The sequence below is a fragment of the Microcoleus sp. PH2017_09_SFU_O_A genome, from assembly GCF_020738625.1.
GTDB lineage: Bacteria > Cyanobacteriota > Cyanobacteriia > Cyanobacteriales > Microcoleaceae > Microcoleus.
Genome location: NZ_JAEQCF010000010.1, coordinates 1 through 57,671 on the forward strand (window position 1 = coordinate 1; position 57,671 = coordinate 57,671).

Consider the following 57,671-nt stretch of genomic DNA (forward strand, 5'->3'; position numbering starts at 1 on the left):
AATTAATGGCGAACCCGCCCCTACGAATTTGGGCATAAAATACGATAAAGAATATTTTATCATCATCCTGTAGGGGCGAGTTCACCGAAATATATGACACCCAACGACAATTATAAAAACCCGCCCCCACCCCACCCAGAAATTAAGAATACATTGAATTTAACCATGTGGCAGGGAGGTTTTCGGGGGTTATTGGTTGGGTGGGGGCGGGTTTTTGAGATTGTTTGTTGGTGACAGAATTAATGGCGAACCCGCCCCTACGAATTTGGGTTATTGCGACATTGCAAATTGACCGATAATTCATCTCCAAATCCATTACTATTTCCTTTGTTCTCTCCTCTGCACATCTTGCAACTGCTTCCCTATTTTTTCTACCATCTGCACATCTCCCAAAGTTTGATATCCCTCTTTTGCCAACTTCAAATACTGCATCGCTTCCAGATTCTCCCTCATAGATGAATAAACTTCTCCCAAACCGTAACGCGCCTCAGTTAGCTCTTCGATATCGTCCGGTTTTGCTCTACTAATCGCCTTTAAATAGTAGAATTTAGCCTGCGGCATTAGTTGCGATCGCCCTTGATACATTTCTCCCAACATCCGGTAGATGGGCGGTGTCTCAACTCCCGCTGCTGGTAAGCTTTCCAGGATTTCTATTGCTTCGGCAATCAAGTTCGCGCTACGATAAACTTGTGCGATCGCCAATTTCTGACTCGCTGCATTCGGTACTTGTTGCTCGATCGTCCGTACAGCCTCCTTAACCCCTTCCACCTCCTTCTCATCCAACAATCGAAACTCTGTATCCCTCTCCCCGAGAGGACTTTCCGAAGAAACCCCCGTATTCGCCTCCACAATCAACCTGTACTTAAAACCCGGTTTCAGCGCCGGTTCCCCCGGATACACCGCCTCAGTACCGTTAACCGTCATTTCCCAATTTAACTTCGCTTTATTTTCGAGGATGCTCAACTTATAGCTAGTCGCACCCGCAATCGGATTCCAGCGCAAAATTGGCTTGTTTCCTAACAATTTCGTCCGCCTCGGACTAATTATATAAGGAATTGGCGCCTTGTTCCAAACAATTTGATCGTCGCCGCGATCGGGACAATGAATTAAATTTTTATTGCAGTCATCCTTCGACTTTTCGCTAGCCAATAAACAGCTATTTAATTGATTTTCACCCGCTTTAATTGACTTAATTTCTGAATCTGCACATTGAATCGTAATTTGTCCGTTTTGTGCAGTTTGCAGTTTGTCGCCCGGATAAATTGGCGTACCCGCGCTGGGGCGAACATTTCTGCCATCTTGACGCTGTAGCTGCACTTCCCCGCTAATATTCAGGATTTGTCCGTTGGGTATTCTTGTCGTTGCTGCAATTGCTGGGGAAATTATCAGGTTGTTGGCGGATATTTTGGATAAATTGGCGCCAATACCGAAGTGGAGATGAGGCAAAATATCGATCGCAATCAACGTAAATGCGATCGCGCTTGCACCCATAACAACAGTCGTCTGTTTTTTCATTGACTTTTTCCTATTATTGGTAAACGTTCCTTTGCCATTTGGATACATTCATCTTGTTCTGGTATGCTGGGATTGGCAGATTTCAGTGTTTCTTGCCAATGTGTGAGTGCTTCTTGTGGTTTCCCTTTAGCTTCCAGTACCTGCGCTAAAAGACATTGAGCTTCTGGAGTCTTATTGCTGAGAGATATTGCTTTTCTTAAGTCGGTTTCCGCTGCGTCGTATCGCTTTTGATTCAATCGCACCCAGCCGCGATTCTTAAAACAAGCTGATTTTACTCCATCAAATTGAGTTTGTTCTAAACACATTCCGATTACTTTTAAAGCGGATTCAGGTTTGTTTTTGATAATTAGCGATCGAGATATTTGAGCATAAGCTTCTGGAAGTCCTCGCCAGACTGCTTGTTTCATTGCTTCTCGCGCACACTCGTCTTCATTTAATTGATCGCACAGCAAAGATAAGTTATAGGAAGACTCGCCGTTAGTAGGATTGATTGATGCAGCTAAATTGTATGAAACTTTCGCGATTAAAAATTGATTGTTGCGGTGGTTTTCTATCCCAAATGTGTTGATCGCAGATGCCAGATGCGGGCCGATGAGTGGATAGCCGATCGCCAAACCAGCTAAACTGATGCTGGTACGCTGCATAAATTTAGTTGGAATCGTAAATTGCGGGTGGTTTGGGCGATTCCCTACGGGATAGCTTCGCTTCACCGGGGCTACATCATCTGTCGGTGCAGCGAAAGGGCGATCGCACTTTAATTCTAATAATTTTAATCCCTCAAAAGTTGGATGCTGGCAAAGCATTGGTATGCCACTCGCGCCAGGAAATTGATTTTCATAGCGCAGTAAATCATTCTTAGCTTTTCGTACTGCTAAAAATAGAGGTTCTTTGAGGGCTAAATATCTAAACAAAGACTTCACAAATTCCTGAGCAATAAAATCCGGGATTGGCGCCCGCATCACAATCACTGATGGCAAAGAAATACCTTCTGTGACTAAATCTGCTGCTATACCCATGCTCGAACAAGAATTAAAAATTAGTAATTCCAATCCTTTGACAATAGCTCGTTTGAGACCTTCTTTAAAGTCTTGTACGGTGACAGTATTGTCTGCAACTTGTTGATTTATATATAGCAATCCGTTGGCACCATTGATATCGCTATCGCTGTGCCCCGCATAAAATAAAACTTGCCAGCCTTTTTCATCAAATAACTGGTTGCGTAACTCTTGGGAATTTGGTTCTTGAAGAAATTGTAAGTCACAGCTATCGCCCAGATATTTTGTAATTTCCTTGGCATCTTTGCTGACATCAATTCCCTGGCTATTACCTAAAATACATAAAATTCTGCCTCGCGAACCTAGAGGTATTCCCCCTATCATTGCCTCTTGGGGAGTTTTTTTATATTCAGGGGAACTGCCGATAATTTCACAGTTATTGTAGTCTTCGCGAAACTGCCACACATCCCAAGGCAACTGCCAAATCTCAGAGTTATTGCACTCTAAAAATATTTCAACTAATTCGTCTCGGTTGCTAATTTCTGTTCTGAGTTTTACCTCTATTTTTCTGTAAAACTCATCAGCACTCAACCACTTGTTCATCTCTTTTTTCAAACCTTCATATATAATATTAGGCTTGTCTTCAGAGATATTTGTTTTGCCCGCAGGCTTGATTTTGATTCGAGAACTGCTTCTGTGATGTTGGGTGGCGCGACAACTAACTTTCCACCTTTTGTGCAACTCGTCAACCTCAGGTGCTGGCAGCAAGCTTCCTAAATATTGAGCGACAGTTTCTCCTTGTTTTTTTAACTCCGCTGTCACGCAAGAAAAACCTTGTTTAAAATCCCCGGATCCCAAAGCCAAGATAACTGTACTGCTCATAAATTGGATGTCATTGCAGTTAATCAAAGTATCATACCACAAAATTTTCTGTTATGGTATAATCATCTAAAGCTACTCGAATAGTAAAGCTTTCTTCTGGGTCTACGTAAAAATCCTTGAGCAAAATGCACTTATTCTGAACAGTTGATTCTACTTCATGTAAATTTTCTCCTACATCAGAGATTAAGGACAATTTAATATTGGTTGGCAAGTAACGATCGCCGATCGCCGGATGCAACTGAACGTGAACTCTGACAGCGCGATCGCTATCTTCGGCAATCCCCACCAACAACGCAACAGTTGTCCTACCCAAACGCATTCCCAAATCAATCAACTTTGCCCGCACGATATCAGCTTCGGGAAACATATCGATACTGCTTTGATGTCCGCGTGAAGTATCTTGCGATCTGGAATTTCCACCACCTCGGAATACAAAAGCTGGGTTTTCATCAGGAAAAATGAGCTCTTCTAAATTTTGTTTGCCTTCCTCAAATTTCTGCCAGTTGGTTTCTGCAACATTCTTTAACCAATTGCGTAAATTAGATTTGACCGGATTTTCAATCTCAGTCGGTTCAGTCTCGGGCTGCGGATCGAATATCGATTCAACAGACTCCCAATCCGATGTAAATATATTCTCCAACCACTGACGCAGATCGACTTTAGATTCATAGATTCTTTCAAGGTGAAGCAAGAAGTCATCCAGAGGATGTAAATCTCTCAATACTAATTCACCTGAATCCGCCGTCGGAGCAAATCCCAGCAATCTTGCTTCCTTGTCATCCTCATCAATTTCTACTACAATATAACCAATACGTTCCTCCCTAGCTTCGGTAGGAAAGCGGCAGATTTCAGGTAAATTTATAGCGGAATTTTGATTGCCATTTTCTCCTTGTTTGTGTTCAGCCCTAATTGGACGACACTCAATTTTGCCCAAGCCTTTAACATATAAATCTGCCACATTTTCAAACAGGCGAATTACTGGATTCCAGCTATCGCATTGAGTTAAATCAGTTTCAATATCTAATATTTTTAAATAATCGGCAACTACCAACACAGCCAAAGTGTTGAGATAAATCTGTTCAACTTTTTGCGGGTGTTGGTGTTCGCAAGCAAATTGCCATGCTAGATGAATTGCCTTTTGGGTAATTGGCATTGGCAATGATTGGGTTGTAGTAGTATTGTTCTTCATTTCCCGATTTTAACTCCTTGTATGATTAATAGCCACTGTCTTCTCGAAATTGTTGCAAATGAAGCCGACATTTCTTTCGGTAAAAGCTATATATTGTAGGATAAGCACAGCCAAACTCCATTGCTATTGTGGTAAAATCTTTACCAGATGCTCTGCTTCTCAATATAACTTGACAAGTCAGATCTTTCCGCCCTCGAATGTACTCGTTTAATATCCCATCAGGATTAGTTTCAATCCAGTTTTTGACGTGTTCAAATACTTGAATACATTCGACTGTATGACTGTCATCCTCAGCAGGTAAACTCTCTATTCGATCGATCGCAGTTCCGTCTTCTAAAACAAGTTGTCGATCGTCTCTCCTGCTATTTTCTCGATCTACCCTCACCGCCCAATTTTGCAGCCGTCGCTTCAAATAATAATTGAACCAAGTTATGACATTACCCCGATCGCGATCGTACTGAGTGCCGGTGCGGGATTCGCACAAATTGCTATAGAAAAACTCCCACTGTTCTTGGACAGCATCTTCATAGTAAGGTACCTTGTCTTTCCAGATCAGCCCCGAGTTTTTCATTTTAGTCACAAGCTGATTCAACAAACGTTTTAGCTTCCAAGAATTCGAGGCTTCCTCCCTAATTAGAGTGACAAGGCTGTCTAACTCTTGATAGAGAAGTTTGCGATCGCAATTTCGAGATTTTCCTGAGTCCCCAACAGGATCGGAGTCGTCGGATGAGTGGTCTTCCCCCTCGGAGGGGTGGGATTGATCGTTCATAGTGAAGTGCGGCCGCAACTTTGTTCCTACATTTACTTATCAGGGTGAGTTCGATCGTTTTATGCGAAATTGTGAAAGTTTTTTGGGGCGGATGGTTGAAAGTCTTGCGGTGCGGTGGATGTGGCGGCAAAATTAAATGTGAATTTTTGTGAAGACTTATGCACTCTCACCAAGGAAACCCGGTTTTTGGGGTTAGCGCGTCAGAATTGAGAAACCGGGTTTCTGCGTAAAATCCGGTGGGGAGGCGAAAAATATCAGAGAAACCCGGTTTCTGGGCCTGGGCGCGAGAGGATTTACGCACTTTAACCAAAGAAACCGGGTTTTTACCAAATTTTTCGACTACGGCGAAGTTTCCGCAAAAAAACCCGGTTTCTGGGCCCATGCGTGAGTCCTCAATCGATCGCCCCTAAAACCCCGCAAACACCCATCATTCCGTACTTTTACCCAGTGTTTGCCAAAGTTTACAAAAAAAACTTGAGATTTTTGCATAAAACCACCGAGCTCACCCTGATAAGTAAACAGGAACAACAAAAAGGCAACGAGGTCAAACCTCAAACCCCCAAAACACCCGTTGTTCCGTACTTTCACCCAGTTTTCGCAAAACTTTCAAAAAAAACTTGAGAGTTTTGCATAAAACCACTGAGTTCACCCTGATAAATAAACAGAAGGGAAATTACGAACTGCGTAGGCGTAAGCCGGGGCGTAGCCATCGCACTTGTTGAGATTTATTCAAAAGTGCGATCGCCCGTAACTTCCCGATCGCAATCCGAACCAAATTCCCAAGCGATATGGGAAATGGGTTCATCCAATGTTGGCTTAGTCTATTTCCACGTTTGCATTTATTGTGATACGTATGTACGGCGTGTCGGCGGAGTTTATTTGTCAATTTTTAGCACACTTTGGATCTATTAGAAGACAACAATCATGGCTATTTCTCACATTGAATTAGATCCTATATTCCTAATAAAGCGAAAATTCAATTCCTCGAACAAAATGTCAACGCCAGTAAATATTTTATGGCGAGTGACTATTCTAATGACTCTGCAATTAGCTATTTTGTTTTTAGGTGAGCAAGCACAAGCTGGAGGTGGAGATCCAGTTGATTTAGACTCAGAGACTAGACCAAAAACAATCAATGCTACTGCCAACATTAAATGGGATAAATGGAGTCAGCCTTATTGGTTGAATACCCAAGTTTGTCGGGAAAAAAGTGGCGATCTTGCCTGTTTTAGCTCTGATACTGCTAGAAAAATGGGCTGGAATATTCCCGCCCGCAATTGATTAAATCACTCATCATTAAAGGAGTCAGATCATGAATTTCCAAAAAGTTCAAAAAATTACTGCGATCGCCATTGCTAGTGTTTCTATAGCTTTTACGGCACAAGCAGCTCAAGCAGCGGAAACTTTTCAGGTAAATGGCGGATATGCACTGAATACAAATAAGTCTTTTCGCTTGATTGACGGTAATCCTCGGATGTCTCTTTATCAACATAACATCAACGACCCTGACCAACAATTTGATCGTTTGTCGGGTAGCAGTAGCAATAGTATACTGTTGCGTCACGGTTCAACAGGCAAGTGCTTAAATGCTCATTATCTTTCCAATAATGCGGAAATTAATGTGTGGAATTGCAACGCTTCCGACCCCGATCAAAACTGGAATTTAGTGAATATTCCTAGTGGAGAGTTTTTAATCCGCCGCAATGGAACTAATCTATGTGTTGACTCTCCAACTCGTACTAATACTGGCAGGGTTCATCTAATTACGTGCGATTCTAATAATGCGAACCAGCGCTGGAAAAGTAGTGGTAGTAGTGTAAGTGGTAACATTGATTTACCTTTTGGTCGAGGTCAAAGTTGGTATGTTTGTCAAGGGTATCAAGGTAATCCTACACACACCAATTCCTATGCGTTAGATTTAACAGTCAGCAATCAAGATTTTGGTGCTACAGCTTGCTACCCTAGTGATGGAAGAAGTTTCAGTAAATCGGCTAACTATGATGTTCTTGCTCCAGCATCTGGCACTATTTCTTATGTAAATAGTGATTTAGTTTGTCTTTCAATTGACAATAGTCATAGTCTCTTAATTGGTCATTTCAATCGCACAGTTGCTAATGGTCAAAGAGTAAATGCAGGTCAAGTTTTAGGAAAAACTTCCATTGCTAATTCTAATAATGGTGGTTTTTCGCATATTCATTTAGAGGCTAGAAACACTGCTGGATGCCGGGTTGGAACATCAGTTCCTTTAACTTCTCAATATGGATTCCAATTACGAGGGGTAGGAGATTTACCTAATCTTCCTGGTGGTAACGATTATTTTAAACGTGGTTTAACCAGACCATAGTTTATTGGGAAAAAAGTGCGATCGCCCTTTATTTAAAATTAATTCGTAATCCCTCAATCCTAGGGACACTCCAAGAGCCCATTGGTGTCAACTTAATCAGTTGACACCCAAAATTGATTGAGAGCGATCGCGCCACCAATTTCTTAAGTTGACACCAATGAGCAGTGCTGTGTCCTTACAAGAGTGAAAAATCTTACGATCGCGAATAAAATCTCCTCTTTCATAAAATAAATATTCCAATGCTTGGTTCAGGATTTTGCTGACATCGTAGTCTTCGCTATCGCGAGCATTGCTGAGCAAGTTTTCTAAACGGTTCCAGCGGAATTCGCGGCGAAACAGGAAAAGACTTACTCTACGGTGGCGCTGGCGATGATTTTATCTACGGTGGCGCAGACAAACATATCATCTACGGCGAAGGCGAAAACGATACTCTCTACGGCTTCGGTGGCGATGACATCCTCGAAGGCAACTCAGGAACAGACCGACTTTTTGGCGAACTCGGCAACGATACTCTGAATGGCGGTACTGAAAATGACACCCTCGAAGGTGGCGACGGTAACGACATTCTGGATGGTGGTGATAATAATGACAGTCTGTTCGGACAAGTCGGTAATGATACGGTTATCGGCAATCGCGGCGATGACATAGTTGACGGCGGTTTGGGCAACGATTTGCTTCAGGGGAACGAAGGGCGCGATCGCATTTACGGTCAATCCGGCCTCGACACCCTGTTCGGCGGCGATGATAGCGACACCTTGTGGGGAGGCGATGACGCTGACATCTTGCAGGGAGAATCGGGCACTGATACCCTGTTCGGCGGTAACGGCGACGACACCCTGGACGGCGGCGAAGATAACGACAGCCTGTTAGGAGAAGCCGGCCGCGATATTCTAGCTGGCAACAGCGGCGACGATTTCGTTGACGGCGGTACTGAAAACGATACTCTCTCCGGCAACGACGGCCGTGACAAATTATACGGCCGCCAAGGCAATGATTTGTTAGAAGGCAATGCCGATAATGACCAACTGTGGGGTGGCGATAACGACGATACGCTGCTAGGACAAACCGGAGATGACCAACTGTGGGGTGAATCGGGCAATGACAGCCTCGATGGTGGCGATGGGTCCGATCGACTTTTCGGTCAAATCGGCAAAGATACCCTCTCCGGTAACAATGGCGACGACTACTTAGAAGGTGGTGCAGACGACGATAGCATGACTGGAGGCCAAGGGCGCGATCGAATTTACGGAAATGACGGCAACGACTTCGCTGACGGCAACAGCGGCGACGACTACATCGACGGCGGCGCTAACAACGATACTTTAGCAGGCGGAGAAGGGAGCGATCGCATTTTCGGTCAATCCGGCAACGACAGCATCGAAGGTAACGACGACAACGACTTCCTCGATGCAGGTACCGGCAATGACACCCTGTGGGGCAACGACGGCGACGACGAACTCTACGGCCGCGAAGACCGAGATTTCATCGACGGCGGCCGTGGCAACGACCAAATCTACGGCGGAGATGCAGCCGACACCCTCCTCGGACAAGTCGGAGACGACAACATCGATGGCGGTTCTGGCGCAGACTCAATTCTCGGCGGTGACGGCAACGACAACATTTGGGCTCAAGCAGGCAACGACTCAATTTACGGTGGCGCTGGCAACGACAACATTTGGGGCAACGAAGACGATGACCTGATTTTTGGAGAAGCAGGCGAAGACAAAATCGACGGCGGTTCCGGCTACGACACCATCGACGGCGGCGCTGGCAACGATGAACTCTTCGGCGGTACCGGAAACGACCAATTAATTGGAGGTGCCGGCAACGACAAAATTGACGGTGGCATCGATGACGACAAACTGTTCGGAGGTGCCGGCAACGACTTGATATTTGGCAGTCAAGGGCAAGACACGATTTTGGGCGAAGTCGGAGAAGACACCCTCTACGGCGGCGACGAAACCGACATGATGGACGGCGGCGCCAGTAACGACATGGTTTTCGGCGACTCCGGCGACGACACCCTCACCGGCGATTCCGGCGACGACACCCTCACAGGTGGTGGTGGCAACGACTTCATGGGCGGAGGCAACGGCGACGACTTGATGTTCGGCGAATGCGACGACGACACGATGCTGGGAGGTGCCGGTAAAGACACCCTCGACGGCGGTTGCGGCAACGACTTGCTAACCGGGGAAGCTGGCAGCGACAACCTCTTGGGTAACGAAGGCGATGACAGTCTCGATGGCGGCAGCAGCAATGACACCCTCGATGGCGGTAATGGCAACGACTTCTTAAACGGCAACAGCGGTAACGACAGCCTCAATGGTAACGATGGCGATGACAGTCTCTACGGCGGCGAAGGCAACAACGTGCTCAAGGGCGGAAATGGTCAAGATACCTTGATTGGAGGCAGTAGTTCCGACATATTTGTACTAGCACCAAGTTCGGGACTAGATCATATATTCTACTTCCAGGGCGATCGCGATTACCTCGGACTCACCCAAGACCTCACCTTTGAGCAATTGCAAATCGTTCAAGGCGGCGAGAATTACACTAACGATGCCTTGATCAGCATCGCAGGCACCGGTGAACATTTAGCTTGGTTGAAAGATACTCAAGCCAAAACAGTTGACAGTTCTCGCTTTGTCTCCATCACTCCCGGAGGTGCGCTTCCGGTCGCTTTCAACACACCGTTGAGTATCGATATTTTGACTGGTCAACCTGTTGATAGCGATGATATTTTAGAATTGGTTAGTAGCGGTTCTAGCACTAGCTTATCCAGCATTACTCCTCCATCAATTAGTCTGCCAACCAGCACGACGACTGCACCGATTAGTCTATCAACCAGCACAACTACTGCACCAGCAAGTCTCAGCCTGCAACCATTGACAACAGGTACTAATCCCGCAATAGCAACTGCACCAATTAGTCTGTCAAGCAGCACGACTACCGCAGCAGCAAGTCTGATTCTGCAACCATTGACAACAGTTACTAATCCAGTTACTGCAATAGCAACTTCTGCGAAAACTACCACCAATGACATCTTGCTAAATGGTGGTTCAATTCCAACCATGAAGACCTTTAGCGAAACCGACGATGACATCCTCATCTACGACACAAAGAGCTTGTTGACTTCTCTCACCAGCGCTCAAACTCAGCCAATCATTCCTTTGAAAGCGGCGAGTGTTAATAGTGCGATTATTCCAACTGCGAATGCTGCTAAGGACAACAGCCTCTTAATTACTCCGGCTGCAAGTCCAATTAACCCGCTAACAAGTAGCGATTTGACTGGCATTTCTAGCGTGAAGTAATTGTAGAGTCGCTTGAGTGCGATCGAATAGATAAAAACCCGGTTTCTTGAAGAAGCCGGGTTTTTTGCAGTTTTTTGCGTGTAATATCATGTCCGGGTTAGCTATTGGTGCGCTCGAGGGTGCGGATTGTTATGCTTCTTCAGGTTGCAGAATAGCAATCACTTCTGCAAGCAAAACATCTAGATACTGAGAGAAGTTAACTTGTAAAGAAGTAGGAAGGACTTCTTTTTTCCGAACTTGAACATGAAGATGAGAATCTGCTATTTTTCTGGCTCCATTTTCAAGGTGTTGCATTGTATCCTTAAAACTTTTTCCACCATACCCCGAAGCTACTTCTTTAAATGAAGCCTTAGAAAAAATTGGAGGAACATGATCTAATATTGCCCTTAGAAGCATTGCTGTAGCCAGGTTAAGTTCATTAGCATGAGCAATATTAAGTTCCTCGCACAGTCTTATTAATTTTGTCAAATCAACTCGCTTCGATTTTATTGACTTTAGCTCCTGAATCCGTGTTGCGCTTACATATCCAAAACTCTTAGTCGAACTAGCCATCGGACTTTGAGAAAATTGAGCAGACATAATCTCTAATTCTCGTCGGCAAATTTGAAGAATTTCCACGATACGCTCTTTGACTTTCACCCACTCATCCTGGGGATATAAATCCGATGCTAGTTCACCCGGAGGATCGTATTCTATCGATTTCAAGATTAGAGATATATCTTTGATACTGTGATGTGACTCTCCAAAAATACTTGTTAATAAGTGACAAGTATCGGATATCCACTCTGAAATATTACCTTCAAAGAAGGCTAGAGCAGTAATACGTTCCTCTAACACTCCAAGTTTAGATAATTGACTTTCTTGCCCAGATTCAGACTTGTTTTTTATGATCTCTTGCTGCCGAAGACTCAACAAAACCTGGATTTTCCTATCGTATGCTTCTTTTACGTCCGGGTCGCCAAAACCACCGCCGTTTTCTGTTAATGACATGAGATGCTCAATCTCTTGGTCTATATCATCTATGTTTCTTCCCATCGGCTTTCCAATACTTAATAATTCAGAATCATAACTTATAATTGTGTCGCAGATGCGGTACAATTACATTTTTAGTTGGCTTATCCCGCACATCTGCGGTTTAAACTCCGAACATTCTCAACAGCTTGTTGTCTGCTTTCATTTTAACTCACAAAATAAAAAATAAACCACCCCGATCGCCCTCCCAGTGAGAAAAAGTGACAGGATCTTGTAAACTTACGTAAATTACCTCGATCGATTGTAATTGTAAGTTTGGTTGAGGGCGATCGAATAGATAAAAACCCGGTTTATTGAATCAACCGGGTTTTTTGCAGTTTTTGCAGTATAACGGCCTGCAATTCAGCGGACGGCAATAATACTAGCATCATACCAGAAGGCGTAATGCTCCGTTCCGTTGCAATTGCTTGTTAGCTCTAGCCATGCAAACCATAATAAACTAACAGTCAATTATTGTTTGATTGTTATCTATAATTGTTGCATTAAGCTCTGTTTCGGCTTCGCGCTGATCATATTTTACTAATACACGCCAATTTTCCAATGGGATACTTGAAAAATTTCCTCCATCAGTAATTTTTCCTTTTAATCTGCCAGCCATTGTTAAACACGTAAGTGAATTTTCAGATACCTGAACTTCAAGAATATCTATTTGTGCATCTCTTAATCTCATTAAAAGAAGATCCTGAAATCTATTCTCAACAAATTGAGTAAATTCAAATTCAGTTCTAGGAATAGCAAGCGTTACCTTTGCTTTGTTACTTGGCTTATTATTATCTGGATCATTATGCAAACAAATAGGCTCATTGTATTGCAAATAAAATTCATGCTTATTTACTAAATAAATTTCTCGAATTACAGCATTCCCGTTAAAAGCATATATGCATAAGTCAAGTTGAAAATCAACCAAGCCTGGAACTCTCTCAACTAGAGTAAATTTCCTGACCTCAAGTTTAACAATTATCCCTCTTAATCGAGAGTAAGCTTTTGGAAGATTTACTATCAAACCGACAACGGCTGCCACTGGCCCAATTACATCAACAACTTTTGAAATCAAAGGTAAATTCGTGAGCCATTGCTTTAGACTTGAAAAATCAATACTGTTCACTAAGTTAACTAAATTTTGTTTCACAAGTTTCGTTTTTTGTCAGTTATGTCTGTCATATGGGACTGTCTGTCAGGATTTTATAGATTAGACCAACAGCAGCTAACTTAGAATTGTGTCGCAGATGCGGTACAATACTATTCCTAGTTGGATTATACCGCACATCTGCGGTTTAAACTCCGAACATTCTCAACAGCTTGTTGTCTGCTTTGATTTTAACTCCAAGAATCAACCACCCCGATCGCCCTGTCGGCAAAAAAAAGTGACACGATCTTGTAAACTTACGCAATTTTAATAGCTTCGATCGCGCGTACTTGCAACCTTGAGAACAACTACAATTCATCGATCGTCACCAACCCACCTTCTGTAAACTGAATAACAAGTTCTTGCTCATCCAGCAAGGCAGTTCCAAGTAAAGGTCGCCTTCCTGTGGCAATGACAAGGACTTCTCGCTCTTCACCATCCCAAAGGACGATCGCTTCGTGAATTGGTAGCAAGACTTCACTATTATCTGCCAAATTTGCGGGAATGTCGTGTCTAAAGGTCAAGCCCATCAATAAAACAGCCTCTAGAGGAAGACATAATTCCCCAGTGAAGCCTGTATCTATCACAAACTCAATAGGGATGCTTGAGCCATTCGATAGCAAGAAAGTCAGCGTTACTGTTGCGTGTCTATTTGTCACAATCCCTGAAATCACTTGTATACACGCTCCATGACACCACCAAATGAGACAGCAACGTTATATCCAATACGAATACCAAATAGTCTAGCGTTTGGGTGCTTCTTGCTAAGGTTACGGGAGGCTTGCAATCCAGTTTTATCGACTTCATAATCACCTGTCTCAATGTCGATGATTACCATCTTGCCGATGTTCTTTTCCACTTCTACCTTTTCGCGGATGGTGCTTTCATACAATTGCTTGGCACGTTTCGCAACTTCTTCACGGCTTAAAAGGATTGCTTGCATAGGTTGACTCCCCATCGAGGATTTTCTGTGAATCCTTCCATGATAGCGCACGCACAAGCAGGGCGATTGTTGCGCGGTTAATTCAATAAATTTGTTTATTTTCTGAAAAAAATAGTTCGGACAGTTTTTTAACGGCCCTGTAAGCCGATGGCGAGGAAGCCCTGCCATTTTTAACGCATTTTAAGCAACGAGTGCGATCGACTTAAACCTTAAAAAAATAGTCCACTACATAGCCAGTAATGGTTTCGGACACTATATCAAAGCTAAAACTGTCCGAACTATTGTATATAAGATAAGAGCGCTTAAGCGCAACTACGTACCTTTTTTATCTGATTGTTGCGCCTGGACTTTCATAGATAGAACAGATCTTAAGCGCAACTACGTACCTTTTTTATCTGATTGTTGCGCCTGGACTTTCATAGATAGAACAGCGCTTAAGCGCAACTACGTACCTTTTTTTATCTGATTGTTGCGCCTGGACTTTCTTTTTTTTACGATCGCACTATGAGCTGATATCGTTTCCGGTTGCATCGGTATTGTTTAAACCGTCAACAGTTAACAGTCTACAATCTACAGTCAACATCACCTGACGGTGCAGCCGGAATTGATATCATTTCATCTGCGTTCATCCGTATTCATCCGCTAACATCTGCGGTTCCCAACTCCCGATCTAACTACTTCGCCGCCGGCAAAGACAATTGAGGCGAAGTATGAGGATAGCTGCCATTTTCAGGAATAGCTGCCGGTTTCTCGGAAAGTAAAAACTCGCGAATTAATCTAGCAACTGCTCTTTGAGCTAAACCGCCGACGACTTGCTGGCCCATATTCTGCACTTCTGGTTTCACTAATAATTGCGGCAGTAGTTGCAATACTTTCATGCCGTCAAAACCCGGAGTTGATTGCAAAATATCCCAAATCCGCTTGATGTGTTCGAGGTTTTTTTGTTCGGTTTGTGAAACTACAGGTTGATTTGCTTTGACTCCAAACCATTCGCCGACGACTGCTTTGGCGTTAGCAACAGCATTGCTCGAAAGTGTGTCGAGACTTTTCACCAATTCAGCAACAATCCGATCGCGAATATAATCTCCTCTTTGAGAAAATAAATACTCTAACGCTTGGTTGAGGATTTTGCTCACATCGTAATCGTCGCTTTCGCGGGCATTGTTCAGCAAGTTTTCTAAGCGATTCCAGCGGAATTCGCCTTGTTTGAACAATAAATCTTGCAGGGATGCTCTCAATTCCGGTGCAGGGTCGCTCAACAGCCGTTTTGCTACGTAAGGATAAGCTTTACTCAGCACTTTGAATTCTGGATCGACATTAATGGCAATCCCTTCTAGCGTAACGAGCGATCGAATAATCAAAGCATAGTAAGCGGGAACTCGGAAAGGATACTCGTACATCACCGCCGAAAGTTCGTCAGTAATGCTTTTGAAATTGAGTTCGGCAACGCTAGCACCCAAAGCATTGTTAAACACCCCAGCCAAAGCCGGAATAATTGGCGTCAAATCCGTGTCTGGCGTTAAAAACTCCAACTTCACGTAATCTCTGGCCAAACCTTCAAAGTCGCGGTTTACCAAATGCACCACAGCTTCCAACAAGCCGTACCGCTGATAAGGTTTGACTTCGCTCATCATCCCGAAATCGAGATAAGCCAACTGACCGTCAGGAGTTGCCAAAAGATTGCCGGGATGCGGGTCAGCGTGAAAGAAACCGTGTTCTAGAAGCTGTCTGAGAGAACACTGCACCCCCACTTCAATTAAGTAAGGAGCGTCAATTCCTTGAGCCTTGACGGCTTCTAAATTAGTGAGTTTGATGCCGGTGATCCACTCCATGGTCAAGACGCGGCGGCGGGTATATTCCCAGTAGATTTTGGGAACGTAAATATCCTTCAGATTCCCGTAGAGTTCGGCGAAGCGTTCGGCATTGTGTCCTTCGTGGGTGTAGTCCATTTCTTCGTAAATGCGCTCGCCCAACTCGTCCATAATTCCGGCGAGGTCGCTGCGAATGATTTTGAAGTTGTTTTGCGCCCAAACTGCGACGCGCCGCAGGATGTAAATATCTAAGCCGATGTTTTCGGCTAAACCGGGTCGTTGCACTTTGATGGCGACGGTTTCGCCGGTTTTGAGTTTGCCTTTGTAGACTTGTCCGAGGGATGCTGCTGCGATCGGATCTGCGGTGATTTCGGCGTAAATATCCTTGGGGTGTGCGCCCAATTCTTCTTGTATAAATTGATATGCTACTTCGTTGGGAAACGCTGGTAATTGGTCTTGCAGCGTGGTTAGTTCTTCTAAATATACCGGCGGTACTAAGTCGGGGCGAGTTGAAAGTGCTTGTCCGATTTTGATGAAAGCTGGGCCGAGTTGGGCGAGAATGTCTCTGAGTCGGGCGGCGCGACGTTTTTGGTTCTTGGCGACGCGGCCTGTTTTGCCGTCAAACCACAAACTGAAGGCGAAGCTAAAAAATGTCCAAACAACGCTCAACAGCCTTTTCCAGACTTGCAGGGGGCGATTTTTGTATTGGGCTGCGATCGCAACTGGATCGTAGCGCACAGCTTCTCCTGCCAACTCATAGGCGATATCTTTGGCTGATTTGAGCGGTTCGGGAGTCGCTGCGGGACTTTCTATTTCTACTTGTACTGCTTGCAGGGGAACTGTTTCTACCTCTTTGAGATTGCCGATTGCAGTGTGAGTCCCTGAATTTGAGTAAGTTGGCGGGGAGGCTGGCGATACCGTCTTGACATCCATAAACTCAGACCTAGTGTGAAGCATTGTAAAGACATTGTAACAATTTGTGGCCTTCTCGCCACTATTGTGAGATAGAGAAAACCGAATTGGTTAGTCAGTTGACAGTTGACAGTTGACAGTTGACAGTTGGCAGTTGACAGTTGTCAGTTGGCAAAGGACTAAAGAAACCGGGTTTTTTAGTGGAGTATCCAAGGTTGTAACGCTTGTTTTGGCGAAAAACCCCATTTCTGGCCACCCCCTCTCCGATTCCCCTCCTATCGCGATTTTCACTCCCTGCCGGTTCTGAGAAGTCGATCGCGAATGCTTGAAAGTTGCGATTTGGTGCTGACGGGCGATCGGGGTCGGGGCATTTCGGTATCGGGCCAGTTGGCTAAGTCGTTACAGGGACACAACTCCGGCGGCATTCCAGCATCGCGCAACGGTACGGGCATGGCGCAGCGCGCACAGGGACTGATTTCCCATGCTGGTGTCAGCAGTTCGGCGATTGTTTCGTTGGTGCCTTGCAGGTAGGAGTCTCCGCTGTCGGAGGAGATGATTTTTTGCCAGCATTCTTCAAATTCCCTGCTGTAGCGATCGCCCGCAATTACCGATTTTGGTAGCAGCGCTTCGGAACCGTTGCGAATAAATACTTTTTTGCCTAACTGAAACCAGTAAGCAATATATTTTCTGACTTCACTTTCTGATGCCATAGCTTTTACTCAATCCTGCAATTCATTGGTAATTTTAGACTTTAAACTTTAAATTTGATCTCTATCTCAAGAGACATTTGATATTTGACATTCTTTCAAAAGCCGACTATTTTAGGTGTCAAATTGTTGTGCTGGTTGCCCGATGGAGTATTTTTTTGGAGTGATTGATGTGATTTTTGAGTTTTCGAGCTTAATTATAATTATAGCTGATTTTTAGTTAAAATTGTCTGCGGGCAAACCGAGCTTTTTGCTCTAAAAGTCGATCGCGCTTCCGTCTGTTAATTCTTGGCGGGCGGTAGTGGCGTACCCAAAGCGGACAGGTTCAAGGCGTAACCTCCGGTGGCGAGATAAACAGTATCGGCGATCGCCCCGATTTGACGGACGAGTGTGCCGAGGCGATCGCGAAACAGCCGCCCCGCCGGATAAGCAGGCACAACACCCCATCCTGTTTCCTCTCCTACAAAAATTGCATCGGCCGCAGTTGACTTCAAACTCGCTAGCAAATCTTGCTGTGCAGCAGTCCACAGTGTGGCTTCTTGTTCTAAAAGATTCGCCGTCCAAGTTCCGAGGGAATCAATTAACAAGCAATCCGATGGTTTACCAGTGCGGACAAATGTCGGTAAGTCGATCGGCACTTCTAGAGTTTTCCAATGAACCGGGCGGCGATTTCGGTGTTGTTCGAGGCGGCGCAGCCACTCCAAATCTGTTTCATCAACCATGCCAGTAGCCACATAGATTACTTGTTTTCCCGAAGCAGCAGCCAGAGTTTCGGCCCATTCACTTTTACCACTTCGAGCCGGCCCAGTTACTAAGATTATTTTAGTCATTGGTTATTGGTTATTTGTTATTGGTTATTGGTTATTTGCGGTTCCCTGAGCGTAGTCGAAGGGTCGAAGGGTTATTGGTTATTTGCGGTTCCCTGAGCGTAGTCGAAGGGTCGAAGGGTTATTGGTTACTGGTTATTGGTTACTGGTTACTGGTTATTGGTTATTGGTTACTGGTTACTGGTTATTGGTTGCTGGTTATTGGTTGCTGGTTATTAGTTATTTGTTTGATTACCAATGATTTTTAGGCGATAATAGCATTGATAGGACAATATCAGAATAACTACATCAAATTTCCCAACATAGCCGTTTTCCAGCAAGTGAGTTACGCCCTTACCAATTTGCAGAGAGAAGAAAAGAAGCAAAAAATAGAGACTATCCCCAATGCCCAATGCCCTGCGCGGGCCTTCTTCCCAATGCCCAATGCCCCATGCCCCATGCCCAAACCTCAGATATCAGCCATAATTTGCACTCACAATCGCGCCAGCTATTTAGCTGGGGCGATCGACAGCTTGCTGGTACAAGATTTTCCCGATAACTTTGAAGTAGTAGTAGTGGATAACGGTTCTAACGATTATGCCAGCCCCAAAAGTACCACGACAAGCACTCGCGAGGTGGTAGAAGCAAGACTCTCCGACTGCCGCCTCAAGTATGTCTGGGAACCCAAAATCGGTCTGTCAGTAGCGCGGAACACCGGCGCCAAGGAAGCTCGCAGCGAAATATTAGCTTATCTCGACGACGACGCTATTGCTGAGCCGAATTGGCTCAGGGTGCTGCACGCCGCCTATCAAAGCAATCAAAAACTAGCCGTAGCCGGCGGCAAAGTTAACTTGCTGTGGCCTTGTGGAGTCTGTGCACCCAAATGGCTATCGCCCGGATTGGCCCAAAACTTGGGAGTTTACGATTTAGGGGATACTTGCCAGTACGTAACTGCTGCCGGTTTGACTCCCAGGGGTGTAAACTACTCGATCCGGCGTGCTTTTCTCGAACAAATTGGTGGCTTCGATGTCAAACTCGGTAGAGTCGGCACAAAGTTGCTGTCAAATGAAGAATTGCGCGCGACAGAATTAGCATTAGAGTTAGGCTGGCAAGTGGTTTATCTGCCCGAGGCCCTGGTTCTGCACAATGTGGCTGTAGAAAGGCTCAAGCAAGCTTGGTTTCTCGATCGCGGTTGGTGGCAAGGCATCAGCGAGTGTTATCGGGAACAATTGTCCGATCGAGCAGGTATTGCTCAGCTTGGACGGGGCGGTGAAAGAATACTGAGGGGTGTATACAAGTCTTTTAAATACATTAGAGATCCAGGGCTGCGCTTTGAAAATTTCGTTTTTGCTTGGGGTCAAATCGGTTATTTAAGTGCAGCCCTTCAGGGCCTGATCTTTCCACCGAAATCGACCAGCAGGCATTAGGCTATAGGCAATATCCCTCGCTGTTAAAGTCGTCGGCGCTACCATGCCGATCGCACTTCATTCACAATAACTCGACCGCATTCAGGTTCAAGCACTCGATTATGACATCTAGTTCATCAAAGATTCCGGTTTCAGTTCTCATTCCGGCAAAAGACGAAGAACTTAATCTACCTGCGTGTCTGGCCAGCATTGCCAGGGCAGATGAAGTTTTCATGGTTGATTCCCAAAGCAGCGATCGCACGGTAGAAATTGCCATCAGTAGCGGTGCCAAAGTAGTACAATTCTACTTCGACAACCGCTGGCCGAAAAAGAAAAATTGGTCTTTGGACAACCTGCCCTTTCGCAACGAATGGGTATTAATTGTCGATTGCGACGAGCGCATCCCCCCGGAACTTTGGGACGAAATCGCGCGGGCGATCGCCGATCCGAATTTTGACGGCTACTACCTCAACCGCAAAGTCTTCTTTTTAGGTCAATGGCTGCGTTACGGCGGCCGATATCCCGACTGGAATTTGCGTTTGTTCAAGCATCAAAAAGGCCGTTACGAAAATCTCGGCACTGAATCCGTCCCCAACACAGGTGACAACGAAGTTCACGAACACGTCATTTTAGCAGGTCAAGTCGGCTACTTAAAACATGATATGATCCACGAGGATTATCGCGATTTATTTCATTGGATAGAACGGCACAACAGATATTCAAATTGGGAAGCCCGCGTTTATTACAATATTATTGAAGGGCGCGATGACAGCGGCACTATTGGCGCTCACTTATTTGGAGATGCAGTGCAGCGGAAGCGATTTCTCAAAAAAGTTTGGGTGCGGCTGCCTTTGAAACCACTCCTCAGATTTATTTTATTTTACTTTATTCAGCTCGGCTTTTTGGATGGAAAAGCTGGCTATATTTATGCAAGGTTATTGAGTCAGTATGAGTATCAAATTAATGCAAAACTTTACGAGTTGCGCTCTTGCGGCGGCCAGTTGAATGTGGCAGAATCTGAGCCTACTTTGTCGCCGCCGGTAGTTAGTGATTCGGCGGTTGAAACTAAGAAATAAACAGGATATTTCAGCCGAATTTTGTATTAGTCCGCGGAGGCGGACATTGTTTGTGTAGACGCGGTTTCTAACCGCCGGATTTCTTCATTTGTATCAATGCTATTTCAACCGCCGGGTTTCTGCACAAAATAAGTATGATAATTATGGCAAAATAAGAATTATTCATTTAATCGATCGCCATTATCCCAATGACTACCATTACCCAATCAGAAATTGAACAGTATCGCTCCCAATTACAAGAATATCCCGATGCTCTAAAAGCCCTTGATGTACTTCAAGAGTGTGAAGGCGATTTAGAATATGCAGCCGAAACCTTAGCAATTGAGTCAGGAGAATTAGACAACGATCTAGGTGCAAAAGACCCGAATGAACCTAGCAGGTTAGAAAAATCAGCAGATAAATTGCGTCCTCATATTTGTACGCAAGCCTTTAAAGACGTATTGAGTCAAGGTTTTGCTGTTGTATTGGGTTCGCTAATAACTGCTGGCGTTTACGCAGGAGTACCATTAATACTGGTACTTATTTACATAAGCACGAAAAATTTGGACAAGTTTTGTCAGGATTGCTAAACGCCGATCGCAGCGAAGCCAGCCCAGTAATGAGGTTCAACAAAAGGAAACGGCTTGCGGTTACTTGCAGCCTTCAGAGGTGCATTAACATAGCGTGTGCGTTCCTTTAGAGGCAGTTGTTCAAATATTTGGTCGATTTGGGGTTTGAGGTCTTCTAATAAGACTTCTAGCCCTTCTGAGGTCAAATTACGCAGCCATTGCTGCGCCTCATTGAGAGCAGTAACCGTTGATAGAGTTTCTAGGTTTTCATAGAACCGAATCAGTAACAAAGTGCTGGCGAGTTCATCCACTTTCCAAAGGGTACTGACCATACTAGGGCTACCTGCTAAGAGAAATCCGAAAGGTAAGCCGATATATTCATCGCTGGTTTTGGATTCTGTCAATCCAGTTTCGCAGGCGGAGAGAGTGACAAGACGACATTGATTTAGGTCAAGATTCAAGATTTCCAAGAGTGTCAAACGTTCTTTATTTGCGAATACCAGGGATGATTCCAAAGGCGAGTCAGGCTCAAATTCGCCGTGACAACCGAAATGGGCGCAGTTGGCAAAGCTGAGTTTCGCGTTTATAATTGCGTTCTTATTAGCATCATCTTTTGCCAAGAAATCATTAGATTTGAATTTGTGACGGATGTTAGCGGCTTGCAGTTCAAGTAAGTAGCGGTCTTTGGTAGGATTGGCAATAGCAAATAGGTGAGAGAAATTAGGGCGTTGTCGCTGTTTCGCCTGTTGCAGTAGTTGGCAACTGGGGGCATAGCTGACTCCACCAGGGAATAAGTCGAGAAGGCACGATTCTGATTTAGATAGGGATACAGTGATAGAAGAATCGATTTCATCGGTGTATCCGCTTTCAAAATCCCTTTCGTGGGAGATTGGCAACGCATGAAGGGGGAAAAGATGCAGGAAGCGATGGGGAATTAAAATCAGTCGATCGCACGGTTTCGGAATACTCTTTAAAATCTGATCAAGATGCAAAATCTCAGCTAGGTTTTGGAGGCGGGAGGCTAGTTTTTGCTTCCATTGGGGTTTTATCTCTTTGTAGTCTTTCCGATACTCGTTATCCCAATTTATTAAGGCTTCAAAGTCTTCTGTTGAAGATTGCCAGACTATAGGAGTTGGTGATTGAGAGGTGATGATGAATGTGAGGAATTTGTCGCCCAGGATGTACCACTGAAGGATAGCAGTATTTTCTGCTGTGAGGGCTTGAATATCGCTGTAGGGAATCGGTTCAACTTTTTGGGTGAGGCTGAAGTTAGGATCGATGGGTTTGATATCGTGGGTAATCAATTCATCGAGTTGTTGCTGTAATTGATTGATATGAGTGCGCTTGCCCAGAAACTGGGTTTCTTCAAGAAGCCGGGTTTCTGATATCATGCCACCTTTGCTGTTACGGTTTATTTGTTCGATTTCCAGTCGGCGCTTTTGGGCCTCAATTTCTCGACTGAGGCGCGACAATTCGTTTAGAACAGTTTCTGGGATATTGCCTTTAGGTTTGATGTCACGGTTGGCAAAGAGTTCTACAAGGTTGCGGGCTTTGCTGCGTTCGACGTATTCGATCGCTTCGGTGTAGTGTTCGAGTTCTATGCAAACTTCCACCATGCCCAGATAAAGTTGATTCCATTCTTCGGCTAATTTCTGTTTGCTTTCATCGCCAGATTGAATCTCGCCCCGTAAAAATTCTACTGTTTCAATCGCTGCGGCATAGGTATCATAAGCGAGTTGCCATTGCTGGTTACTTCGGTAAAAATTACCTAAATTAGATAAAGTCTCTGTATGTTCTTGTGGGAAAGCCTCGCGAGTGCTAATAGTTAAAGCCTTGTGATAAAGTGCGATCGCCAGTTCGATATTCTCTGCTTTCTCTCCCCTGATTCTGTTACAGTAGGCAGCCGCCAGATTATTTTGCGTCGTTGCCCAATTTTGGGGAAAGGCATCGCGGGTGCGTACTTCTAATGCCTTGTTGTAAGATGTGATCGCCAGTTCGATATTCTGAGCTTTCTCTCCCCTGATTCTGTAAGTGTAGGCTACTGCCAGATTATTTTGCGTCATAGCCCATTTTTCGGGAAAGGCATCGCGGGTGTAGACGGTTAATGCAGCAGTGAAAGATGCGATCGCCAGTTCGATATTCTCTGCTTTCTCTCCCCTGATTCTGTTACTGTAGGCAATTGCCAGATTATTTTGCGTCCTTGCCCAATCTTCGGGAAAGGCATCGCGGGTGTAGACGGATAATGCAGCAGTGAAAGATGCGATCGCCAGTTCGATATTCTCTGCTTTCTCTCCCCTGATTCTGTCACTGTAGGCAATTGCCAGATTATTTTGCGTCGCCGCCCAATCTTCGGGAAAGGCATCGGGGGTGCGGATAGTTAATGCAGCAGTGAAATATGCGATCGCACTTTCGATATTCTCTGATTTCTCTCCCCTGATTCTGTAAGTGTAGGCAAGTGCCAGATTATTTTGCGTCGTTGCCCAATTTTCGCTTCCCGGTTCCCAATTATTTAAAAGTATTTGATAACCAGTAATGGCAATTTCAAGATTATTCGCTCTTTTTCCCAGCGCAAAGTTACTAATATGATTACTCAAGTTTCCAATGAGGCCGAGAATAGATTCAATTGCTTCGGGATGTTCGGCAATTAAATTCCGGGCCACTTGCTGTAAAATCTCGGCAAAACGGTCATTGAGGAGATGTTGCCGCCCGGCCAGCATGGGGTAAATTACTTTAATATCGCTGTTGCTCTCTTCTTCTGCTTGCAATAAGTCTAGGATAAAGTTTGCATACTCTGGTGAATTTTCACCTTCAGAGTTATCGCTATCTCCCTCATCATTCATCCCAATAATTCCCCTAGCTGACTGGCAAGATTTCGTAAATAATTAGCCTGATTTTCCTGTCCTTCCTCTGCCCAGTTTTCTGCTACTACCTCGCAAAATTGCAGAAACCCCGAATCTACCAATTCTAAGTTAGCCTGTAAAATTTGCTGTTTCTCACCGTTGGGGCAAGTCAGGAGTGTTTGAATTAGTTGCAGATAGGCTTGGGCGCGGGTTTCGTCCATTGTGGGGAGTTGTCAATAACACCGATGTTTATTTTATCATGATTTTACGATATTTTGTAGGGCGGGTTCACCAACAATACATAACAATTACCAACCATCTATATAAACCCGCCCCCACACCACCGATAACCCACATCAACCTGAAATTTGCATCGCATCGCAAAAATGTACATGATGATTGTTGGTTGGGTGGGGGCGGGTTTTTGAAATTGTTTGTTTCAGGCGATTATGGTTGGCGAACCCGCCCCTACAGGATGTATGAAAGATTTCGGAAAAAACCCGGTTTCTTAGATTGCACTGTCAATTCCACCCATACTCACCAAATTGTCTGAATAGTGGTTAACGCTTGAATTTTTGCGTCGCGGGTGACTAACGGAAGACTTAAAGATAAAGCAGTGGCGGCAATAATCCTGTCTGGCATATCTGGTACCACATCGCGGGGAATCTGACGCAGAGTTTGTGCTGTGATTAAATCCAAAGGGGCGATGGCTAACCCAGTCCCCCGATCGAATAAGGCATTGATTAACTGCTCAAATGCCTCTTCGGGCAATCGATACCTTTCCACTAAATAACCTAATTCTACCACAGAAATTGCGGACACATAAATCGAATTCCCTCCTGCTAATGCTGTATCCAAAGCAGTCATTGCTGCTTGCGATAATCGAGCATTCTCCCGCAAATACCAGATAATTGTATGAGTGTCGGCGACAACGGCTGTCATTAAATATCGCCTCTCGGAAAATTTCCCCACATTTCTTTTCTAGCTTGGGCAATATCTTCTTCGGTGATATCCATATCTAAATGAGCCCACATTCCTTTGACGCTTTTCAGAGGTCGCTTGAGAATGTTTTTTTGATGAAGAAATTCAGCAAAGTCTAAAACTTCTTGCTGGTGATTCGGGGGTAATTCCCGCAATTTATCTAAAACTGCTTGCTCTAAATCCATTGTCTTTTTTCCTCTGTTTTTGGTGTAGTTGACATAACTTTGATTTTGCTCTGTTCTATTTTCATTATATACCTATCTTTTATACTTTGGATATTAACCGCAGATGGTGGCGGATGTACGCTGATGAACGCAGATGAGGAGACATCATTTAATTAGTTCTTCGAGAGATGGAAACAGCAATTTTTCGGCGCTCACTTTTTCGCAATCGCAAGGTTCTTGAATTGCGGATATTGCTGATACATTTCCTAGCAGCAACTGGATGCTTTCAATTAGCAATGGTAGAGTTAATAAAATGATTGATGCCGATACCAGCAAGCTAATTAAGCCGTCAGCCCAATTCCAATGCAGCCACGCTACGGCGATCGCAGCTAAAATTACTCCAACCGACGAAAATATGTCGGCGACTGCGTGCAGAAAGGCGCTTTTGAGGTTCAAGTCGCCGTGACAGCAGGAGTGCAAGCAGCAAGCATTGATTGAGTTGATGCTTAAACCGACTATTGCGGTAATTAACATCGGGAGTCCTTCTACTTCGGGGGTTGGGGACTGCAAACGGGCGATCGACTCTGCTGCAATCCAAAGCGCGATCGCTACTAAACTGATACTATTAACTAAGGCTGCTATGATTTCTCCACGAGCAGGCAGGATGCCCACCCCACCAGAAAACTCACTCTTTGTGGAACAGGCATCTTGCCTGTTCTTAACAATAGTGTCCGCAGTCAATTCGATCGCGCAATCCACCGATTTACTTCTTTTTACTGACGAGTACCAAGTAGCTGTTAAAGTGATCGCTAAAGCTGCTACATCAGACAAAACATGACCAGCATCTGCCAATAGGGATAAACTGTGAGAGCTCGTCGCAGCGATTAACTCTGCGACAAAAAAGCTACTAAGCAGTACCAAAGCTGTTTGTAAAAGTCGCACTTTGGCAATTCTGGGATTGGGATTGTCGCATTGTGCGAGATTCTTGGTGTTTTCAGAGTTAAAATTGTCCCCAACTGGAAATATCATGCAGCAATCCTTACAGCTAAACTCGATTTTCAATCAAACATTAGATGACTCATTATACGCCAAGTCCCGACCCGGAACCGCCGCATCCGATCGCAAATTCCCCAAATCCTGAAATCAACGATCGTCCAATTGGCGACAACCAACCAAATATTTTAACAGGCGAATCTTTAATTGATTTGCGGCTGTACAACCAATCAAATTTCGATCGCGGAAGACGTGGTTGGCTAATTTTGCTTTGGTGGTTGGTGCAGGCGATCGCATTTCCCCTCACTCCACATCCTTGTAATAGCATCAGAAGCGCGTTGTTGCGGTTATTTGGTGCGAAAATAGGTTTTGGGGTAATTATCCGCCCTACGGCTCGTTTTACCTATCCCTGGAAAATTGAAATCGGTGATTATAGTTGGATCGGAGATGATGTTGTATTGTACAGTTTGGATCGAATTGCGATCGGCAAACACTGCGTCATTTCTCAAAAAAGTTACCTCTGCACCGGCACTCACGACCCCCAAGACCCAGCCTTTGGGTTAATAACAGCATCTGTTATCATTAATAACGGCGTTTGGATTGCCGCCGACTGTTTCATTGGCCCTGGTGTTGCGATCGGTGCAAATGCCTTAATCGGAGCTCGCAGCAGCGTGTTTGAAAATATGCCAGCCGGCTTTGTTTGCACGGGAACACCCTGTCGCCCGCGCGATCGGCGAGAAATTAATAAAAGTTTGTAGTCAGGACTTCATTCCTTTTTTGTCTAACTTGGGACTAAGGACTTGAGTCCTTACTACAAGCTGGTTTAATGCTGGTTATACAAATATTTTTCTGAAATAAGAATGAATACAGTACCCCAAGAACTACTGACTAATCTTTTCCAGCTCTTTACAGCAACCTTATTTAAGATAGGGGAAAATTCTGTATCGCTGCGATCGCTTCTGGAACTGATAATATCATTCATGATTGTGCTGATCGTATCGCGAACTTTTACTGATTTTCTGAAAGAGCGCTTGCTCGTAAAACTAGGAATTGATGAGGGGAATCAGGAAGCCATAGCAGTTATTTTGCGCTATTTAATCATAGCACTGGGAGTGATAATTGCGATCCAAGGAATAGGATTTAACCTTGCTTCTTTTGCAGTAATTGCGGGCGGATTGGGAGTAGGAATTGGTTTCGGAATACAAGATTTAACCACCAATTTTGTCAGCGGACTAACGCTGCTTTTAGATCGACCTGTCAAAGTGGGAGACTTCGTGGAATTAGAAGGATTGATGGGAGTAGTCAAAAAAATCTCGATTCGATCGACTATTATCAAAACCAACGACGACTCCAGCGTCATAGTTCCCAACAGTAATATGATTAGCAACAAAATTGTTAATAGGAGTTACGAAAATTCGACACTTTGCCTGCGACTTTCGATAAAAGTAGACGGAAATAGTGACCCGCTGTTAGTAACAGAAACTCTTTTAAACATTGCTTATACAGAAGCAGGAGTATTGTACGAACCCAATCCGAAAGTATTATTTGCCGAGTTTGGCAATGATTGCTTTAAATTTGAACTTTTAGTGTGGACCGATCGACCAACGGATCGAGAAGTTATTAAAAGTTCTTTAAATTTTGCGATCGAGTATCATTTTCGCCAGGAGGAAATCAATTTTCCATTCAATGTCAAAACATCTAATAAACTCGCAAAAAGAATGCTTTTTGTTGGAGAGGAAAGCAAACAGTTATCTTCCCTCAGTAGTTTGTTGCGACAGGTAAAATACTTTGAAACTTTGAACGATATAGAATTGCGACAACTCATGGAAGTTGGCTATCGGCAACGGCTGCAATCGCAAGAATTTTTGTTCCGAGAAAACGACCCAGGAGATGCTTTTTATATGATTCTTTCTGGTTCAGTAGAAGTGTTTATCGCAGCAACTGATAAGGAACTGACTCATCTGGGTAGGGGCAAGTTTTTTGGCACACTTTCTTTGATACTGGGAATTCCTAGAACTACTTCGGTGAAAGCTTTGGAAGAAACTATTGTGTTTGCTATCAATAAAGAAGGATTACAAAAGATTTTAGAACGGCCAGATTTATCCGAACGGATTATTCAAGAAATAGTCAAACATGAAGAACTAAAGGAGAAACAGCAGCAACTGCGAGAAATGGAATTGGTAGATGTACAAGAAGAAGATGAGGTAAATCCTGTAGATTGGGTGAGAAAAAGACTCAAGAATTTATTTAGTGTTTCAAGTTGAAATTCGCTTAATAAATATCTTGGAAATATGCTAAAATCAACTCATAAAAAATTGTCTTAATTATATGACGCGATTTATTCACGATCGCTTTGCTAAAGAATTTCTGGAAGAATTGCTGTCGCCGATCGGTACGGTGAATGTCGGTCGCGATGTGACAAGCGAAGTCCGAGAAATCGATGTTTACTTCACTCCTGGTACCCCAATTCCCGAATACTCCGAAAATCTAGGATTGTTGGGGAAAATGGCTGGTACAACTGCTATTTTTGAACCGTTTCGCAATCCAGTAAATGTGGTCGAGGCGATTAGCTGTATCATTAAGCTGTGGAATTTGCGAGGTGAATTGCAGCGGGGGGCTAAAAGAAAAAATACTCCCTCTGATGATGCTGAGTTGCCCAGACTGTGGATTTTAACACCTACAGCATCGAAAGCATTGGTAGAGGGTTTTGGTGCGATACCGAACTCGCAAAATTGGGTTGAAGGAATTTATTTTTTGCCGGGGCATTGGGAATCGGTAATTGTGGTGATTCACCAGTTGCCAGAAACTCCCGAAACTCTGTGGTTGAGGATTTTGGGCAAAGGGAAAGTGCAGGAAAGGGCGATCGCCCAAATGAGCGTTTTAGCAACGGACGATCCGTTGCGGATTACTGCGCTAGAATTATTGTATCGGTTACAGTCAAATTTAGTAGCTGATATCCCACAGAAATTAGAGCCAGAAGAGCGGGAGTTAATTATGGCGATTCGCTACGCGATGGCTACGCCTCACGCACCACTTTTTCGAGAACAAATACAAGCTGCACAGCAACAAGCTAGGGAAGAAGGATTAGAACAAGGGCTAGAACGAGGGCTAGAACGAGGACTGGAACAAGGGCTAGAACGAGGGCTAGAACGAGGCAGACAAGAACAACAGCGGTTAATCTTGGAAAATTTTCTGCGAGTTCGATTTGGAGACTTAAGCCCGAAAATGACTGTTTTTTTATCTCCAATATCCAAGTTGTTTGCTGCGGATTTTACGGTTTTGTTGCTGGCAATATCGATGCTGACAGTCGATGAATCGGGGCGGCAAGAAGCGGTCAAGTTGTTAGCTGAAAGTGTATTGAAAATGTTTGTTACTAACTTGGACGATCTGCTGCCAACAGCCGTGACTAATTTATTGGCTTTGCCGATCGCAGAATTGACATTGTTTGTAGAACAACTGCCACAGTTATCGGATGCTGAATTGAGGGAAAGGTTGGTTGACAGTTGACAGTTGACAGTTGACAGTTGACAGTTGACAGCAAAGTTTGAAAGCTCAAATGATGGGGGAAAGGGAGAGGGAAAGCGACGGGAGCATCTCTTTTTTGAAAAAAGCATTTTTATTATAGTGCGAGCGTCCCCGCTCGCGATCGGTGCAAGGCTAGCGAGCGTCCCCGCTCGCACTATGAAATGCTAAACTGAGATACTCCCAAAGCGACTACTCAAAACCTCAAAAATTAACCCCATCACCCATCTTCCCATCAACATTCGATCGCACTAGGAATTTAACTCCGCAGGCAAAATCAAGTGCAGCAGAGCGTCGATCGCTCGATCGCGCTCCATGGGCATAATATCTTTACCGTGCATCATCTCCTGCGTTAACTGGAAATATACCAGAGAGCCAATAAAAATCCGCGCCGTCGCCTCCGGATCGGACAATTTTAACTCTGGATGCAATGTTAAATATTCAGTCAGCCGATCGATACCCGGTTTAGCTAAGTTTCTCACAAAAGTCTGCGCTAGCTGGGGAAAACGCCCCGACTCCGCAATCACTAGCCTGACGAAATTGAGAAATTCGGGTTCGTGCGTCGCCTGATCCAATATAGTTGTGGCAATGAATCGCAGCGCTACGGCGGGTTCTTCATCCAGAATTGTAAAATGGACTTTTTTTCGCGCCAGCCACTGCACCAAGGCTGCAAACAATCCCTCCTTATCTTGAAAGTAGCTGTAAACCGTGGCTTTGGAAACTCCCCCCGTCTTGGCTACCTTGTCCATACTCGTACCCGCGTAGCCGTGGGTTAAAAATTCTTGCATCGCACCTTGCAGGATTTGCTCGCTTTTGTCACCTAATGTTCCGTCGGGTTCGATTGGTTTTGTCCTGGCCATCTCTGGTTTCTGTAATTTTTGCTTCGGGTATTGACATCATTATACTGAACGGTTTAGTATTCAAGTATGAACTAAACCGTTTAGTTTTTACCTACCCAAATCATGAGGTGTGTCATGGTACACCGATTAACAGCAGAAAGCTTATCTTCCAATTCACCCTTAGTTAAACAACTCCTAGTTGTAGCAGCGTTCTTCACTCTGGCGGCTGGGGGAACTACTGGTTACACGATCTGGCGATCGCGCCTTCCCGATCCCAACGCAGCAACCGCAGCAGCAGCCGTCGCAGCATCCCAATTAACCACAGTGACAGCTTTGGGGCGATTGGAACCGAGGGGAGAAGTGATTAAAGTTTCGGGTTCTGGGGCGGCGGATGGAAGCAGGATCGATCGACTCCTGGTAAAAGAAGGAGACAGAGTGAAAACAGGTGAGACGATCGCAATTCTCGACAATCGCGATCGCCAGCAAGCAGCCTTTGACCAAGCTCAACAACAAGTACGCGTTTCCCAGGCAAATCTCGCAAAAGTGAAAGCAGGAGCCAAAAATGGCGAAATTCAAGCCCAGAAAGCCACTATTGGCCGCTTAGAAGCCGATCGCAGTAACGAGATCGCAGCGCAACAGGCGATCGTTGCTCGCTTAGAAGTCGATCGCAGCACCGAAATTACAGCCCAACAAGCCACCATTGCGCGCCTAAAAGCCGAACAGCAAGGGGAAATTCAAACCCAACAAGCAGCAATTGCTCGCATAGAAGCCGAACTCCGCAACGCTACAAACGAACAGCGACGCTACTCGCAACTGTACCAACAAGGAGCAATTTCTGCCTCAACTAGCGACAGCAAAACCCTCGCCACCGAAACAGCCCAACAGCAACTCAACGAAGGAAAAGCCAAACTGAATCAAATTCAGCAATCTCGCCAACAACAAATTAACGAAGCGCAAGCCAAACTGAATCAAATTCAGCAATCTCGCCAACAACAAATTAATGAAGCGCAAGCGAAACTCAGCCAAATTCAGGAATCTCGACAGCAGCAAATCGGCGAAGCGGAAGCAAATCTCGATCGCATCGCCGAAGTGCGCCCCGTTGACATAGAAGCAGCCGCCGCCGAAGTCGGTTCCGCCCAAGCCGCCGCCAAACAAGCCAAAGCCAATTTAGCTCTAGCTTACATCCACGCTCCCAGAGATGCTCAAGTCCTGAAAATTCACACGTATCCTGGGGAAAAAGTGGGAAACGATGGCATTGTCGAACTTGGACAAACTCGCGAAATGCTGGCGGTGGCTGAAATCTACCAAAGCGATGTGGACAAAGTACGGATTGGACAGCCAGCCAAAATTACTAGCGATTCTTTCCAGGGCGAATTGCAGGGAAAAGTAGAATATATCGGTTTGCAGGTGCAGCGGCAAAACATTGTTAACACCGATCCTTCTGCGAATATTGATGCTCGAATTGTGGAAGTGAAAGTGCGTTTGGATGCCGCTTCCAGTCAGAAAGTAGCGGGATTGACCAATTTGCAAGTCAAAGTTGCGATCGGCGGGAATTAAGAATTAAGATTTTTTTAACCGCAGAGAGCGCAGAGGACACAGAGAAAACAGAGGAAGAGAAGAGAGATATGATTGGACTAATTAAACCTTTACAACAGTTAAGAAACAGAACTCCTCTCGGATGGTTGCAACTGAGTCACGACAAAGGACGAATGGCGGTTGCAGTAGCAGGAATTGCTTTTGCTGACGTTTTGATGTTCATGCAGTTGGGATTTCAAAATGCGCTTTACAGTAGCAATACGCGCCTGCACCAAACTTTGCAAACAGACTTAGTTTTGATGAATCCCCAAGGCCGGAATTTGCTGAATTTATCTTCTTTCCCAAGACGCAGATTATATCAGGCGATGAATGTACCTGGTGTGAAATCAGCCGATCCACTTTACGTGAAAATTGCCAACTGGAAAAATCCCGAAACTAGGCAGGAAACGTCGATTATGGTGTTGGGATTTAATCCCGATCGCCCTGCATTTGACCTGCCAGAAGTCAACAAAAATTTGAACTTGATTAAATTGCCGGATACTGTGTTATTTGACCGAGCTTCAAGGGGAGATTATCAAGGGTCTATCGCCCAAATTAATCAGGGACAATCTGTTAAAACTGAGATCGATCGGCGCACAATTGCGATCGGCGGTTTATTTACAGTTGGAGCATCTTTTGCCGCTGACGGAGCTTTAATCACCAGCGATCAAAATTATCTACGCCTGTTTCCCCGACAGGATTCTGCAAGCGTAAATGCCGGATTAATTCAACTGCAACCCGGTGCTGACTCGCTGCAAGTCCAACAAGTTTTAAAAGCATATTTGCCGTCGGATGTCAAGGTTTTGACCAAACAAGAATTTATCGAGTTCGAGAAAAATTATTGGGCTAAAAATACTGCGATCGGCTTTGTCTTTAACTTGGGTGTAGCGATGGGTTTCGTAGTAGGAGTAATTATCGTTTATCAAGTTCTGTCAACCGATGTCAGCGACCATATGGCAGAATACGCTACTTTCAAAGCAATGGGCTACCGCAATATTTACTTGCTCGGCATTGTTTTTGAAGAAGCTATTATTCTTTCTGTCCTCGGTTTTTTACCTGGAGTAGGAGTCTCTGTAGCACTATATCATGTGACTCGTCAAGCTACAAATTTACCCTTATACATGACCATAGGTCGAGCATTAGCAGTATTAATTTTGAACATGGTTATGTGCAGTATTTCAGGAGCTATTGCCACTCGTAAACTGCAAGCAGCCGACCCCGCCGACATTTTTTAATCCCAATTATTCATCTCTCTCCGATCTTTCTCTGTGTTCTCTGCGCCCTCTGTGGTTAAAAAAATCCGAATCCTTAACTTATGAAATCCACTCTTGTTAACCCCACAACCACCAACCTACAGATTTCCGAGCCTGTAATTTCCATGCACAAACTCGACCACTACTTTGGTCAAGGTCAACTGCAAAAACAGGTACTTTTTGATATCAACCTAGAAATATATGCAGGTGAAATTGTCCTGATGACCGGGCCTTCCGGTTCGGGAAAAACCACGCTTTTGACATTGATTGGCGGATTGCGATCGGGTCAATCTGGCAGTCTGAAAATTCTCGGTCAAGAGATGTGCAATGCCAGCCAAGATAAATTAGTAAAGACGCGGCGTAACATTGGCTATATTTTCCAAGCCCACAACTTGCACCGCAGTTTGACGGCGCTGCAAAATGTCCAAATGGGTTTGGAAGTTCACGGCAATTTGTCCCGTGTCGAAATGCGCGATCGCTCTGGGCAAATGCTAGAATTAGTAGGACTAGAAGATAGGCTGAACTATTATCCCGATGACTTGTCGGGCGGACAAAAACAAAGAATTGCGATCGCCCGTGCCTTAGTTAGTCGCCCGCAAATTGTCTTAGCTGATGAACCGACAGCCGCCCTGGACAGCAAATCCGGGCGCGAAGTGGTCAATTTGATGCAGAAACTTGCTAAAGAGCAAGGTTGTACTATTTTGTTAGTGACCCACGATAACCGAATTTTGGATATTGCCGATCGCATCGTTAACATGGAAGATGGAAAATTAGCTTAAACAGTTGACAGTTGACAGTTGACAGTTGACAGTTGACAGATAAATTATATTGATAATAGGTAATGGAAATTGCTCATTCTTCCCTCTAGTTTCCCCAAAAATAGACATCACCCATAACTCCCCAAATTTGAATTTTGGAACTCAAAATTTTATCCAAAATCGCAAATTCCAACTCGTCCTCGGACTGTCAACTAATTGCTAACAACCAATCCTGGGCGATAAATCCCTAAATTGTGCCGATACATTTTTTCGAGTTTGGGCAGCGACGAGTCCACGGAACCGCCAAAACGCCGAAAAGAAGGCCAGATGTAAGCGAGTTTTCTGACTGCTGGCTCCAATCGACCCGCTTTTATATCTTCTAATGCACCTCGTTCTCGAATTAACTCTATAGCCATTAGGTCTTGATTTTCTGGACTGAAATCCTTGACACCGAATTTTTTGGCGAATCTGTCCCAAGTTGTGCTGAGAAACTGATACCGCCCCGCAGCGTCGGAACAGAGTTTTTTGCCGTAGCGGCGGCCACATCTCATTTCCCTGGGATGGTCGCTGAAACTGGCAAATTTGGTTCCTGTGTACTGGGTGTGGTAGCCATCGGCAGCAGCGGTGCCTTCGGCGCTGGCGATGGTGTCGAGAAATGCTTTTACCCGATCGCGCTCAATATTATCCTCGTTATCGTCGTTCCGATCTCCTTTGTCTGGTGGCTCGTCAGTTGCAACTTTCGGCAACGCTTCTGATGCTGAAGCCGGCGAGCTTTCTGCCGAGGCAGTCAGGCGTTTTGGAGGTGGCGACATTTCTGCCGAGACTGTTTGCCCCCAAAGTTTCGGGGTCATTCTACCCAAAAAAAAGCACAAACAAATGCACAAACCCCACCCCAGCCTCAAACGGAGTCGTTTGGACTGCTGGCTGTGCTCTCGCACCGGCCACGCGTAGAGGGGGATAGCTGCGGGCAAGATTCCGGTTTGCTGGCCGAAGGCGAACAGCGATTTTAGAGCTAGCAAGGTTTGCTTGTAGAAACGGGGTGGAACTTTGCGAGCCCTCATCGCTGCGGCGAAAGTCTGGATATCTGTCAGAGTCACTTCTGCCAAAGGTTTTTCTACAAACAGTTGAAAACCGTTGGCGGCCTGCCAGCTAAAGCGCTTGCTGGGGGTAGATTTGCGGTTTACCCACAGACGAATTAGCTCTTGGTCGGACATACGAAGCAGATGTCTTCCCAGATGTTCTGATGCGTACAAGAGTACCTCCTCATATCACTTCTAGTTGAAGGTTCCCAGTTTATAGATGAGATGGATAGGGATCGAGGGAAACAGGCTTCAACCATACTAAGTGATACTACTAAGCGCTCACGGGGTCAAGTTTCATCGCCGCTTTTTCGAGCAGTTGAGTGTAAAGTTGACCGAGTTGGGAGGCCACACCGTCCCAACTGAAATTGGCTTGGACGCGCATTCTGCCTGCTTGTCCGAGTTGCTGGCGCCATACTGAGTCAACTAACAGCCGATCGATCGCACTTGCAAAGGCTGCTTCATTTTTCGGCGGCGCCAGCAAACCGGTTTCTCGCGGCACTACGGTATATTTCAGCCCTCCCACGTCGGAGGCGACTACGGGCGTGCGGCAGGCCATCGCTTCAATGGCGACTAAACCGAAGGGTTCGTAGTGGCTGGGAACGACGCAGACATCGGCGGCTGCGTAGTAGGCGGGGAGAATGTCTCGGCTCAAGCCGCCCGGAAAGCTGGTAATGTCGCTTAAGCCTAATTCTTCAACGATGCTGCCGATACGATCGCGCTCTTTTCCGTCGCATTCCCCCTCGCGCCAGCCACCGCCAACGATCAGTTTTAAATCCCCTTTGCCTCGCAGCGCCGACATACTTACGGCGCGGACTAAGGTTTCGATGCCCTTGCGGAGGTCGAAACGGCCGACGTACAACACCACTTTGGTTTCTGGCGCTATTCCCAACTGGCGGCGGGCCTCCGATCGCGCGATCGACCCAAACTGCTGAGTGTCGGTACCGCAGGGAATGATGTCTATATTGCCTTTTGAGGACACCAGAGACCTCATGTGCTCTTTTTCTTGGGGACTGGTAGCCACCACGCGATCGGCTGTTTCCAGAAGAGTTTTTTCCACGTGCAGCCTGGTTTTGGCAATCATCGGAATTGTCGAAACCGACTTATATTTTACTGCTGCCAAAGAATGGTAAGTATGAACTTGTCGCAGGGGTTGCGATTTTTTCAACGCCATTCCCACCCAAGAAGACAGCCAGTAATTCGTGTGAACTAAGGGATATTGAAAGCCTGACTCTAACTGAAACTTCTGAAATTCGCGAACAAAAATTGGCAAATATCCGTAAAGTGCATCGCGGGGAATAAATTCTTGCGGCCCTGCTACGAGGCGAATTGTCCGGCAATTGGGGCTGTGCTGGACAATACTTGCTTGTTCGCGATCGGATGAGCGGGTGAACATATCAACTTGCCATCCTTGTTTCGCCAAAGATTCTCCTACTTGACGCACGTAAACGTTTTGCCCGCCCGCTTCTTCTTTGCCAATTTCCACAGCCGGATCGCCGTGTACCGAGATCAGGGCGATGCGTTTTTTTGTTAATGAAATCATGATTGTTTACCAAAATTTAAAAAAACTTACCAGAAAGAATTGGTTGAAAGCCGGAACACGAGTGAGGGAGAAATTAAAATCAGACTATTCATTACTCCAATCCTTTTCCTTTTAGGTAGACGTTGCTCTCTTGGGGTCAACTGTCAACTGTCAACTGTCAACTGTCAACTGTTGAAAGCCGATTAATGTGCGATTTTGGCTACTGCGCGGGGAATGAAATGTAGCTGCTAATTGTTATTAAAGTCAAAATAGGCGATCGATAAATCATCCCTCAGGGATAATTTCACTGGAAAAATTGACAAACGACTTCCTTCTGCTGACAGAGACCAGCAGCAGCTAAAACTCTAGATAATCTAAATGGAAATGAACGAGGGTGAAGAGAATTTCCCGGATTTGAGCAGTTGTCAAACTCGAACCAGCTTTCAGCTTGCTGTTCGAGCCGATCCAGTCAGTCGGAGGTAAAATTTTCACCTGTCGCGATAAATAATTTGAACTGTGGAGAAAGCAGAAGTAAATCTTCCCAAAGACAGAATTTGACATGGCGCTCGAAGAGAAAGATAAATTATTGCCTTCAAAATTTTTCTTTCCTTCCGCCTTCCGCTTTCTGGCTGCTTCGCTCTTGCTTTTATCAAAGCCGGGGATAGACTTTAACCTCAAATTTCCCAATTGTCAAATGTTAAGAATTTTTTCGATGTTTGCGTGTGGAGGATTCCCCCTTTTCGCTGTGCAGGGTATTATTTCGCGAACCTCGCATTCGAGAGCCGTATCGGTTAGCCCAAACTTGGGTAAACTCGGCACCTAAGAACAGAATTTGAGCGGAATAATTAATCCAAAGCAGGATAATTACGAACGATCCAGCAGCACCGTAGGTAGAGGCAATACCGCTACCTCCCAGGTAAACTCCTATTAGGGATTTGCCGATCGTAAACAGCATTGAGGTGATGGCGGCGCCGATCCAAACATCATTCCAGGCAAGATCGACATCGGGCAAAAGTTTGTAAATTAAGGCAAAAAGCAGCGTAACTACGCCAAACGAGATAGCAAAGTCCACAATCTGCCAAATACCAACAGGTAACTGCAACCAGCCGTTCAACCAATAGCTGACGGCAGCTAAAATGGCGCTAAGGACTAAAGATACTAGCAGTAAAAAACCGATGCCTAAAATCATCGCAAAAGACAATACGCGGTCTTGCAAAAATCCCCAAATGCCGCGTCCCGGAGGCGGTGAAACATTCCAAATAGTATTGAGAGCTTCTTTGAGGTTAGTAAATACATTGGAAGCGCCCCACAAAAGTGTAGCGAGACCAACTATAGTAGCAATCATTCCCGACTTGGGTTCGGAAGCTTTAAGGATTAGTTCTTGGACAGTTTGAGCGCCATCTTTGCCGATTAAACTTTGGAGTTGGGCGACGATTTGACCTTGGGCTGCGTCTGCACCAAAGACTAAACCGACGATCGCAATTACGATAATTAGCAGCGGGGCGAGGGAAAAAACTGTGTAATAGGCTAGGGCGGCGGCTAGGGTTGGTGCTTTATCTTCTTGCCATTCAGTAAAAGTTTGTTTTAGCAGCGATATGACTGTTTTTAAGTTCACTACCTTTGGTTTCCTTATACTTATGCTTCACAAAGGCATTGTAATATGTTATGAGTTTTTTCTCGTCGGCCAGAAGATAGATTTATGGATGGCAAATTGCTTTTTTTATCTATTTGTAGGGTGTGCAATGCACACCTTACGAAGACCCGTAGTGCGGATATCCGATATGTGGAGCCGTCAATCTATCTGAATTGCAAGCTAAGATGAAATGATTAACCTAAACATCTATCAGATTAGATATCTATCTTGAATAACCTTACTTGTCTGGAAATAGAAGTCGCCGAAACACTGCTGAGATTAGCAATGTTGCTGGGCTTAACACTTTTAATCGCGTTTTTTGTGGCGTCAGAACTAGCATTAGTATCAGCCGATCGCCATCAAATCCGCCAACTCGCCCAGTTGCGCGATCGCCCAAACGCGAAAACCGCCGAACTCGTCCATCAAGCGCAGAACAACATACCGCATTACCTGTCGGTGACTCAAACAGGCACAACAGCCGGAAGTCTGCTGTTGGGATGGTTGGGCGAGGGTGCGACTGTACACTGGATCGAGCCCTGGATCGACAAATTGCCGATCGGTCATTTTCCCGCGATGCTGACGGCGCATTCGATCGCAGTTCCCGTAGCTTTCATCTTCGTTACATACATCGAGATAGTATTAGGAGAACTCATCCCCAAAGTATTAGCAACCCACGCCCCAGAACGCACAGCTTTGTTACTGATGCCCGCCCTCGAAATCTGCTCGAAAATACTCTGGCCGCTGCTAGCAATTCTCAACGGTACGGTGCGGCTGCTGACAGGTTGGATTACCAGTAAACAGTCAGAATCGCTGCTACCAGCTTCCGAAGCAACTCTCGTTCAAAAAGATGCTCATTCAGCCATAATTTCCGGCGTCTGGGAAGTAACAGCAGTTAACGAAAAACTCGGGTTAAACCTGCCAACCAACCAAGCGTACCAAACAATCGCCGGATTCGCGATCCACAATTTCGGTAAAATACCAAATAAAGGCGATCGATTTTTGTGGGGCGAATTAGAAATAGAAGCAGCAGATGTAGTAGAAGGTAGTTTAGAAACAGTGCTGCTGCGTCAGGTAACTCGCCCTTTGTTTGAGCCGCAACATCCAGAACTCGTCTTGAATTAATCCTAAATCAGGCTTAAATACTTCCTCGATCTATGTGTGTTAGGTTGTAATTAGTCGCTCAGTGCGACAACCTACCAGAAATCTGCAAATTGCATAAAGCACAGTTTATGAGGTGGATATGCTAAAAACACTTTGGGCTACTGTTCGACAAGGGAAAATTGAACTGCTGGAGTTATCAGAGTTACCCGAAGGGGCAAAAGTATTAGTAACAGTTTTACCTGATGAAGAAGCTGAGTTTTGGCTTCAAGCCAGTCAAACATCACTAGATACAGTTTGGGATAATACTGAGGATGATGTCTATGCCCAGCTACTCTAAAAATGACATAATTTTGGTTAGATATCCCTTTTCAGACTTGTCTAGTTCTAAGGTAAGACCAGCAATTGTTTTGAGTGCGCCACACGTATCTCAAGACATTATGATTGTGCCATTGACAAGCAAAACTGCATCCTTAATTGAGGGTGAGTTCGTACTCGCTGAATGGTCAATAGCAGGGTTAAATGTGGCTACAGCAGTCAAGCGAGGTTTGTATACAGTACATGAAAGCTTAGTTGTAAGAACGATTGGCAAATTAGCAGATTCTGATGCTGAGCGACTGGAGAAATCTCTCCGAGGTTGGTTAGGGTTTTAGTGCAGCAGCGACAGTTTGTCAACGAGTTTCGCAGGTGCTTAAGATTTAAATTGTACTCCATGCACCTGCAATCTGCTGTAGAGCCGTTTACTTCACAGCAAGCCCGATCGCACCCCCAACAAACTGCTCGTAATCCTCAAACAACCATTCAGGCAAACAACTATCCGCATCCTGAACTTGCAACTGTCCAGCGCGACAAAACAGCCTCGCCGCCAACAAATAATTCACAGCCTGAGGCATTCCAAACCCTTTACTCAACTCACCCACCAACGAATTCAAAACAGCACGTTCAGTATCAGTAAGCGGCTCGTTAATAAATCCGCTCCCGAGCATTGCCTTGTAACCTTTACCGAAATCGCTCCGGTACAAAAGTTCAAGTTGTTCGCCGGAAACCTTCAGCCACACATCAGCAATTTGCTTGCGAATTTCCCGCAAATCTGCTATTACCATTTCCGCCGTCGGGTCAATTTCATAAAGATTCACAGCAGCAGTTAATTGATTGAGAAACTGCGGGAGATAATCTTGGTTGACAATCGTTTGTTGATTGTCCGCGAATGGGATTTCAAAGATTTTTTCGTAATCGTCAATCAACCAGTGTGGCAAGCGGGTGTGAGCGTCAGCAACCCGCATTTTTCCTGGTACAAAGTACAGCATTCCACCCAGCAAAGCATTGATAGCTTGAGGATGCACTAACCCTTTGCTAATTTCGGTCACTTGCTGCAAAAAGTTGTGTTCGGCTTCAGTCATTGATTTGGCTTGCAAGCCGCAGCTAAGTATTGCTTGATATGCTTTGCGAACTTCCCCTCGGTAAACATTTTCTAGTTTTTCTGTGGGAACAATTAGCCAAAAATCAGCCAGTTGTTTGCGGATTTGGCGGAGTTCCAAAACTACCGATTCGTCTGACGGATCGATCCGGTAAAGATTGACGCATCCTAATAGTTGATTTGCAAATTGCGGGGATTGAATGTATTGAGCGAGTAAGTCAGAACTTGACTCCTTCTCGACGGTATCTTCTGTTTCAAAAACTTGTTCGTAATCGCCGATTAACCAGTGCGGCAAGCGGTTGCGAGCGTCGGGAATCCGCATGGTTCCCGGCGGGAAATATAGCATTGCTGCGAGCAAGGCGTTGACAGCTTTAGGATGGACTAATCCTTTGCTAATCTGGGTTAGTTGCTGCAAAAATATTTGTTCGCCTTCCATCATCGCTTGATGTTGAAAGTAGCTATGCAGCAGCATTTGATAGCTTTTACCGTCAGCACTTTTATAGGTGGCTTCTAGGTTTTCGGTGGGAACATTTAGCCAGAAATCAGCGATTTGTTTGCGGATTTGGCGGAGTTCGGATATTGCTGAGATGTTTGATGAGTTTCTTTGGTAAAGCTGGACGTTATGCAAGAGTTTATCGCCCAAGTCTGGCTGTTTGGGAATGCTATCCTGCAAGCTGCGCGAGGCTTCTAGGTGGCTAGTTTGCCAGTTGCTAAAGAGTTCTTGGAATAGTTTCGCGATCGCCCCCGAGTATGCCACACTGTCAAAACAGGCGGGATTGCCCTGCATTTTTTCCTGAATTTCCTGGCGTTTTTGCTGCCGCAGTTGCGGGTTTGTGGCGAGATTGACGGCTAGCTGAATGTAGGATGCCTCGTCACGGGCGATTAAATCGGGCATCAAGAGCGATCGTACCACTGCTGCTCCCATGCGCGATCGTAAAGTATCACCATCCCTGACAACAGTCGGTAATCCCACCTCCAGCGGATCCACAAGAGAAGTAGTCCCCGCATAGGGATAAGAATCCAAATAAACATCACCCAACTTCAAAACTTCCTTGACATCCGCACGATTCGGCAAAGCCTTCACCACCCGCAAACGCTTACTATCAATCCCATACTTCGCAAAAATCCCTTGCATATTATTCACAAAAGCCGCACCAGGATAATAATTAGTCCAGCTAGGGCCAAAAGGCATTAAAAACAGCAGAGAATTAGGAACAGCAGCCAAAATCTTCGCCCAAGTTTCCCTTAACTCCGGCACCAACTTATACAAATTAGCGCTGGAAATAAACACAACCGATTCCTCAGAAATCCCCAGGCTATTTCTAGTCAGTTGAACATTAGGAGTATAGGGTTCGAGGGTATAGCTAAAACAGCAACCCAAGCCGTCAACAGTGGCTAATTCCTCGCGATAATGCGCGCATCCCTCAATGCCAGGTTCCATCAACTTGCCAGCAATATAATAGTCAACGTGGCGCATTCCCGTAGTCACAGGAGAATTAAAACAAGTAGTTTGTACCCGCGCCAATCGATGCTGCGCCAGCAAACTAATCGGATGAGTGACAGCAGTAATATTCGTAGCAACCAACAGAATATCTAAGTCATCAGCGCGGATAGCCTGAACTTGACTCGGCAAATCACTCGGCAATTGCACCAGCCTATCCGCGCGACTCTGGCAATACTGTTCTAATTTATTACCATCCAGATTGATAGCATACAAAATAATTTCAAACTGATCTCGATTCAGATATTCAAAAGCAGGCAAAGTCGCGAAAGTTTCCGTCATCGCCCCGAAATGCTTAGTCAGAACTCCGACGCGAATTTTCTGTCTGTTTGCAGGCCTCGCCGGAAAAATGCAATCAATGGCAGCCCCGCGATTTTTCATCGCAAATTCAATAATTTCTGCCCGTTTGGTGTAGACTTGCTTGAGGTTTTCGCTATTGAAATACAAAGGGATAAAGTTAGCAGTTTGAGTGAAAAACCAGGCGATGTCCTGCCAAATTTGTGAATTTTGGTTTTGGAATATATTGCGGTGCACGTAACTAACCCATCCCTGAACGTAGCGGCAATAATTGTCAGCCTCTCCTAGTTCTTGAAAGAGCGTCGGTGCGGCAAACATAAACTTCAGATAGTCGTTAACAAACCAATTGGGTATAGCTGCATTTTCATACTTTAGCAATAACTGATCGGCACGACGGTAGAGAGAGGCTGCTAGTAAGTAGCCAACATCTTTCAGAGTTTTAATTCCCTGGGATAGATGTGTTTCTAGTTGACCGATTAAACTTTGTTCAGTATCTGTGATTGCTTCATATTTGATCGTGCTGTTAACCAGCATTTGATATGCCTTACCTGCCTCACCGGAGTAGCATTTTTCTAGTTGCTCTGCGGGCAGATTCACAAAATAATCGGCAAGTTGTCGGCGCAGTTGGCGGATATGAGCGAGAGCAACTTGATTAGTTTGGTCTTTTTGATACTCTCCCAAGTATTGAGGAAGGGAAGCTAAAAACTGTTCGGGTGTATTAAGCTGAGCTAATTCATCAGCAATTAAGTTACCGTGTTGCTGCAAAACTTTTTCTGACCAACGCACTTCTTCGGGTTTGTAAAGTTGAGAGTGCAGGCGAACAATTGTAGCCCTCATCAAGTCTAACTTTTCGCGTTCTCCCGCCATTTTTTGGGTTCTGCTAGAGCCGTCGCCATGTTGCCTGTAGTACAGATAAGGCTGAGGAAAACGATCGCCTAACCAGCCTTTTTCATAGGCAGAAATCCAAAATTCCCAATCTTCGCATCCCAGCTTCATCACTTTTTTCAAGCCGCCAACTTGCTCGTAAATTTCTCTTCTAAATAAGGAAGTAGCGGGGGCTTGATTGTCTCTCAAAAATTTATTGGGGTCAAAATCCCCGTGGTTGACTAAATCGCAGTTTGCTCCGAAGTGCTGCACATCTGTATAGACAAAACCCACCTCCGGTTTCGCTGATAAAACTTCAACGCACTCCTCTAGAAATTTGGGATGAATTTTATCATCAGCATCTAGGAATAAAATGAATTTTCCTGAGGAATTTTGAACACCAATATTTCTGGAATCAGCGGGCCCCGTGTTGGGTTTGTCGATGAGGCGCAGCGCTTTTTGAGGATACAATTGAATTAAATAATTTGCGAAGTTGCTGGTATCATCGGTGCTACCGTCGTTGACAATGATGCACTCCCAATTTTGATAGGTTTGATTGACAACACTTTCTACAGCTTCTCTGAGTAGATTTGCGTGGTTGTAGCAGGGGATGATGATGCTGACGAGTGCTGGTTCGGGCGTGCGGTAGGGCATGGCGTTTAGCTGTGACGGAGAGATTGCAACGGGGAGGGTAGTGGCGGGTTTGATACCTCGGCGGATGATGCCGTATTCATTCCATATCTTAAGCGTTTCTTGTTGCGATCGCCCTGAACCATGTTCTAAACCTTGCTCGTTGTGGTAGTAAAGCCCAATTATTTCCGGGATGCGGAACATATTTTCGGTTTTTCCCACCCGCAACCAAAATTCGTAATCGCCAGCCGCCGTCAATTCTGCTCGGAAATAGCCGTGTTTTTCGTGTAGCGATTTTCTCCACATTGGCGCAGAACCCATGATGCAGCGTCGTTCCAGTTCCCCATAGGAAAAGTCCGGCCAATTCCACCGCGTTTGAGCTTGCGTCGCAACCCAGGTATCATTAACAACATTCGTAATTAATTGATCGCCGTAAACCAGAGCAGTTTTTGGTTGCGAGTCCAAATAATTAGCCATGATTTCCAATGCGTCGGGGCGGTGTCTGTCGTCGGCGTTCGCATTAGTAATGTATCTGCCGCGCGACATCTCGATTCCTCTATTCCAAGCTGCATAAATGGTTTCTCGCTGTGGTATCCGGCAATAAATTATGTTGGGATATCTCGATTGAAACTCCCGTGCAATTTCTCCTTCGTTCTGTTCGGAGTTGCTGTTAATTACAATGATTTCCAGTTCGCCTTGTTTGTACAGCGTTTGATCTACCAAGTCTTGCAAGCAGCCGCGAATAAATTTTTCGGAATTGTAGGTAGAAACGATCGCAGATACTTTGAAAGCTGACGGGACAGGCTGCGATGTGTCATAATTCGATAATTCGCTCTGTAAGGCTGGATCGGCTTGCGGTTGAAGGGAATGCTCAGCTACTTGAACCAAAACAGAGCTAACAGTTGCAGCCATTTTCGACCAGGAAAACTTCTTAGCTTGCTCTAACCCCGCCGCAATTAATGAGTTGCGGACAGCAGGCTTCTGTATTTCCCGCAAAGCATTGACAAGCCCGCTGACATCATCGCCATCTACATAAACCGCTGCTTTTCCTGCTACTTCTGGAATCGAACCGTTTGGACAAGTGATGACTGGACAACCGCAAGCCATGGCTTCGACGACTGGCAATCCAAAGCCTTCATATTTCGACGGATAAACTAATACCGCAGCACCCGAATAAGCAACTCTCAATTCGCTATCGCTTAGTTGCAGCGTGCGGACAGTGATTCCAGAACAATACAATTGCAGATCGGGTTCTAATACAGGTTTGCCGCCTGTGCAGACTAGATCAAAGTCAAACTTATTGGCAAGTTGAGAAAAGGCTTTGAAGAATAATATCCCATTCTTGTAACCATGCCAGCCTACCCTCTCGCCTACCAAAAGAAAATAGGGTTTAGCAATGCCGTACTTTGACTTAAAACCTGCGATTTCTTCTCTATCGGCTGGCGAGAAATTGGCGTCTATTCCGCAGTGCGCTACAGCTACAGAAGCTGAGGATATCTGCGGAAAAACCTTAACTAAATCGCGGGCTGTATTTGCTGAAATAGCTATGTAGGCTGAGGCGTGGCGGATACCGGAATGCTTTTCTCTCCACTCGGAATGAGCAAGATTTTGTCCCATCAACTCGGGAATCATGTCATAGGTCATGAATACCGATCGCGTTGACAAAGGCGTTGTATAATAAGTAGAAATAAACAAGTCTGCATTTTCTTCATCGCAGATTTGCTGTAGCATTTGGCGGTCTGCATCGGTTTGGCTGTAGTCGTAGCGGGCTACATTCCGGTACTGGATGCCGGGAATTTTGGGGGCGGTTCCCGCTCTGTCAAGAACTAGAATTTGTTTAGCAAAACCATTTTCTGCCCAGTTTTCTAGCAGCGATGTCCAGACGCGACCAATGCCGGTGCTGTTAAGCTGATAAAATACGCCGTCAATCACAATCTTTTTTAAATTTTTAGGAGATAGGGCTGCTGGAGTTATCATTGATTTGCGGTTCTCTCTGTCGGCAATTTTTCTCAAAGCTGCCTCGTAATCATGTTGGAGTAATGAGGCTTTTTTTAATTCCGGCTCTTGGCAATATGATAAGCTTTGAAAAAGTTGATGCGGGATTTCCTTTTCTGTCAAGAGGTGCAAAGAATCGCCGTTAGAGTAAAAATTTAAATTGAATTTTTCGGCAATTATAGACAGTGCCTTGGTGGTATAAATAGAAATGTGCTGACCTTCATCTAGGGCATAGTACCACCATTCGCTGGGCTGGGGATTGTTGGCTGGCAGCAATCTGGTACTGAATAAAATATTGCGAGAATATTTGAAGATTTTTTCGATCTCCGACAGCGGGTCAACAAAATGCTCAAATACTTCAAATGCTGTGACTAATTCGTAGGGTAATCTGCTATTTTCGTCAGCCTCAAATCCTTGTGCAAATATATTTTTGCAATATTTATCATGCCATGAAAAATCAAATCCTAAATCTCTCATCATCCGAACAAATACACCGTAGCCGGCCCCGTAGTCTAAAAAATTAGCGCGGTGATTAAACAAATTAAAAATAATATTATTGGCTGCGGTGGAGAACATCGTGCTTCTGGATAACATTCCCACGTCGCTGCTAGCTATGGCTTCTGAATAAGCCTCCTCAAGCCAGTACGGTTCCTCGGTTTGAACAAATCCACAATTTGAGCATTGAAAATACTCAACGTTATATTTTTTTAGTACCGTAGCCGCAGCCAAGCTGTTTGTTGGAGAATCACAAATATTGCACTTCATTTTGATTATCTAAACTTACAAGGTTGTTTAATTGACTGTCTGTATTGGAAGGCCGAATATCTCTCCCGCTTTACTCAATTTTTAATGTTGCCAAGTGATGGCAATGGGGTAGGCTAGACTGTTTTAATGCTGAGTCTTGAAATCTTCAGACGGTTTCTCAAGGGTCGATCGTTATATATGAAGAGTGAATAAACAGGAACATCCTACACCAATGCAGCCCTGACTCAGATATCTTTAGTCCTGGACGTATTCCTACCAAAGAAACCGGGTTTTTTGCCTAATCTCGCGACTCCAACGAAGGATTTTCGTAAAAAAACCCGGTTTCTGGCCACCCGTGCGTCCAGGACTGATCTTATCAGGAGTCCGCCCCCTCAAGATTACTTCGACTAAAGGCTTGACAAGTTTTAATTTATGCTATATGTGACTCCTTAGTAAAGCACTCCCATCTCCTGACGGCTTTCAGGGCAGTTCGGTTTCCACTACTTCAGACGAGCGATCGCCCTTGCCGGGATTCCTGACAACACAAAAACAAGTTACAAATACGTTAAGATTGATGAACATAAATAAAAATTCCCAAATCACAGGGACTAAATAATTAGGAGGATCGACCTCGGTGAATAAACGCTGGAGAAACGCTGGACTGTACGCACTGCTGGCTATTGTAGTCATTGCCCTAGCCACTGCATTTTTTGACAAACAGCCCCCTAGTCGGGAAGTTTGGAAGTACAGCCAATTCATTCAGGAAGTCGAAGGCAACAGAGTAGACAAAATAAATATCAGTTCCGATCGCAGTAAAGCTCTCGTAACGGCTCAGGACGGCAGCAAGGTAATTGTCAACCTGCCTAACGACCCCGAACTGATTAACATCCTGACCAAAAATAAGGTAGATATTTCAGTTCTGCCCCAAAACGACGAAGGCTTCTGGGTAAAAGCCCTCAGCAGCCTGTTCTTCCCGATCCTGCTCTTGGTGGGACTGTTTTTCCTGGTGCGGCGCGCCCAAAACGGGCCCGGCAATCAAGCCATGAACTTCGGCAAATCGAAAGCTAGAGTCCAAATGGAGCCTCAAACTCAGGTGACTTTCGGCGACGTAGCCGGCATCGAACAAGCCAAGCTAGAACTCGCTGAAGTCGTGGACTTCCTGAAAAATGCCGATCGCTTCACCGCAGTCGGAGCTAAAATCCCCAAAGGCGTGCTGTTAGTCGGCCCTCCCGGAACAGGCAAAACCTTGCTCGCCAAAGCAGTCGCCGGAGAAGCAGGTGTTCCTTTCTTCAGCATTTCCGGTTCGGAATTTGTCGAAATGTTCGTCGGTGTCGGTGCTTCCCGCGTCCGCGACTTGTTTGAACAAGCTAAAACAAACGCTCCTTGTATCGTATTTATTGATGAAATTGACGCCGTAGGCCGCCAGCGCGGAGCTGGTTTGGGCGGTGGTAACGATGAACGGGAACAAACCCTGAACCAGTTACTGACCGAAATGGACGGTTTTGAAGGCAATACTGGCATCATTTTGATTGCTGCTACTAACCGCCCCGACGTGCTGGATGCTGCGCTGCTACGTCCAGGTCGCTTCGATCGCCAAGTTGTGGTCGATCGCCCCGATTTCTCCGGCCGCCTCGAAATTCTTAACGTTCACGCCCGCGGCAAAACCTTGTCAAAAGATGTGGATTTGGAAAAAATCGCCCGCCGGACACCCGGTTTCACAGGTGCGGATTTGGCTAACTTGCTCAACGAATCAGCAATTTTGGCAGCCCGTCGCAATTTGACCGAAGTCTCGATGGATGAAGTCAACGATGCGATCGATCGCGTCCTCGCCGGCCCCGAAAAGAAAGACCGCGTGATGAGCGAAAAACGCAAAACCTTAGTAGCTTACCACGAAGCCGGTCACGCTTTAGTCGGTGCGCTGATGCCCGACTACGATCCCGTACAGAAAATCAGCATTATCCCCCGCGGCCGCGCTGGTGGTTTGACTTGGTTCACACCTAGCGAAGATCGCATGGATTCTGGCTTGTATTCTCGCTCTTACTTGCAAAATCAAATGGCGGTAGCCTTGGGCGGCCGCATTGCTGAAGAGATTGTCTTCGGTGAAGAAGAAGTCACAACTGGCGCTTCCAATGACTTGCAACAAGTGGCAAGAGTAGCACGCCAAATGGTAACTCGCTTCGGAATGAGCGATCGGCTAGGCCCTGTAGCTCTCGGTCGCCAACAAGGGAATATGTTCATGGGTCGCGATATCATGGCCGAACGGGACTTTTCTGAAGAAACCGCAGCTACGATCGATGATGAAGTCCGCTTGTTGGTAGAGCAAGCTTACCTGCGCGCTAAAGACGTGCTCGTCGGCAACCGCCACGTGCTGAACGCCTTGGCAGATATGCTAGTTGACAAGGAAACTGTCGATGCTGATGAATTGCAAAATTTGTTAGCTAATAGCGATGTCAAGATGGCGACAATTGCCTAATTGATTTTAGATTTTGGATTTTAGATTTTAGATTTAATCTAAAGCTTAAAATCGATAATTGGGGTGCTTCTGGTATTGTCTGGAATCGCCCCGATTTTTTTGTGGTGCGATCGGCTGTTTAATTTCATTGTGCAATGCTATTCACCAAACAGTGGACAAGACTCAACAGCTAGTTCATACACTGGACAAATAGCCAGCCTAAGTATCTTGAATACTACGTTTTGAGGGTGATGACACCTACGGGTGCTTTCCAGCTTGTAGCTCTGTCGTTAGAGATTAAACAGATGTATTTGGTTAAGTCAGTGTCTCTAACCCAACAAGCCATCAAAACATTGGCGAGGAAAACATAACCTGAGCAATCAGAGGACTTTCATGTCTAACTTTGTATTCGTTTTAGATACCAACAAACAACCACTTGAGCTAGTAGCACCAGGACAAGCAAGACGATTGTTAAAACTAGCCCAAGCTGCTGTGTATCTCCGTTACCCGTTCACAATTATTCTGAAATATGCGGTTTCTCACCCAAAAACGCAACCGACTCAATTAAAAATTGATCCAGGTTCTAAAACTACTGGGCTGGCGATCGTTAGCGGTAATAAAGTTCTCTGGGGGGCTCATTTGAGCCATCGCGGGCAACAAATTAAAAATGACTTAGAGTCACGTCGCAACCTTCGTCGCAATCGTCGCAACCGCAAAACTCGTTACCGCAAACCACGTTTTCTGAACCGCACAAGAGCACCTGGATGGTTGCCACCAAGCTTAGAATCTAGGGTGAAAAACATCGTGACTTGGGTCAACCGCATCCGTCGATACGTCGCAATTACAGGCATATCCCAAGAGTTAGTTAAATTTGACTTACTTGCAATGCAGAATCCCGAAATATCCGGCAAAGAGTATCAGCAAGGGGAACTTGCGGGCTATGAAGTCAAAGAATACTTGTTAGCGAAGTGGGGGAGAAAGTGCGCCTATTGCGGTGTTGAAAACGTACCTTTTGAGGTAGAACATATCCACCCCAAATCAAAAGGGGGAAGCGATCGCGTTTCCAATCTTACCCTAGCCTGCCGTGGGTGCAACCAAGCCAAAGGCAATCAAGATATTCGGGATTTCTTGTTCAAAAAGCCTGACATCCTGTCCCGTATTTTGAAACAGGCCTCACAACCTTTGAAAGATGCAACTGCTGTGAATTCAACCGGCTGGGCATTGTTCCAACAACTTAAACAAACAGGATTGCCCATAGAAGTTTCAACTGGAGGTAGAACAAAGTACAATCGGACTCGTTTAGGACTAGCTAAAACTCATTGGCTGGATGCAGCTTGTGTAGGAAATGTAGAAGTGCTGCAAGTTTTAACGGATCAACCGTTGTTAATTGCAGCTAAAGGATGGGGCAGCCGTCAAATGTGTACAACCAATAAATACGGATTTCCTGTCAAGCACAGAACGCGGTGCAAAACGTTTTTTGGGTTTGGGACTGGCGACATGGTAAGTGCGATTCTCCCCTCTGGGAGGTTTGCAGGCACTCACGTCGGCAGGCTGACGGTCAGAGAAAGCGGAGTTTTTGAAATGAGAACGCCACTCGGCAAGGTTAGTCCAGTACGTCATAAATACTGTAAATCAATCCACCGCAACGATGGATATATGTATGCTTTTTCCACAAATGTCCAATGAATCAGCGATTAGAGGGGTAGCGATCGGGCGATCGCACTGCATCATTTCGATATAACCGGACTTGATATCACCCTTGGTAAACTTCTCGCCGGTGACGCACTTTACTGATATCGATCGTGCGGCTGTCGTCATCTATGGTGTATATTACCCTGTAATCGCCCACCCGAATTCGCCAGCCGTTTTTCTTCCCCTTTAACTTGAGACAGCCTGGGGGACGGGGCACACTGGCTAAAGCATTTATCTGGGGATAAATGCGACTGCTGATTTCAACGGGCAGAGCGTCCAGGTCTTTTTGAGCCGAACGTGCAGTAATGACCAAGTAATCAGACATTCAACATACCCTTTTCCTCAAGCTGGCGCTTAACTTCTTCCCAGGGAACTCTTGGTTCATCTTGTCTAGATTCAATAGTCAAAGAGTCATAAACATCCTCCCAGAGTTCGCCGTGCTTCTCGAAGTCAAGCAGCACCGCAATTTTTTCGCCTTGGCCGTCAACTAAAAACTGAAAGTCTGTCGGTTCGCCACATTCAGCCAACACGTCAACCCAAAATTCGCTGTGTTCTTTGAGGTCAACAATTGCAGCGGTTTTGTTGCCTTCATTGTCTGTTAAAAATTGAACGCCGCGCATATTGTAGTTTGGCATATATCGAATTTTGTAATGTGTACTAAAATTATATCCTAGTCAGAATGAGTTAGCATGAATCATCAATCTTGGTTGACACTACTAAAAAAACACCGAGCGATCGCCGTGATCCGTTCATCCGAACAGGAAGTCGCTTGGCAGATGGCAAAATCTGTAGCAGCAGGAGGAATCCAATTTATTGAAATTACCTGGAATACCCACAAAGCCGCTGAATTAATTTCGCAACTCCGCTCAGAATTGCCAGATTTTAGTATTGGTACTGGCACTTTATTACACTTAGAACAGTTGCAGCAAGCCATAGATTGCGGGGCTCAATTCCTGTTTACTCCGCACACCGATGTAGGCATGATTCAAGCAGCAGTTGATGCGAGAGTGCCGATCGTCCCTGGTGCTTTTTCTCCCACAGAAATTATGACGGCGTGGCAAGCAGGTGCTACCTGCGTGAAAGTTTTTCCGATCGCAGGCTTGGGAGGCGCTGCTTACCTGAAAAGCCTGCAAGGCCCTCTGGGCGACATTCCTTTGATTCCCACGGGCGGGGTGACGCTGGAAAATGCCAAGGTATTTATTGACGCTGGGGCGATCGCCGTTGGTTTAGCCGGAGACTTATTTCCCAAACACTTAGTGCAAAATCGAGATTGGCGGGCGATCGTCGAAATTGCCAAAACTCTCACCCAAAACTTAACAACTTGTTAAGCCCTCTTTCCCAATTTAAAATCTATAATCTACAATTTAAAATAGTACCAGGTGTGAAAGTTTCCCAATTCTTCAATTTTTCAATCTAAAACTATCAAATCGTCTTGGGTGTGAGGAATAAACATGATTATCAACTCAACTTACTTGCGTCGCGCAGGAACTTTATGTGTTGCCTGCGCCCTAACAGTTGCTGCATTTTGTGGCGGACAAATTCCTGCATTTGCAGGCGAACAGCGCAACATAATTGCCAATAGAATCATGCAGTTGCAGCAATCCAGTCAGCGCTGGATTGAAATTGATTTGTCAAGACAAAAACTCATAGCTTGGGAAGGAAATACACCCGTTTATGCGGTGACTATTTCCAGCGGCAAATCATCGACTCCCACCCGCACGGGAACCTTTGCCATCCAAACCAAATATCGCGTTACTAGAATGACTGGGGAAGACTACGACGTGCCCGACGTTCCCTATACAATGTATTACGATGGCGGTAATGCAATTCACGGCGCTTACTGGCACAATTTGTTTGGAAATCCCGTCACTCACGGCTGCACAAATGTAGCTGTAAATCACGCTAAATGGCTGTTCAATTGGGCCTCGGTGGGGACGCCTGTAGTGGTGCACAAATCTGAAATTTAACTAATAGGTTCGTAGATCAAACGGCGGTTGAAACCGCGTCTATACAGACAAAACAAGCCGGACGCCGGTTGAAGAGTGAGCGGTTAAAATTACATTTATGGAGACAAAATTCACTTCAAGGGCGTGGGAATTTTTGATTTCATTCAGTCCGCGGAGGCGGACTTCCTTTGTCTAGACGCGGTTTCAACCGTACGTCCTATATTTAACTTAACTGCACCACTGGTTTATCCTCTAACAAAGTTTCATTGGTTAGCAAATCTTCCACAGTAATCCGCAAAAAGCGCTGTTCGTCAACGCGGAAGAAAATTTTGACCCGATCGCTCCCCGGATACCCAGGCGGCGTCAATTGCGCGATACTGCGAGCTCCGTCTTTGTCATTTAGCGGCTGGACGGATCTTTCGCCCGCGAGTTGGCGAGTAATTAGCCTGTCGCCGTCAAAATAGATCTCCGTCCCACCAGTTTCCGCTCCCAATTCGCCGATAATTAATTCTATGCTGGGCTGATTTTCCAAAGAAGCTCCCAAGACTAATTCTACCGGTTCGGTCATCGGATAAGACTGACCGGATTTGATTAAACTGTGCCAACTGTGGCAATTTTCGCGGCGGTTCCAGTAGCGAATGCCGTAACTGTGATAGAGAAAATCTTTGATTTCTATGCCTTGACTTAATTGTAGAGCACCTTGGGCGATCGCCTCAAAGGGTTTGTCGCACCGAATTTTTGCCGGATCGAAATATTGCTGCACCCAACGCTGCACCGCTGGAATTTGGACAGTACCGCCAACGAGCAAAACTGCATTGATATCGCCAATTTCTAAGCCTTGGCGCCGCGCTTGCTGCAATACTTGATTCATGCACTCGTCGAGGTTCTCAAAAAACTGATGTTCGGCAAGGATAGATTCAAAGCCCGATCGGTCTAATTCTAATTCGTAACTCTCAAAAGTTTCGTCATCAAAATAAACCTCAGCCGCATTATTTAGCAAAGATAACTGAATCTTTAACCTTTCTGCCAACCTCGTCGTAATCGGAGATTTTGCCAACTTTTTCGTTTTAACAAAATAGTCAACCAACCAATTATCAATATCAGAACCGCCTAAATTTTGTCCGGCTTTAGCCAAAACCCTGGCAACTTTTGTCTTTTGTGCAGAAGATTCAGCTAACAACTTTTCGCCCCATTTCAGCAAAAACCCCAAAGGCTTTTTGTTGGCATTAACATCGAGGCGTACCAATGAAATATCGAGAGTGCCGCCGCCGAAATCAATCACTAATAGAATTTCGCGATCGGCCAAACCGTAACCCAAAGCAGCCGCCGTAGGCTCATCCAACATCCGCACCTGTTCCACTTGCAGAGATTCAGAAACTTTACCCAACCAATGGCGGTAAGCTTCAAAACTATCTACCGGCACAGTAAAAACCAAAGAATCTACCGACAAAGGCAATTCGCGAATTGAGTTCACAATTTGGCTCAAATACCACTCACCGACTCGTTCAAAATCAACAATTTGCCCGTCAAGTTCCGGCACAAAACCCTGCACAAAAGTGCCAATTCCCCGCTTAAAATTGCGAAAAAACCGAGAATCTCCACTCAGATCGAGGCCTTTGTCGCGGACTTGCTGACCGAGGATGACTTTATTTTGAGCAGCGTCCTCAACGTAGAGTAAACTGGGAATTAGGGGTGGATTTTGAACCGAGATTGCCGACAATCCCGGTAATTTCAAAGTTTCGGGCTGCTGGAGAGCCTGATTCCAGCGAGCGACGACGGTGTTGCTAGTTCCAAAGTCAATTGCGATCGTCATTGGGCCAAAATACACAGCTACTAAAGATTATCTTATAATATTATGGTATTTAGAGCTGACAATGCAAACATAATATTATGACTCAATCCACTTCCTTTGCAACACAGAACAAAGAGCCTGTATCGGGAATTAGTGAAATTGCAGTATGCGGGTACAAGTCTATTTATGAAGAGTGCCAAATTGAAGTGCGATCGCTGACAATTTTAGCCGGTGCCAACAGTTCTGGTAAGTCTAGCATTATGCAGCCGCTATTGCTGATGAAGCAAACGCTAGAAGCCCCTTACGATCCGGGTGGTTTGAAACTTGACGGGCCGAATGTTAAGTTTACATCCGCAGAACAGATATTGTCTAAACTGTCACCTGAAAAATACAACGATGAGTTTTATGTCAGGGTTAATCTAGAGAGAGATAATTTTTTGAAAAACGTTTTCAGCAAGCAGCCAAAACCTGGCATTAGAATTGTCAAGGCAATTTACTGTTTTCCTGACAATGATAAAATTATTACTATTTATCCGGGAATGCGACATCAAGAAGTGATTGAGGTTCTTCCAGAAAACTTTGCGGAAAATTACTATATTTTATTAGACAATATTGACGAAGAACCGCCACTATGGAGCGTAAGTAATGTTCGAGGTTTTTTAGACTTACGACTTGGTGAAAGTCATTTTGATTCATCCCATTTGGCAATCAACTTTCAACAATATATTCGCCAGATAATTCATGTTCCCGGATCGAGAGGCAATCCAGAACGCACCTATAATATCGCAGCATTTGGCAGTGAATTTACTGGAATTTTTGAAAATTATGTTGCTAGTATAGTTAATTCCTGGCAAGAAACCAAGGACGATCGACTGATAAAATTGGGTCAAGCCTTAGAGTTCCTGGGACTCAACTGGAAAGTTGAAGCCAGACAGATTAATGACGTACAAATTGAACTGCTGGTAGGTCGTTTATCCCGCAGCGGGAGTGCAATCGATACGGTTAGTATTGCTGATGTTGGCTTTGGGGTATCGCAAACTTTGCCTATTTTAGTTGCCTTGCTTGTAGCAGAACCAGGACAATTAGTTTACCTAGAACAGCCGGAAATTCACTTGCATCCTCGCGCTCAAGCTGCTTTAGCAGAGATATTAGTTGATGCTGCAAATCGAGGTGTGCGAGTAGTTCTAGAAACTCACAGTGAATTGCTGCTTTTAGCAGTTCAATCGTTAGTTGCCGAGGGTAAAATATTACCTGATTTAGTCAAACTTCACTGGTTTAAACGGCGCGACGATGGTGTTACAGAAGTCAGCAGTGCCGATCTAGATGAAACAGGAGCTTTTGGAGAGTGGCCGGAAGATTTTGGCGATGTCTCTTTGCATCTAGAAAACCGCTATTTGGATGCAGCCGAAGCTGTTTTGTGGAAGCATTAACATGGCAGATAAAATTTCTAAACGCCTGGTAATTGATGCTTCAGTTGCGCGTGCTGCTGGTGGAGAAGATGCTACCTATCCAATATCCGTTTACTGTCGCGATTTTCTCGAAGCTGTGTTGGATATTTCTCACAGAGTTGTGATGACTCCAGATATTAGAGATGAGTGGAACAAGCATCAATCAAAATCCGCTCGTATATGGCTGCGCCGGATGGTGGCAAAGAAGAAACTATGCCCCTGCGATATCGCGGTAGATGATAATTTGTGGTCTCAAGTTGAATCGATTGCCGAAAGCGATAAAGAGCGGGAAATAATGGTTAAAGATTTGCGGTTGGTGGAAGCTGCGATCGCTACCGATCGCACAGTAATTTCACTTGATAACAAAGTCAGACAATGTTTTGCTAAAGTAGCAGTAGAGGTTGATGAGCTTAAAGATATTATATGGGTAAATCCAGCCCAAATAGCAGAAAAACCTCTTGATTGGCTGCAAAATGGTGCTGAACCCGAAATAGAAAGATCGCTCGGATTTCAAAAAGCCGACAACTGAGTTAATTTAGAGTAATTCCTGATTAGGATCGGAAGTGCGATCGCCATTATACCAATTTTCCGATGCCACAAAGACGCACCACTTTGATAAGTGGCACAAAAATCATACTATTTTATATTTTATATTTTATATTGGGCATGACTGACGGCATCAGAATTTCAGGTTTGGCTAAAGTTAAATTTTTGTAAAACTGGTATCACCTCTGGGAACCGGCCAAGCTTTTACCTTTGATGTCAATCCAAATTTTCAAAGGTGGCGTAAAAAATGCTGGAAATTGGCGATCGCAAAACAGCACTCTTAGCTCTCACACTGCTCGTCCCCGCTGCGAGTATTGGTATAATAGCAGGCTTGTATATTGCCCCCGGAAGCTGGGGACAAACAGTATCAGCCTTGTGTCAACTTTGGTTGCTCCTTTTCCCGATCGCCTGGTGTGTTTTAGTCGATCGGCAAAAACTGCATTTATCCCTCCCCAAGCGGCGAGAATTGCGGGCTGGAGCCATTTGGGGAATAGCCATGTTTGCGGTAATTGTGGGTATCTACAGCCTTTTCGGCCAGCACTGGATCGATCCTGTAGCGGCCAAAGAAAAAGCTCGCCAATTGGGAACCAACAGCCAAAATATTTACTTAATTGTTGAAGCATATTTCGTGCTAGTTAACTCGCTGATTGAAGAATTTACTTGGCGGTGGTTTGTCTGCAACAAATGCCAGATTCTGATACCAGGAAAACCAGCC

The 57,671-nt window shown here is 45.1% G+C and carries 48 protein-coding genes and 1 pseudogene (1 of these 49 running past the window's edge); 23 read left to right on the plus strand and 26 right to left on the minus strand.

Translation table 11 applies throughout. The features are described from left to right. Positions 1-318: 318 nt before the first annotated feature. From JGK16_RS06385 to JGK16_RS06400, 4 genes are all read right to left on the minus strand, one after another. A complete protein-coding gene (locus JGK16_RS06385) occupies positions 319-1,515 on the minus strand; it encodes a hypothetical protein (protein ID WP_293189996.1) in 1,197 nt (398 codons plus the stop codon). Continuing rightward, the gene (locus JGK16_RS06390) at positions 1,512-3,392 is read right to left on the minus strand and encodes a CHAT domain-containing protein (RefSeq protein WP_293189994.1); all 1,881 of its coding nucleotides are present in this window, start codon (positions 3,390-3,392) and stop codon (positions 1,512-1,514) included. The genes JGK16_RS06385 and JGK16_RS06390 overlap by 4 nt, the downstream gene beginning before the upstream one ends. Positions 3,393-3,423: 31 nt before the next feature. Then, on the minus strand, positions 3,424-4,545 hold the full coding sequence (locus tag JGK16_RS06395) for a DUF1822 family protein (RefSeq protein ID WP_293189992.1): 1,122 nt from the start codon (positions 4,543-4,545) through the stop codon (positions 3,424-3,426). A 61-nt stretch (positions 4,546-4,606) separates the two neighbouring features. Beyond that, complete coding sequence (locus JGK16_RS06400; RefSeq protein WP_293189990.1) at positions 4,607-5,350, minus strand: hypothetical protein; 744 nt, start codon at positions 5,348-5,350, stop codon at positions 4,607-4,609. 993 nt (positions 5,351-6,343) lie between these two features. Here JGK16_RS06400 and JGK16_RS06405 point away from each other — a divergent pair. Continuing rightward, complete coding sequence (locus tag JGK16_RS06405; protein ID WP_293202886.1) at positions 6,344-6,631, plus strand: hypothetical protein; 288 nt, start codon at positions 6,344-6,346, stop codon at positions 6,629-6,631. Positions 6,632-6,662: 31 nt separating this feature from the next. After that, entirely contained in the window at positions 6,663-7,694 is a 1,032-nt protein-coding gene (locus JGK16_RS06410; RefSeq protein WP_293189986.1) for a ricin-type beta-trefoil lectin domain protein, read from the plus strand. Between the two features lie 96 nt (positions 7,695-7,790). Here JGK16_RS06410 and JGK16_RS06415 read toward each other — a convergent pair whose 3' ends face one another. After that, entirely contained in the window at positions 7,791-7,994 is a 204-nt protein-coding gene (locus JGK16_RS06415; RefSeq protein ID WP_293189984.1) for a hypothetical protein, read from the minus strand. 23 nt (positions 7,995-8,017) lie between these two features. Between JGK16_RS06415 and JGK16_RS32700 the strand changes: the two are divergent. Together JGK16_RS32700 and JGK16_RS06425 are read left to right on the plus strand one after the other, a co-directional pair. Next, a pseudogene (locus JGK16_RS32700) lies at positions 8,018-8,320 on the plus strand (calcium-binding protein); the annotation flags it as partial. 45 nt (positions 8,321-8,365) lie between these two features. Then, complete coding sequence (locus tag JGK16_RS06425; RefSeq protein WP_293189980.1) at positions 8,366-11,008, plus strand: hypothetical protein; 2,643 nt, start codon at positions 8,366-8,368, stop codon at positions 11,006-11,008. A 129-nt stretch (positions 11,009-11,137) separates the two neighbouring features. On the opposite strand, the gene JGK16_RS06430 is transcribed toward JGK16_RS06425, so the two are convergent. The 7 genes from JGK16_RS06430 to cobU form a co-directional block, all read right to left on the minus strand. Continuing rightward, complete coding sequence (locus JGK16_RS06430; protein WP_293189978.1) at positions 11,138-12,043, minus strand: hypothetical protein; 906 nt, start codon at positions 12,041-12,043, stop codon at positions 11,138-11,140. Between the two features lie 436 nt (positions 12,044-12,479). Continuing rightward, the gene (locus tag JGK16_RS06435; protein ID WP_293189976.1) at positions 12,480-13,169 is read right to left on the minus strand and encodes a hypothetical protein; all 690 of its coding nucleotides are present in this window, start codon (positions 13,167-13,169) and stop codon (positions 12,480-12,482) included. Positions 13,170-13,474: 305 nt separating this feature from the next. After that, positions 13,475-13,825 (minus strand): clan AA aspartic protease, encoded by a 351-nt coding sequence (locus JGK16_RS06440; protein ID WP_293189974.1) that lies wholly within the window; start codon positions 13,823-13,825, stop codon positions 13,475-13,477. 11 nt (positions 13,826-13,836) lie between these two features. Beyond that, on the minus strand, positions 13,837-14,109 hold the full coding sequence (locus JGK16_RS06445; protein WP_293178736.1) for a hypothetical protein: 273 nt from the start codon (positions 14,107-14,109) through the stop codon (positions 13,837-13,839). A gap of 674 nt (positions 14,110-14,783) precedes the next feature. Further along, entirely contained in the window at positions 14,784-16,853 is a 2,070-nt protein-coding gene (locus JGK16_RS06450) for an AarF/ABC1/UbiB kinase family protein (protein ID WP_293178830.1), read from the minus strand. A gap of 266 nt (positions 16,854-17,119) precedes the next feature. Further along, complete coding sequence (locus JGK16_RS06455) at positions 17,120-17,542, minus strand: hypothetical protein (RefSeq protein WP_293178738.1); 423 nt, start codon at positions 17,540-17,542, stop codon at positions 17,120-17,122. A 278-nt stretch (positions 17,543-17,820) separates the two neighbouring features. Then, positions 17,821-18,369 (minus strand): bifunctional adenosylcobinamide kinase/adenosylcobinamide-phosphate guanylyltransferase, encoded by a 549-nt coding sequence (cobU, locus tag JGK16_RS06460; RefSeq protein ID WP_293178740.1) that lies wholly within the window; start codon positions 18,367-18,369, stop codon positions 17,821-17,823. Positions 18,370-18,803: 434 nt separating this feature from the next. Here cobU and JGK16_RS06465 point away from each other — a divergent pair, with 434 nt between their 5' ends. The 3 genes from JGK16_RS06465 (at position 18,804) to JGK16_RS06475 (ending at position 21,396) form a co-directional block, all read left to right on the plus strand. Further along, positions 18,804-19,772, plus strand: coding sequence for a glycosyltransferase family 2 protein (locus JGK16_RS06465; RefSeq protein WP_293178833.1), 969 nt, complete (start codon positions 18,804-18,806; stop codon positions 19,770-19,772). Positions 19,773-19,873: 101 nt separating this feature from the next. Beyond that, positions 19,874-20,827 carry a glycosyltransferase family 2 protein gene (locus tag JGK16_RS06470; protein WP_293189972.1) on the plus strand — a complete coding sequence of 318 codons (954 nt, stop codon included), beginning with the start codon at positions 19,874-19,876 and terminating at the stop codon, positions 20,825-20,827. Between the two features lie 188 nt (positions 20,828-21,015). Beyond that, on the plus strand, positions 21,016-21,396 hold the full coding sequence (locus tag JGK16_RS06475) for a hypothetical protein (protein WP_293178742.1): 381 nt from the start codon (positions 21,016-21,018) through the stop codon (positions 21,394-21,396). Here JGK16_RS06475 and JGK16_RS06480 read toward each other — a convergent pair. From JGK16_RS06480 to JGK16_RS06500, 5 genes are all read right to left on the minus strand, one after another. Continuing rightward, positions 21,393-24,215, minus strand: a complete 2,823-nt coding sequence (locus JGK16_RS06480) for a CHAT domain-containing protein (RefSeq protein ID WP_293189970.1) — start codon at positions 24,213-24,215, stop codon at positions 21,393-21,395. The genes JGK16_RS06475 and JGK16_RS06480 overlap by 4 nt on opposite strands. Further along, positions 24,212-24,436: a hypothetical protein gene (locus JGK16_RS06485; RefSeq protein ID WP_293178746.1), complete on the minus strand. Its 225-nt coding sequence runs from the start codon at positions 24,434-24,436 to the stop codon at positions 24,212-24,214. The genes JGK16_RS06480 and JGK16_RS06485 overlap by 4 nt, the downstream gene beginning before the upstream one ends. 316 nt (positions 24,437-24,752) lie before the next feature. Next, a complete protein-coding gene (locus JGK16_RS06490) occupies positions 24,753-25,157 on the minus strand; it encodes a type II toxin-antitoxin system VapC family toxin (RefSeq protein WP_293178748.1) in 405 nt (134 codons plus the stop codon). Beyond that, on the minus strand, positions 25,157-25,381 hold the full coding sequence (locus JGK16_RS06495) for a DUF2281 domain-containing protein (protein ID WP_293178750.1): 225 nt from the start codon (positions 25,379-25,381) through the stop codon (positions 25,157-25,159). Before JGK16_RS06495 ends, JGK16_RS06490 begins: the two co-directional genes overlap by 1 nt. Before the next feature lie 144 nt (positions 25,382-25,525). Continuing rightward, the gene (locus JGK16_RS06500) at positions 25,526-26,389 is read right to left on the minus strand and encodes a cation diffusion facilitator family transporter (protein WP_293189968.1); all 864 of its coding nucleotides are present in this window, start codon (positions 26,387-26,389) and stop codon (positions 25,526-25,528) included. A gap of 44 nt (positions 26,390-26,433) precedes the next feature. Here JGK16_RS06500 and hpsU point away from each other — a divergent pair, with 44 nt between their 5' ends. The 3 genes from hpsU to JGK16_RS06515 all read left to right on the plus strand — a co-directional run bounded on the left by hpsU (position 26,434) and on the right by JGK16_RS06515 (position 29,860). Next, positions 26,434-27,111, plus strand: a complete 678-nt coding sequence (gene hpsU, locus JGK16_RS06505) for a hormogonium polysaccharide biosynthesis acetyltransferase HpsU (RefSeq protein WP_293178755.1) — start codon at positions 26,434-26,436, stop codon at positions 27,109-27,111. Between the two features lie 102 nt (positions 27,112-27,213). Beyond that, positions 27,214-28,617: a mechanosensitive ion channel domain-containing protein gene (locus JGK16_RS06510; RefSeq protein ID WP_293178758.1), complete on the plus strand. Its 1,404-nt coding sequence runs from the start codon at positions 27,214-27,216 to the stop codon at positions 28,615-28,617. A 64-nt stretch (positions 28,618-28,681) separates the two neighbouring features. Then, a complete protein-coding gene (locus JGK16_RS06515; RefSeq protein ID WP_293189966.1) occupies positions 28,682-29,860 on the plus strand; it encodes a flagellar assembly protein H in 1,179 nt (392 codons plus the stop codon). Between the two features lie 266 nt (positions 29,861-30,126). On the opposite strand, the gene JGK16_RS06520 is transcribed toward JGK16_RS06515, so the two are convergent. Next, positions 30,127-30,735 carry a TetR/AcrR family transcriptional regulator gene (locus JGK16_RS06520; RefSeq protein WP_293178764.1) on the minus strand — a complete coding sequence of 203 codons (609 nt, stop codon included), beginning with the start codon at positions 30,733-30,735 and terminating at the stop codon, positions 30,127-30,129. 114 nt (positions 30,736-30,849) lie between these two features. Between JGK16_RS06520 and JGK16_RS06525 the strand changes: the two genes are divergently transcribed. The 3 genes from JGK16_RS06525 (at position 30,850) to JGK16_RS06535 (ending at position 34,321) form a co-directional block, all read left to right on the plus strand. Then, the gene (locus tag JGK16_RS06525) at positions 30,850-32,271 is read left to right on the plus strand and encodes a biotin/lipoyl-binding protein (protein ID WP_293178767.1); all 1,422 of its coding nucleotides are present in this window, start codon (positions 30,850-30,852) and stop codon (positions 32,269-32,271) included. A gap of 68 nt (positions 32,272-32,339) precedes the next feature. After that, complete coding sequence (devC, locus tag JGK16_RS06530) at positions 32,340-33,524, plus strand: ABC transporter permease DevC (protein ID WP_293178770.1); 1,185 nt, start codon at positions 32,340-32,342, stop codon at positions 33,522-33,524. Positions 33,525-33,604: 80 nt separating this feature from the next. Next, a complete protein-coding gene (locus JGK16_RS06535; protein WP_293178773.1) occupies positions 33,605-34,321 on the plus strand; it encodes a DevA family ABC transporter ATP-binding protein in 717 nt (238 codons plus the stop codon). A 191-nt stretch (positions 34,322-34,512) separates the two neighbouring features. Here JGK16_RS06535 and JGK16_RS06540 read toward each other — a convergent pair whose 3' ends face one another. From JGK16_RS06540 to JGK16_RS06555, 4 genes are all read right to left on the minus strand, one after another. Then, on the minus strand, positions 34,513-35,553 hold the full coding sequence (locus JGK16_RS06540; protein WP_293202889.1) for a glycoside hydrolase family 104 protein: 1,041 nt from the start codon (positions 35,551-35,553) through the stop codon (positions 34,513-34,515). A 100-nt stretch (positions 35,554-35,653) separates the two neighbouring features. Next, on the minus strand, positions 35,654-36,922 hold the full coding sequence (locus JGK16_RS06545; RefSeq protein ID WP_293189962.1) for a glycosyltransferase family 1 protein: 1,269 nt from the start codon (positions 36,920-36,922) through the stop codon (positions 35,654-35,656). A 336-nt stretch (positions 36,923-37,258) separates the two neighbouring features. Continuing rightward, positions 37,259-37,462, minus strand: a complete 204-nt coding sequence (locus JGK16_RS06550) for a hypothetical protein (protein ID WP_293202892.1) — start codon at positions 37,460-37,462, stop codon at positions 37,259-37,261. Between the two features lie 136 nt (positions 37,463-37,598). Continuing rightward, positions 37,599-38,516: a YihY/virulence factor BrkB family protein gene (locus tag JGK16_RS06555; protein WP_293178785.1), complete on the minus strand. Its 918-nt coding sequence runs from the start codon at positions 38,514-38,516 to the stop codon at positions 37,599-37,601. A 246-nt stretch (positions 38,517-38,762) separates the two neighbouring features. On the opposite strand from JGK16_RS06555, the gene JGK16_RS06560 reads away from it, so the two are divergent. The 3 genes from JGK16_RS06560 (at position 38,763) to JGK16_RS06570 (ending at position 40,285) form a co-directional block, all read left to right on the plus strand. Next, positions 38,763-39,656 carry a CNNM domain-containing protein gene (locus tag JGK16_RS06560; RefSeq protein WP_293189960.1) on the plus strand — a complete coding sequence of 298 codons (894 nt, stop codon included), beginning with the start codon at positions 38,763-38,765 and terminating at the stop codon, positions 39,654-39,656. Between the two features lie 118 nt (positions 39,657-39,774). Beyond that, a complete protein-coding gene (locus JGK16_RS06565; protein WP_006633633.1) occupies positions 39,775-39,972 on the plus strand; it encodes a hypothetical protein in 198 nt (65 codons plus the stop codon). Beyond that, positions 39,956-40,285, plus strand: coding sequence for a type II toxin-antitoxin system PemK/MazF family toxin (locus JGK16_RS06570; RefSeq protein WP_293189957.1), 330 nt, complete (start codon positions 39,956-39,958; stop codon positions 40,283-40,285). The genes JGK16_RS06565 and JGK16_RS06570 overlap by 17 nt, the downstream gene beginning before the upstream one ends. Before the next feature lie 87 nt (positions 40,286-40,372). On the opposite strand, the gene JGK16_RS06575 is transcribed toward JGK16_RS06570, so the two are convergent. After that, positions 40,373-47,101, minus strand: coding sequence for a glycosyltransferase (locus JGK16_RS06575; RefSeq protein ID WP_293189955.1), 6,729 nt, complete (start codon positions 47,099-47,101; stop codon positions 40,373-40,375). A gap of 613 nt (positions 47,102-47,714) precedes the next feature. Between JGK16_RS06575 and ftsH3 the strand changes: the two genes are divergently transcribed. Together ftsH3 and iscB are read left to right on the plus strand one after the other, a co-directional pair. Continuing rightward, positions 47,715-49,553 (plus strand): ATP-dependent zinc metalloprotease FtsH3, encoded by a 1,839-nt coding sequence (ftsH3, locus tag JGK16_RS06580; protein ID WP_293178800.1) that lies wholly within the window; start codon positions 47,715-47,717, stop codon positions 49,551-49,553. Between the two features lie 372 nt (positions 49,554-49,925). Beyond that, positions 49,926-51,218, plus strand: a complete 1,293-nt coding sequence (gene iscB, locus JGK16_RS06585) for an RNA-guided endonuclease IscB (protein ID WP_293178803.1) — start codon at positions 49,926-49,928, stop codon at positions 51,216-51,218. Positions 51,219-51,285: 67 nt separating this feature from the next. Here iscB and JGK16_RS06590 read toward each other — a convergent pair whose 3' ends face one another. Then, positions 51,286-51,549: a type II toxin-antitoxin system RelE/ParE family toxin gene (locus JGK16_RS06590; protein ID WP_293178806.1), complete on the minus strand. Its 264-nt coding sequence runs from the start codon at positions 51,547-51,549 to the stop codon at positions 51,286-51,288. After that, positions 51,542-51,859 (minus strand): hypothetical protein, encoded by a 318-nt coding sequence (locus JGK16_RS06595; RefSeq protein WP_293178809.1) that lies wholly within the window; start codon positions 51,857-51,859, stop codon positions 51,542-51,544. The genes JGK16_RS06590 and JGK16_RS06595 overlap by 8 nt, the downstream gene beginning before the upstream one ends. Positions 51,860-51,913: 54 nt before the next feature. Here JGK16_RS06595 and JGK16_RS06600 point away from each other — a divergent pair, with 54 nt between their 5' ends. Further along, complete coding sequence (locus tag JGK16_RS06600) at positions 51,914-52,552, plus strand: bifunctional 4-hydroxy-2-oxoglutarate aldolase/2-dehydro-3-deoxy-phosphogluconate aldolase (RefSeq protein ID WP_293178812.1); 639 nt, start codon at positions 51,914-51,916, stop codon at positions 52,550-52,552. Positions 52,553-52,669: 117 nt separating this feature from the next. After that, positions 52,670-53,191, plus strand: coding sequence for a L,D-transpeptidase (locus JGK16_RS06605; protein WP_293178839.1), 522 nt, complete (start codon positions 52,670-52,672; stop codon positions 53,189-53,191). Positions 53,192-53,393: 202 nt separating this feature from the next. On the opposite strand, the gene JGK16_RS06610 is transcribed toward JGK16_RS06605, so the two are convergent. Next, the gene (locus JGK16_RS06610; protein WP_293189953.1) at positions 53,394-54,983 is read right to left on the minus strand and encodes an Hsp70 family protein; all 1,590 of its coding nucleotides are present in this window, start codon (positions 54,981-54,983) and stop codon (positions 53,394-53,396) included. Positions 54,984-55,060: 77 nt separating this feature from the next. On the opposite strand from JGK16_RS06610, the gene JGK16_RS06615 reads away from it, so the two are divergent. The 3 genes from JGK16_RS06615 to JGK16_RS06625 all read left to right on the plus strand — a co-directional run. Next, positions 55,061-56,392, plus strand: coding sequence for an AAA family ATPase (locus JGK16_RS06615; RefSeq protein ID WP_293189951.1), 1,332 nt, complete (start codon positions 55,061-55,063; stop codon positions 56,390-56,392). A gap of 1 nt (position 56,393) precedes the next feature. Then, positions 56,394-56,939 carry a hypothetical protein gene (locus JGK16_RS06620; RefSeq protein WP_293189949.1) on the plus strand — a complete coding sequence of 182 codons (546 nt, stop codon included), beginning with the start codon at positions 56,394-56,396 and terminating at the stop codon, positions 56,937-56,939. Positions 56,940-57,203: 264 nt separating this feature from the next. After that, on the plus strand, positions 57,204-57,671 hold the 5' portion of the coding sequence (locus JGK16_RS06625) for a CPBP family intramembrane glutamic endopeptidase (protein WP_293178821.1). The gene runs 222 nt beyond the window's last position; 468 of the gene's 690 nt are visible here — the first part of the coding sequence; its start codon is at positions 57,204-57,206; its stop codon lies beyond the right edge, outside the window.

What these genes read in the sequence shown, in the direction of transcription:
- iscB (WP_293178803.1), top strand. Translation starts at nt 49,926, where the DNA reads ATGTCTAACTTTGTATTCGTTTTAGATACCAACAAACAACCACTTGAG.
- JGK16_RS06595 (WP_293178809.1), bottom strand. Translation starts at nt 51,859, where the DNA reads ATGCCAAACTACAATATGCGCGGCGTTCAATTTTTAACAGACAATGAA.
- JGK16_RS06545 (WP_293189962.1), bottom strand. Translation starts at nt 36,922, where the DNA reads ATGATTTCATTAACAAAAAAACGCATCGCCCTGATCTCGGTACACGGC.
- hpsU (WP_293178755.1), top strand. Translation starts at nt 26,434, where the DNA reads ATGACTCATTATACGCCAAGTCCCGACCCGGAACCGCCGCATCCGATC.
- JGK16_RS06590 (WP_293178806.1), bottom strand. Translation starts at nt 51,549, where the DNA reads ATGTCTGATTACTTGGTCATTACTGCACGTTCGGCTCAAAAAGACCTG.
- JGK16_RS06395 (WP_293189992.1), bottom strand. Translation starts at nt 4,545, where the DNA reads ATGCCAATTACCCAAAAGGCAATTCATCTAGCATGGCAATTTGCTTGC.
- JGK16_RS06465 (WP_293178833.1), top strand. Translation starts at nt 18,804, where the DNA reads ATGCCCAAACCTCAGATATCAGCCATAATTTGCACTCACAATCGCGCC.
- JGK16_RS06475 (WP_293178742.1), top strand. Translation starts at nt 21,016, where the DNA reads ATGACTACCATTACCCAATCAGAAATTGAACAGTATCGCTCCCAATTA.
- JGK16_RS06400 (WP_293189990.1), bottom strand. Translation starts at nt 5,350, where the DNA reads ATGAACGATCAATCCCACCCCTCCGAGGGGGAAGACCACTCATCCGAC.
- JGK16_RS06455 (WP_293178738.1), bottom strand. Translation starts at nt 17,542, where the DNA reads ATGGCATCAGAAAGTGAAGTCAGAAAATATATTGCTTACTGGTTTCAG.
- JGK16_RS06550 (WP_293202892.1), bottom strand. Translation starts at nt 37,462, where the DNA reads ATGTCAAATTCTGTCTTTGGGAAGATTTACTTCTGCTTTCTCCACAGT.
- JGK16_RS06480 (WP_293189970.1), bottom strand. Translation starts at nt 24,215, where the DNA reads ATGAATGATGAGGGAGATAGCGATAACTCTGAAGGTGAAAATTCACCA.
- JGK16_RS06510 (WP_293178758.1), top strand. Translation starts at nt 27,214, where the DNA reads ATGAATACAGTACCCCAAGAACTACTGACTAATCTTTTCCAGCTCTTT.
- JGK16_RS06490 (WP_293178748.1), bottom strand. Translation starts at nt 25,157, where the DNA reads ATGACAGCCGTTGTCGCCGACACTCATACAATTATCTGGTATTTGCGG.
- JGK16_RS06430 (WP_293189978.1), bottom strand. Translation starts at nt 12,043, where the DNA reads ATGGGAAGAAACATAGATGATATAGACCAAGAGATTGAGCATCTCATG.
- JGK16_RS06610 (WP_293189953.1), bottom strand. Translation starts at nt 54,983, where the DNA reads ATGACGATCGCAATTGACTTTGGAACTAGCAACACCGTCGTCGCTCGC.
- JGK16_RS06600 (WP_293178812.1), top strand. Translation starts at nt 51,914, where the DNA reads ATGAATCATCAATCTTGGTTGACACTACTAAAAAAACACCGAGCGATC.
- JGK16_RS06570 (WP_293189957.1), top strand. Translation starts at nt 39,956, where the DNA reads ATGCCCAGCTACTCTAAAAATGACATAATTTTGGTTAGATATCCCTTT.
- JGK16_RS06615 (WP_293189951.1), top strand. Translation starts at nt 55,061, where the DNA reads ATGACTCAATCCACTTCCTTTGCAACACAGAACAAAGAGCCTGTATCG.
- devC (WP_293178770.1), top strand. Translation starts at nt 32,340, where the DNA reads ATGATTGGACTAATTAAACCTTTACAACAGTTAAGAAACAGAACTCCT.
- JGK16_RS06450 (WP_293178830.1), bottom strand. Translation starts at nt 16,853, where the DNA reads ATGGATGTCAAGACGGTATCGCCAGCCTCCCCGCCAACTTACTCAAAT.
- JGK16_RS06495 (WP_293178750.1), bottom strand. Translation starts at nt 25,381, where the DNA reads ATGGATTTAGAGCAAGCAGTTTTAGATAAATTGCGGGAATTACCCCCG.
- JGK16_RS06410 (WP_293189986.1), top strand. Translation starts at nt 6,663, where the DNA reads ATGAATTTCCAAAAAGTTCAAAAAATTACTGCGATCGCCATTGCTAGT.
- cobU (WP_293178740.1), bottom strand. Translation starts at nt 18,369, where the DNA reads ATGACTAAAATAATCTTAGTAACTGGGCCGGCTCGAAGTGGTAAAAGT.
- JGK16_RS06390 (WP_293189994.1), bottom strand. Translation starts at nt 3,392, where the DNA reads ATGAGCAGTACAGTTATCTTGGCTTTGGGATCCGGGGATTTTAAACAA.
- JGK16_RS06575 (WP_293189955.1), bottom strand. Translation starts at nt 47,101, where the DNA reads ATGAAGTGCAATATTTGTGATTCTCCAACAAACAGCTTGGCTGCGGCT.
- JGK16_RS06485 (WP_293178746.1), bottom strand. Translation starts at nt 24,436, where the DNA reads ATGGACGAAACCCGCGCCCAAGCCTATCTGCAACTAATTCAAACACTC.
- JGK16_RS06470 (WP_293189972.1), top strand. Translation starts at nt 19,874, where the DNA reads ATGACATCTAGTTCATCAAAGATTCCGGTTTCAGTTCTCATTCCGGCA.
- JGK16_RS06535 (WP_293178773.1), top strand. Translation starts at nt 33,605, where the DNA reads ATGAAATCCACTCTTGTTAACCCCACAACCACCAACCTACAGATTTCC.
- JGK16_RS06500 (WP_293189968.1), bottom strand. Translation starts at nt 26,389, where the DNA reads ATGATATTTCCAGTTGGGGACAATTTTAACTCTGAAAACACCAAGAAT.
- JGK16_RS06385 (WP_293189996.1), bottom strand. Translation starts at nt 1,515, where the DNA reads ATGAAAAAACAGACGACTGTTGTTATGGGTGCAAGCGCGATCGCATTT.
- JGK16_RS06565 (WP_006633633.1), top strand. Translation starts at nt 39,775, where the DNA reads ATGCTAAAAACACTTTGGGCTACTGTTCGACAAGGGAAAATTGAACTG.
- JGK16_RS06515 (WP_293189966.1), top strand. Translation starts at nt 28,682, where the DNA reads ATGACGCGATTTATTCACGATCGCTTTGCTAAAGAATTTCTGGAAGAA.
- JGK16_RS06445 (WP_293178736.1), bottom strand. Translation starts at nt 14,109, where the DNA reads ATGCAAGCAATCCTTTTAAGCCGTGAAGAAGTTGCGAAACGTGCCAAG.
- JGK16_RS06620 (WP_293189949.1), top strand. Translation starts at nt 56,394, where the DNA reads ATGGCAGATAAAATTTCTAAACGCCTGGTAATTGATGCTTCAGTTGCG.
- JGK16_RS06520 (WP_293178764.1), bottom strand. Translation starts at nt 30,735, where the DNA reads ATGGCCAGGACAAAACCAATCGAACCCGACGGAACATTAGGTGACAAA.
- JGK16_RS06405 (WP_293202886.1), top strand. Translation starts at nt 6,344, where the DNA reads ATGTCAACGCCAGTAAATATTTTATGGCGAGTGACTATTCTAATGACT.
- JGK16_RS06525 (WP_293178767.1), top strand. Translation starts at nt 30,850, where the DNA reads ATGGTACACCGATTAACAGCAGAAAGCTTATCTTCCAATTCACCCTTA.